The sequence below is a fragment of the Paraglaciecola arctica BSs20135 genome (genome assembly GCF_000314995.1).
Classification (GTDB): domain Bacteria; phylum Pseudomonadota; class Gammaproteobacteria; order Enterobacterales; family Alteromonadaceae; genus Paraglaciecola; species Paraglaciecola arctica.
Genome location: NZ_BAEO01000065.1, coordinates 230686 through 288356, shown reverse-complemented (window position 1 = coordinate 288356; position 57671 = coordinate 230686). Strand labels below are relative to the sequence as shown.

Annotated in this window: 51 protein-coding genes and 1 tRNA gene (2 of these 52 only partly in view); 28 read left to right on the top strand and 24 right to left on the bottom strand. The window is 39.8% G+C overall.

What is annotated here, in order from left to right:
- The 3 genes in view from tdh to glpG are tightly spaced (at most 31 nt apart) and all read left to right on the top strand, a layout consistent with a single transcriptional unit that may run on beyond the window.
- Positions 1–1008, top strand: the 3' portion of a protein-coding gene (gene tdh, locus GARC_RS23770) for an L-threonine 3-dehydrogenase (RefSeq protein ID WP_007625383.1). 18 nt of this gene lie to the left of the window's left edge; 1008 of the gene's 1026 nt are visible here — the last part of the coding sequence; its start codon lies beyond the left edge, outside the window; its stop codon occupies positions 1006–1008.
- Positions 1009–1039: 31 nt separating this feature from the next.
- Complete coding sequence (glpE, locus tag GARC_RS23765) at positions 1040–1366, top strand: thiosulfate sulfurtransferase GlpE (RefSeq protein WP_007625382.1); 327 nt, start codon at positions 1040–1042, stop codon at positions 1364–1366.
- A 5-nt stretch (positions 1367–1371) separates the two neighbouring features.
- Positions 1372–2244 (top strand): rhomboid family intramembrane serine protease GlpG, encoded by an 873-nt coding sequence (gene glpG, locus GARC_RS23760; RefSeq protein ID WP_007625381.1) that lies wholly within the window; start codon positions 1372–1374, stop codon positions 2242–2244.
- On the opposite strand, the gene GARC_RS23755 is transcribed toward glpG, so the two are convergent.
- Positions 2241–2621, bottom strand: coding sequence for a flagellar basal body-associated protein FliL (locus GARC_RS23755; protein ID WP_264370930.1), 381 nt, complete (start codon positions 2619–2621; stop codon positions 2241–2243). The two genes, glpG and GARC_RS23755, sit on opposite strands and share 4 nt — an antisense overlap.
- 216 nt (positions 2622–2837) lie before the next feature.
- On the opposite strand from GARC_RS23755, the gene GARC_RS23750 reads away from it, so the two are divergent.
- Together GARC_RS23750 and ubiA are read left to right on the top strand one after the other, a co-directional pair.
- Positions 2838–3404, top strand: a complete 567-nt coding sequence (locus GARC_RS23750; protein ID WP_226989304.1) for a chorismate--pyruvate lyase family protein — start codon at positions 2838–2840, stop codon at positions 3402–3404.
- A gap of 6 nt (positions 3405–3410) precedes the next feature.
- Positions 3411–4295, top strand: coding sequence for a 4-hydroxybenzoate octaprenyltransferase (gene ubiA, locus GARC_RS23745; protein WP_007625378.1), 885 nt, complete (start codon positions 3411–3413; stop codon positions 4293–4295).
- Between the two features lie 65 nt (positions 4296–4360).
- Here ubiA and ubiK read toward each other — a convergent pair whose 3' ends face one another.
- A complete protein-coding gene (ubiK, locus tag GARC_RS23740; protein ID WP_007625376.1) occupies positions 4361–4606 on the bottom strand; it encodes a ubiquinone biosynthesis accessory factor UbiK in 246 nt (81 codons plus the stop codon).
- Positions 4607–4753: 147 nt separating this feature from the next.
- On the opposite strand from ubiK, the gene rep reads away from it, so the two are divergent.
- The gene (gene rep / locus GARC_RS23735; RefSeq protein ID WP_007625364.1) at positions 4754–6769 is read left to right on the top strand and encodes a DNA helicase Rep; all 2016 of its coding nucleotides are present in this window, start codon (positions 4754–4756) and stop codon (positions 6767–6769) included.
- Here the strand turns inward: rep and GARC_RS23730 are convergent, their stop codons facing one another.
- Both GARC_RS23730 and GARC_RS23725 read right to left on the bottom strand, forming a co-directional pair.
- A complete protein-coding gene (locus tag GARC_RS23730) occupies positions 6770–9403 on the bottom strand; it encodes a bifunctional diguanylate cyclase/phosphodiesterase (RefSeq protein ID WP_007625362.1) in 2634 nt (877 codons plus the stop codon).
- Between the two features lie 126 nt (positions 9404–9529).
- A complete protein-coding gene (locus GARC_RS23725; RefSeq protein WP_007625360.1) occupies positions 9530–9925 on the bottom strand; it encodes a c-type cytochrome in 396 nt (131 codons plus the stop codon).
- 235 nt (positions 9926–10160) lie between these two features.
- Between GARC_RS23725 and GARC_RS23720 the strand changes: the two genes are divergently transcribed.
- Positions 10161–11297: a PQQ-dependent sugar dehydrogenase gene (locus GARC_RS23720; protein ID WP_007625359.1), complete on the top strand. Its 1137-nt coding sequence runs from the start codon at positions 10161–10163 to the stop codon at positions 11295–11297.
- Positions 11298–11344: 47 nt separating this feature from the next.
- On the opposite strand, the gene GARC_RS23715 is transcribed toward GARC_RS23720, so the two are convergent.
- Together GARC_RS23715 and GARC_RS23710 are read right to left on the bottom strand one after the other, a co-directional pair.
- Positions 11345–13060, bottom strand: coding sequence for a response regulator (locus tag GARC_RS23715; RefSeq protein ID WP_007625356.1), 1716 nt, complete (start codon positions 13058–13060; stop codon positions 11345–11347).
- Between the two features lie 321 nt (positions 13061–13381).
- Positions 13382–14965 carry a carboxylesterase/lipase family protein gene (locus GARC_RS23710; RefSeq protein ID WP_007625355.1) on the bottom strand — a complete coding sequence of 528 codons (1584 nt, stop codon included), beginning with the start codon at positions 14963–14965 and terminating at the stop codon, positions 13382–13384.
- Between the two features lie 696 nt (positions 14966–15661).
- On the opposite strand from GARC_RS23710, the gene GARC_RS23705 reads away from it, so the two are divergent.
- Positions 15662–17224 carry a Fic family protein gene (locus tag GARC_RS23705; protein ID WP_007625354.1) on the top strand — a complete coding sequence of 521 codons (1563 nt, stop codon included), beginning with the start codon at positions 15662–15664 and terminating at the stop codon, positions 17222–17224.
- A 266-nt stretch (positions 17225–17490) separates the two neighbouring features.
- Here GARC_RS23705 and GARC_RS23700 read toward each other — a convergent pair whose 3' ends face one another.
- The 6 genes from GARC_RS23700 to mutY form a co-directional block, all read right to left on the bottom strand.
- Positions 17491–17727: a hypothetical protein gene (locus GARC_RS23700; protein ID WP_007625352.1), complete on the bottom strand. Its 237-nt coding sequence runs from the start codon at positions 17725–17727 to the stop codon at positions 17491–17493.
- 202 nt (positions 17728–17929) lie between these two features.
- Entirely contained in the window at positions 17930–18145 is a 216-nt protein-coding gene (locus tag GARC_RS23695) for a hypothetical protein (RefSeq protein WP_007625351.1), read from the bottom strand.
- A gap of 786 nt (positions 18146–18931) precedes the next feature.
- The gene (locus GARC_RS23690) at positions 18932–19561 is read right to left on the bottom strand and encodes a hypothetical protein (protein ID WP_007625350.1); all 630 of its coding nucleotides are present in this window, start codon (positions 19559–19561) and stop codon (positions 18932–18934) included.
- Positions 19562–20048: 487 nt separating this feature from the next.
- A tRNA-Phe gene (locus tag GARC_RS23685) sits at positions 20049–20124 on the bottom strand.
- A 195-nt stretch (positions 20125–20319) separates the two neighbouring features.
- The gene (locus tag GARC_RS23680; protein ID WP_007625349.1) at positions 20320–20592 is read right to left on the bottom strand and encodes an oxidative damage protection protein; all 273 of its coding nucleotides are present in this window, start codon (positions 20590–20592) and stop codon (positions 20320–20322) included.
- 23 nt (positions 20593–20615) lie between these two features.
- The gene (gene mutY / locus GARC_RS23675) at positions 20616–21671 is read right to left on the bottom strand and encodes an A/G-specific adenine glycosylase (protein ID WP_052151571.1); all 1056 of its coding nucleotides are present in this window, start codon (positions 21669–21671) and stop codon (positions 20616–20618) included.
- Positions 21672–21771: 100 nt separating this feature from the next.
- On the opposite strand from mutY, the gene GARC_RS23670 reads away from it, so the two are divergent.
- From GARC_RS23670 to GARC_RS23620, 11 genes are all read left to right on the top strand, one after another.
- The gene (locus tag GARC_RS23670; protein ID WP_039990392.1) at positions 21772–22494 is read left to right on the top strand and encodes an alpha/beta fold hydrolase; all 723 of its coding nucleotides are present in this window, start codon (positions 21772–21774) and stop codon (positions 22492–22494) included.
- Positions 22495–22593: 99 nt separating this feature from the next.
- Positions 22594–23313: a tRNA (guanosine(46)-N7)-methyltransferase TrmB gene (gene trmB, locus GARC_RS23665; RefSeq protein ID WP_007625343.1), complete on the top strand. Its 720-nt coding sequence runs from the start codon at positions 22594–22596 to the stop codon at positions 23311–23313.
- Positions 23313–24338 (top strand): methyltransferase, encoded by a 1026-nt coding sequence (locus tag GARC_RS23660; RefSeq protein ID WP_007625341.1) that lies wholly within the window; start codon positions 23313–23315, stop codon positions 24336–24338. The genes trmB and GARC_RS23660 overlap by 1 nt, the downstream gene beginning before the upstream one ends.
- Positions 24339–24356: 18 nt before the next feature.
- Complete coding sequence (gene glgA, locus GARC_RS23655; RefSeq protein WP_007625339.1) at positions 24357–25775, top strand: glycogen synthase GlgA; 1419 nt, start codon at positions 24357–24359, stop codon at positions 25773–25775.
- A gap of 5 nt (positions 25776–25780) precedes the next feature.
- On the top strand, positions 25781–26107 hold the full coding sequence (locus GARC_RS23650; protein WP_226989302.1) for a hypothetical protein: 327 nt from the start codon (positions 25781–25783) through the stop codon (positions 26105–26107).
- 108 nt (positions 26108–26215) lie between these two features.
- A complete protein-coding gene (locus tag GARC_RS23645) occupies positions 26216–27865 on the top strand; it encodes an ATP-binding protein (protein WP_007625335.1) in 1650 nt (549 codons plus the stop codon).
- A 171-nt stretch (positions 27866–28036) separates the two neighbouring features.
- The gene (gene arcA, locus GARC_RS23640; RefSeq protein ID WP_007625333.1) at positions 28037–28744 is read left to right on the top strand and encodes a two-component system response regulator ArcA; all 708 of its coding nucleotides are present in this window, start codon (positions 28037–28039) and stop codon (positions 28742–28744) included.
- 126 nt (positions 28745–28870) lie between these two features.
- A complete protein-coding gene (locus GARC_RS23635; RefSeq protein ID WP_007625331.1) occupies positions 28871–29359 on the top strand; it encodes a TlpA disulfide reductase family protein in 489 nt (162 codons plus the stop codon).
- A 100-nt stretch (positions 29360–29459) separates the two neighbouring features.
- Positions 29460–29684, top strand: a complete 225-nt coding sequence (locus GARC_RS23630; RefSeq protein ID WP_007625329.1) for a DUF4266 domain-containing protein — start codon at positions 29460–29462, stop codon at positions 29682–29684.
- Positions 29675–30997 (top strand): DUF3570 domain-containing protein, encoded by a 1323-nt coding sequence (locus GARC_RS23625; RefSeq protein WP_007625327.1) that lies wholly within the window; start codon positions 29675–29677, stop codon positions 30995–30997. Before GARC_RS23630 ends, GARC_RS23625 begins: the two co-directional genes overlap by 10 nt.
- A gap of 28 nt (positions 30998–31025) precedes the next feature.
- The gene (locus tag GARC_RS23620) at positions 31026–31919 is read left to right on the top strand and encodes an FAD:protein FMN transferase (protein ID WP_007625325.1); all 894 of its coding nucleotides are present in this window, start codon (positions 31026–31028) and stop codon (positions 31917–31919) included.
- 863 nt (positions 31920–32782) lie between these two features.
- On the opposite strand, the gene GARC_RS23610 is transcribed toward GARC_RS23620, so the two are convergent.
- The 9 genes from GARC_RS23610 to GARC_RS23570 form a co-directional block, all read right to left on the bottom strand.
- Positions 32783–33058: a peptidylprolyl isomerase gene (locus tag GARC_RS23610; protein ID WP_007625323.1), complete on the bottom strand. Its 276-nt coding sequence runs from the start codon at positions 33056–33058 to the stop codon at positions 32783–32785.
- Between the two features lie 128 nt (positions 33059–33186).
- On the bottom strand, positions 33187–35361 hold the full coding sequence (locus GARC_RS23605) for a glutamine synthetase III family protein (RefSeq protein ID WP_007625321.1): 2175 nt from the start codon (positions 35359–35361) through the stop codon (positions 33187–33189).
- 114 nt (positions 35362–35475) lie between these two features.
- Positions 35476–36183, bottom strand: coding sequence for a hypothetical protein (locus GARC_RS23600; RefSeq protein ID WP_007625319.1), 708 nt, complete (start codon positions 36181–36183; stop codon positions 35476–35478).
- The gene (locus GARC_RS23595) at positions 36180–36959 is read right to left on the bottom strand and encodes a hypothetical protein (protein WP_007625317.1); all 780 of its coding nucleotides are present in this window, start codon (positions 36957–36959) and stop codon (positions 36180–36182) included. Before GARC_RS23595 ends, GARC_RS23600 begins: the two co-directional genes overlap by 4 nt.
- Positions 36949–37308, bottom strand: coding sequence for a cupredoxin domain-containing protein (locus GARC_RS23590; protein ID WP_039990440.1), 360 nt, complete (start codon positions 37306–37308; stop codon positions 36949–36951). Before GARC_RS23590 ends, GARC_RS23595 begins: the two co-directional genes overlap by 11 nt.
- Before the next feature lie 4 nt (positions 37309–37312).
- On the bottom strand, positions 37313–38638 hold the full coding sequence (locus GARC_RS23585) for an ATP-binding protein (RefSeq protein ID WP_007625312.1): 1326 nt from the start codon (positions 38636–38638) through the stop codon (positions 37313–37315).
- Between the two features lie 2 nt (positions 38639–38640).
- A complete protein-coding gene (locus GARC_RS23580) occupies positions 38641–39315 on the bottom strand; it encodes a response regulator (protein WP_007625311.1) in 675 nt (224 codons plus the stop codon).
- Between the two features lie 57 nt (positions 39316–39372).
- A complete protein-coding gene (locus GARC_RS27115) occupies positions 39373–40050 on the bottom strand; it encodes a tetratricopeptide repeat protein (RefSeq protein ID WP_007625309.1) in 678 nt (225 codons plus the stop codon).
- A 43-nt stretch (positions 40051–40093) separates the two neighbouring features.
- Positions 40094–40600, bottom strand: a complete 507-nt coding sequence (locus GARC_RS23570; protein ID WP_039990437.1) for an FxsA family protein — start codon at positions 40598–40600, stop codon at positions 40094–40096.
- 380 nt (positions 40601–40980) lie between these two features.
- Here GARC_RS23570 and GARC_RS23565 point away from each other — a divergent pair, with 380 nt between their 5' ends.
- The gene (locus GARC_RS23565; protein ID WP_007625304.1) at positions 40981–42798 is read left to right on the top strand and encodes a protein-disulfide reductase DsbD; all 1818 of its coding nucleotides are present in this window, start codon (positions 40981–40983) and stop codon (positions 42796–42798) included.
- Between the two features lie 120 nt (positions 42799–42918).
- Positions 42919–43635: a M23 family metallopeptidase gene (locus GARC_RS23560; RefSeq protein WP_007625302.1), complete on the top strand. Its 717-nt coding sequence runs from the start codon at positions 42919–42921 to the stop codon at positions 43633–43635.
- Between the two features lie 9 nt (positions 43636–43644).
- Here GARC_RS23560 and GARC_RS23555 read toward each other — a convergent pair whose 3' ends face one another.
- The 3 genes from GARC_RS23555 to GARC_RS23545 form a co-directional block, all read right to left on the bottom strand.
- Entirely contained in the window at positions 43645–48111 is a 4467-nt protein-coding gene (locus GARC_RS23555; protein WP_007625300.1) for an EAL domain-containing protein, read from the bottom strand.
- Between the two features lie 232 nt (positions 48112–48343).
- On the bottom strand, positions 48344–48973 hold the full coding sequence (gene upp, locus GARC_RS23550) for a uracil phosphoribosyltransferase (RefSeq protein ID WP_007625298.1): 630 nt from the start codon (positions 48971–48973) through the stop codon (positions 48344–48346).
- A gap of 24 nt (positions 48974–48997) precedes the next feature.
- A complete protein-coding gene (locus tag GARC_RS23545; RefSeq protein ID WP_007625296.1) occupies positions 48998–49588 on the bottom strand; it encodes an acyl carrier protein phosphodiesterase in 591 nt (196 codons plus the stop codon).
- A 233-nt stretch (positions 49589–49821) separates the two neighbouring features.
- Here GARC_RS23545 and aroQ point away from each other — a divergent pair, with 233 nt between their 5' ends.
- The 7 genes from aroQ to GARC_RS23510 all read left to right on the top strand — a co-directional run.
- Positions 49822–50262 carry a type II 3-dehydroquinate dehydratase gene (aroQ, locus tag GARC_RS23540; protein ID WP_007625295.1) on the top strand — a complete coding sequence of 147 codons (441 nt, stop codon included), beginning with the start codon at positions 49822–49824 and terminating at the stop codon, positions 50260–50262.
- A 10-nt stretch (positions 50263–50272) separates the two neighbouring features.
- The gene (accB, locus tag GARC_RS23535) at positions 50273–50728 is read left to right on the top strand and encodes an acetyl-CoA carboxylase biotin carboxyl carrier protein (protein WP_007625294.1); all 456 of its coding nucleotides are present in this window, start codon (positions 50273–50275) and stop codon (positions 50726–50728) included.
- Between the two features lie 13 nt (positions 50729–50741).
- Positions 50742–52091, top strand: coding sequence for an acetyl-CoA carboxylase biotin carboxylase subunit (gene accC, locus GARC_RS23530; RefSeq protein WP_007625293.1), 1350 nt, complete (start codon positions 50742–50744; stop codon positions 52089–52091).
- A 126-nt stretch (positions 52092–52217) separates the two neighbouring features.
- Positions 52218–53096 carry a 50S ribosomal protein L11 methyltransferase gene (gene prmA / locus GARC_RS23525; protein ID WP_007625292.1) on the top strand — a complete coding sequence of 293 codons (879 nt, stop codon included), beginning with the start codon at positions 52218–52220 and terminating at the stop codon, positions 53094–53096.
- 316 nt (positions 53097–53412) lie between these two features.
- The gene (locus GARC_RS23520; RefSeq protein WP_007625291.1) at positions 53413–54177 is read left to right on the top strand and encodes a 3-keto-disaccharide hydrolase; all 765 of its coding nucleotides are present in this window, start codon (positions 53413–53415) and stop codon (positions 54175–54177) included.
- A gap of 254 nt (positions 54178–54431) precedes the next feature.
- Positions 54432–56303 carry a TonB-dependent receptor plug domain-containing protein gene (locus tag GARC_RS23515; RefSeq protein WP_007625289.1) on the top strand — a complete coding sequence of 624 codons (1872 nt, stop codon included), beginning with the start codon at positions 54432–54434 and terminating at the stop codon, positions 56301–56303.
- A gap of 251 nt (positions 56304–56554) precedes the next feature.
- Positions 56555–57671 carry the 5' portion of a glutathionylspermidine synthase family protein gene (locus GARC_RS23510; RefSeq protein ID WP_007625288.1) on the top strand. It continues 743 nt past the right edge of the window, so 1117 of the gene's 1860 nt are visible here — the first part of the coding sequence; its start codon is at positions 56555–56557; its stop codon lies beyond the right edge, outside the window.

The following is a 57671-nucleotide window of genomic DNA, read 5'->3' as shown; positions in this document are numbered from 1 at the left end:
TTACATGCAAAAAAAGGCATTTGGATGACCGAGTGTGAAAAACCCACAGTTGGTCACAATGATTTAATGATTAAAATTCATAAAACTGCAATTTGTGGTACTGATATGCATATCTACCAATGGGATGAGTGGGCACAAAAGACCATACCTGTGCCTATGGTTGTTGGCCATGAATACGTCGGCGAAGTAGTAGAAATAGGTCAAGAAGTGCTTGGGTTTGCGTTAGGTGATAGGGTTTCTGGTGAAGGACATATTACTTGTGGTCACTGCCGTAATTGCCGTGCAGGTCGTCGCCACTTATGCAGAAATACCACAGGTGTGGGAGTCAACAGGCAAGGTGCCTTTGCCGAATATTTGGTCATACCCGCATTTAATGCCTTTAAAATCCCCCACAATATTTCCAGTGATCTAGCTGCTATTTTTGACCCTTTTGGAAACGCAGTACACACAGCTTTATCTTTTGATTTAGTCGGCGAAGATGTTTTGATAACAGGTGCAGGACCAATTGGTATCATGGCTGCCGCTGTCGCGCGTCATGTTGGTGCAAGATATGTCGTGATCACTGATGTAAACGAATATCGCCTAAACTTAGCACTAAAAATGGGCGCGGATCGCGCCATTAATGTCACTAAAACCGGATTAAAAGAAGTGATGCAAGACCTAGGCATGACAGAAGGGTTTGATGTTGGACTTGAGATGTCGGGAGTGCCCACTGCATTGCGTGATATGCTCGACAAAATGAATAATGGCGGTAAAATTGCAATGTTAGGCATACCACCCAATGATGTTGCAATAGATTGGAATCAAGTGATTTTTAAAGGTCTGATGATAAAAGGCGTTTATGGTCGCGAAATGTTTGAAACATGGTATAAAATGGCCAGCCTGATCCAAAGTGGGTTAGATTTAAAGCCTATGGTTACCCATCAATTTGCGATTGATGATTTTCAACAAGGTTTCGATGTTATGGGGTCCGGCCAATCTGGTAAGGTGATCCTAAATTGGCAGTAGTAGCTATATATTTATGAGGGGAGTCAGCTAAATGGAGCAATTTGCCCATATATCTGTGCAACAGGCACAACAAAAACTATCTGAAGGTACAGTGCGCGTTGTCGATATCCGCGACGATGCTGCTTTTGCCGCTGGGCATATTAAAGATTCCACCCAGTTAACCAATGGTTCGTTACATAGTTTTATGTCTGAGGTGGAATTTGATACACCTGTGATCGTCTGTTGTTATCATGGTATTAGTAGCCAACAAGCAGCACAGTTTTTAATTCACCAAGGTTTTGAAGAAGTATATAGCTTAGACGGTGGCTTTGAGGCGTGGCGCAAAGAACAGATCTCAGTAACATCACAGGAAATATAATTTAATTGTCTACTCCGCTTAAGTTAGTCGCTTTTTCTAAAGAACAACCGGCAAGATTACTCACTATTTACCTTATAGAGCAAGGTATTCAGGTAGAGTATCAATATTCAGATAATGAGTATTCCCATGGGGTGATGTTGTTGGAGTCATCGGATCAAATAAAAGCCAAAAAACTGGCCGAAGAATTTGTACTCAACCCGAATAACGTAAAATATCAAACGGCAGCGTGGCACTCTGGAGAAACGGTTAGCTTAATCCCTGATGCATCTCTTTCTGCAGCTAAAACTCTTTATGACTTAAAGCAGGCTCCATTTACGTCAAGTATATTAGCAATTTGTCTGCTTATTTATCTACTGGCAATGGTAGGTGTTTCAGCACCCTATTTATGGCTGAAGATCCAACCTATCGCGATGCTTGTAGATACGGGGCAATGGTGGCGATTATTGGGGCCCGCACTGATCCATTTTTCAGTTTTACATATCGCATTTAACCTGCTGTGGTGGTGGACATTAGGTAAACAAATTGAAATAACCTTCGGCCTAAGTAGTTTGTTATTGCTATTTGTGTTTTCTGCTGTGGTGTCTAATGTTGCTCAGTTGATGGTCAGTGGCCCCAACTTTGGTGGTCTTTCAGGTGTCGTGTATGCATTAGTCGGTTGTGTTTGGTGGTTGGGCTGGTTAAAACCCAGTTGGGGGCTATCACTGCCTAAACCCATAGTTGTGTTTTTGTTAGTTTGGTTAGTTGTAGGTTATTTGGATATTTTACCTGTGCATATGGCAAATACAGCCCATACAGTAGGGCTAACCTGTGGTTGTCTGTTTGCTTGGTTTTTGGCGACTAGAGCCAAAGCGCCAAGGATTAATAAGTCAGAATTTTAGCTCTGGAAATAAAGGTACTTAGTAAAAATAACATCCTTAACCATTTCAGAGCCCGTTTCCCTGAGCATAAGTTCTTTTATCTTTTCTAAACAGCTCCGCCTAATATCCTCGCGGCCGGTAAGCGATTTTACTTTTTCTGCTGGTTGGCTACCGAATACTTCAATTACTGCTGCTCTTATCAGAGGTGAATGATGTTCTGCGGCTTCAAGAAAGTCAGCATCTTCCAACATTAATTCTATTGAGACTCTAACAAATCCTAATTTTCTAGCGCTAGTACCTAAGTAATTTGTCACGATTTCTGGCTCAAGGCTGAAATAAGCGTAGTTTTTTTGGATCTTGGCTACTTCCTGCCCGTTTACCACACTGTGATAACTCATAAGAGCCAGTAAACTAGCAAGTAGCCATAAGCTAGAAAATAGCCATAAGATTTTTTTCATTGGTAGTTTCTTTTGTTAGTAATCATTACAGTTGCCTTAAGCTTAACAATTTTTTGTTAGGCTCTTAAAACTAAATTTGTCTGAATCGTATTTAACTTTAGTCTGAGTGATGCACTTGTTATTATTCCTTTTTGCTAATTAATAACGTTGTTAAAATTGAACTCATCTTATACTTTTCCAATCGGTATCCCGTCACTATGGGCCGAACCCGAACAGATTACTATCCCTAGTCCATGTTTAAAAAATTGGTTACTAGACACAAGTTCGTTAACTGAAAGGTTACAATCACAATGTAGGTTATTCAATCTAACCTTGATAGGTCAACGGCAGACAGAGATAACTCTTGAGGAATTTCAACGAGTATGTGCACCGCAGCAACAGTTCAATCCACAAGAGTGGCAAGTTAGAGAAGTGTTATTGTGGGGCGATAATCAGCCTTGGGTTTTTGCTCGTTCGATTATCCCGCAAATACTATGCGAAAATGATTTTGTTAATCTCAATACCAAACCTCTAGGTAAACTGATATTTAATGATGAGCGATTTAAGCGGATGCCATTTGAAATAACCGAAATATGCCCAAGCAAAGCTTTTCTTGCACAATTACACATCTCTTCGGAGATGAACTTGTGGGGCCGCCGTTCTGTATTTAGTTTTGAAGGACTAAAAATGTCAGTTAGTGAGGTGTTTCTGCCCCGTTCTCCAGCTTACCAAGAGATGAAATAGACTAATATGGACAATTCAGGCCCATTATCAACTGCAAAGTTAAACGCTTATTGGCGTTTAATGCGTGCCGACAAACCTATAGGTATCTACTTATTGCTGTGGCCCTGTGTATGGGCATTGTGGATAGCTTCTGCAGGGTTTCCAGACCTCCATATATTAGTGGTGTTTGTATTGGGTGTAGTGGTGATGCGATCGGCTGGTTGTGTGATTAACGATTATGCTGATCGTAAGGTAGATGGTCTAGTCGAACGATCTTCGAGTCGCCCTCTAGTGGCTGGAGACGTAACCGAAAAAGAGGCATTGGGGTTATTCTTCATACTGCTATTTTGCGCCTTTTTACTGGTCTTAACCTTAACTTGGCAAACGGTTTTTATGTCAGTTGGCGGTTTAATATTGGCCACCATTTATCCCTTTATGAAACGTTATACTCACTTGCCTCAGGTTGTACTTGGCGCCGCTTTTGGTTGGTCTATTCCGATGGTTTTTGTGGCGACAGGGCAACCTTTAAACTGGATAGTATGGACGTTGTATTTTGCTAATTTAGCTTGGACTGTGGCCTATGATACAGAATACGCTATGGTCGATAAAAACGATGATATTAAAGTAGGTGTGAAATCAACGGCTATCTTATTTGGGCAGTACGATAAGTTGATCATTTTGCTGTTACAAATTACTAGTCTGTTATTGTTGGCTGTAGTAGCAGTCGCGTTAAAACTCAGTTGGCCTTTTTACATAGCGCTAGTTATCAGCATAGGGTTGTTTTTATATCAACACAGACTAATTAAAGATCGAGATAGGAACTTGTGTTTCAAGGCATTTTTGCATAACCACTATGTGGGCTTAGTGTTTGCCATAGGTATAATTGTAGATTACAGCATTTACCCTACTTAAGTTTACATAGGTGTGTCATAAGCCACACCTATGATTTGAATGGCTCATAGAAGGGTGATGACTTGTTACCCTTGTGGTTGCTCCAACTTAGCAAGACGAGCTTCCAGTGCTTCAAGTTTTTCACGAGTACGCATTAACACTTGGCTTTGAATATCAAATTCCTCGCGACTAACAAAATCTAAGCGGCTGATCTGAGATTGTAATACTTGTTTAACTTTGGCCTCTGCACCTTCTGCCATGTTTTTAACACCTGGTGGTAGCGAATCAGAGATTTGTTTAGCAATTTCTTCTAGTTTTTTAGGATTTAGCATTAGAGTCTGTTTACCTTTCGAGTTCAAATTGGTTACATAAACGAAATTTGGGCTTAGTTTAAAAGTTATAGGTTGTTAATCTACTTGGACTAACCAGCGTATTCTCTTACAATCACCGCCCCATCATCATTGGTTGTTTAATTTAGCATGAAACTTAACCCTGGTCAGAACGAAGCTGTAAATTTTATTTCTGGCCCTTGCCTAGTGTTAGCGGGTGCTGGTAGTGGAAAAACCCGGGTTATCATTAATAAAATTGCCTATTTAGTGAGAGAGTGTGAGCTTCCCGCTCGTTATATTGCCGCAGTGACCTTTACCAATAAAGCCGCGCGAGAAATGAAAGAGCGTGTGGCGCAAACACTGGGTAAAAAGGAAGCTCGGGGTTTAAAAATATCTACTTTTCACACTTTAGGTTTAAATATCATTAAATCGGAAGTCAAAACCTTGGGTTTAAAACCCGGCTTCTCTCTATTTGATGATAAAGACAGTATGTCACTGCTCAAAGATTTGACCGAAGTCGAGTTTGATGGTGACAAAGAGCTGTTGTCTGGGTTGCAAACTTGTATATCTAACTGGAAAAACGCGCTGATTTTACCGGAAGACCTAAAACATCAGACTCTGTCTCCCAGTGACCTTGAACATGCTGAATTCTATCAGCGTTATCATAATCACTTGCGAGCTTATAATGCTTTAGATTTTGATGACTTGATCTTACTGCCTACGGTACTGCTTAAAAATAATGAGACAGTAAGACAAAAATGGCAAAACAAAATACGTTATTTGTTGGTGGATGAATATCAAGATACCAACACCAGCCAATATGAATTAGTGCGACTGCTGGTGGGTGAAAGATCCAGATTCACTGTAGTAGGTGATGACGATCAATCTATTTACTCCTGGCGCGGAGCTAGGCCACAGAACTTAGTTTTACTGCAGACTGACTTCCCTAAATTAAGAGTCATTAAGCTGGAACAAAACTATCGCTCGTCTGAACGAATTTTGCATTGTGCCAATATTCTTATTCAGAACAACCCTCATGTGTTTGAAAAAAAGTTATTTTCAGAGTTGGGCTACGGTGAACCTTTACAAGTGATTACCGCTAAAAATGAAGAACATGAAGCTGAGCGTGTAGTTGCCGAGTTAATGGCCCACAAGTTTATGGGGGCCACAAAATTTAAAGATTATGCCATTTTGTATCGCGGTAACTTCCAGTCTCGGGTGTTCGAAAAAGTGTTGATGAGCAACCGTATTCCTTACAAAATTAGTGGTGGAATGTCGTTTTTTGGGCGTACCGAAGTCAAAGACATCATGGCTTATTTACGTTTGTTGGTAAATCAGGACGATGACAATGCTCTTTTGAGAGTGATAAATACGCCTACTCGCGGTATTGGTCGTGTCAGTTTAGAAAAACTCGGTAATTTAGCTAATCATAATCGGACTTCTATGTTTGAAGCTACTTTTGACCCCAATCTACAGGATGTTTTATCCGGCAAAGCTTTGGTATCTGTAGAGCAATTTGGCCGTTGGATAGTCGAATTATCAGATAGAGCGGTCAGAGGTGATGGCATAGCGACCATACGTGAAATGATCAAAGCCATGGGTTACGAAGAGTGGTTGTATGAGTCAAGTACTAGCCCTAAAGCGGCAGAAATGGGGATGGCTAATATCAGCACCTTGTTTGGCTGGATCAGCGACATGCTTGAAGGCAGTGAACTCGACCCACCAATGACATTACAAGAGGTGGTTAATCGACTGATTTTGCGGGATATGATGGAACGTAGTGAAGATGATGAAGAATCAGATCAAGTACAGCTGATGACTTTGCATGCATCAAAAGGACTAGAGTTCCCTTACGTATTTATGGTGGGTATGGAAGAGGGGTTGTTGCCCCATCAGAGTAGCATAGACGAAGACAATATCGACGAGGAAAGACGTTTAGCTTATGTGGGTATAACCCGAGCACAAAAAGTGTTGTTTATGACCTTAGTGAAAGAAAGACGTCAATATGGTGAAGTGATAAATCCCGAACCTAGTCGATTTTTGCACGAATTGCCCCAAGATGATTTGGTATGGGAGCATAAAAAACCCAAAGTGTCAGCACAAGAGCGTCAGCAAAAATCTCAAGTTGGGATAGCCAATCTGCGTAATATGATGAATAAGAATTAATTAAGCACTAATTGCCTTGTCTGTATCACTATCAAGCTCAATTCTTTTTGCTTGCTGCAAATACTTTCCTTGACCAAACTCGCAGCCAGCCTCAACTAAGGCAATATATTGTTCTTCTTTGGTTATGCCTTCCGCAATCAGCTTAAACTTCAGATGACTAGATATAGATAATACAGATTGGATGAGCTTAAGATTACGTTCTGAACGGGGTAAAGTTTTCACAAAATGATGATCTACTTTTACATAATCAAATGGATATGAATATAAGTAACTTAACGATGCTAATCCACTACCAAAGTTATCAAGTACTAAAGTAATACCTGCTCTTTTTAAGATTTTTATAGCGGGTAATAAAAACAGTGAACGGCTGTTTAGGGTATTCTCGTCAAATTCGATGACCAATTTTTTAGGGTCAGCTCCTGCATTAAGGCAATATTCAATTAATTGTTGAGCCAAGGATGTTTGCGTCAAGTGATGAATCGATAGGTTAATTGCTACCACTCTTTTTTGATCACTAGGGGTTCCATTTTGCCAAGTGACTAACATTTCACATGCTTTAGACAAAATATACCTATCCATTTCAACCGTAAGACCGCACTGTTCTGCTACTTGCCAGTATTGCTCTCGTTTAATCTTGCCTAAGCTTAGGTGTTCCCAACGAATGTAACATTCTTCGTACAAAATTTGTTTTGTGTGTAAATCTATTATCGGTTGAGAGTAATGTTCGAAAGCCCGTGCTTGTAGCACTTTCCTGAATTCTTCTTCAATTTCTAATTCTACCAGTAGTTTTTCACGCATGGTTTTATCAAAAATTATGTACCTTCCACGCCCCATTGCCTTAGCTTGATACATGGCGGCATCTGCATCTCGCAACACTTCGTCTGCTTTAACATAAGCGTTTTCCAAATAGGTAATACCTATGCTGGCGCCAGAGTACATTTCTTTATTTTCGATCTTAAAAGGCTTAGCTATTGATTCAATGATACGAGCTGATATTTCTTCTATATCTGTAGCAGTTTCAAAGTTATCAAATAATACAACAAATTCATCTCCACCTAATCGAGCTAGTAAGTCGTGGCCTCTGATACAAGAATTGATTCGGCTAGCCACTTCTTTTAAAAATGCATCACCAGCTAAATGACCTAAGGTGTCGTTAATTTGTTTGAATCTATCTAGATCAATAAAAATTACAGCGAAGTTGTTGGCGTTATATCTCTGTTTGCTAGCGATGGCTAATTCAAGTCGGCTGTTAAATAACACCCTATTAGCCAAGCCCGTTAAAGAATCATGTTGGGTATCATATTCCAATTGTAATTGTGCGAGTTTTCGTTCTTCAATTTGTTTTTGCAAAAATTTGTTGGTGGAATTCAACTCTTGAGTGCGTAGTTTTACTTCTTCCGCCAAACGTTGGTTATAGGCTTGCATAGCATCAGAAGCTTGTTTACGAGTTAATGCAACGGCAATGTGATGAGAAACGAATCGCAAAAACTCTAAATCTTTTAGGGTATATTGTTTGGAGTTTTTATAACTCTGCACAACTATGACACCTGATATTATGCCATCTACTACTAATGGTGCGCCTAGCCAAGAGTGAGAATTTCGATAAATGCTGTTCGCGACCTCTTCATTTAATTCGCCTGCTTCGTACAGCCTTTTTGCATTTGATGAGTCGATTAATTCAGCATTTCCGTTGCGAATAATATACTCGGTTAACCCTAACCCCATATTACGAGGCTCGATATGAGGTTCAAACTGATCTTTGTAATAAGGAAAATCTAATGTTTGAGTTTGAGTTTTATTGTTTATAGTTGCTACATAACAGTTGGGTGCACCAATTAGGTGGGATAAAATATCATGAATAGCCGCGTAAAAGTCATCCATATTTCCTTCTACTGAGGCGGACAATTCTGATATTTCAAATAAAGCCTGTTGTAAAGACTCTACTTTTTGTCTTTCGCTAATTTCTTCCTGTAACTCATCATTGATTTGTCTTAACTGTTTAGTACGTTGGCGAATACTTCTTTCAGTTAATTCGCGGTTCTTGACTCTGTCAACACAGTTAACTATATGTTGAGAAACAAAAAGTAATATTTCTAAATCTTCTTGCTCATAACGAATGGATTCCTCGTAACTTTGTACCACCATGGCGCCAATGACATGGGAGCCTCGTTTTAATGGTACGCCAATCCAGTCAACAGCGCTGGGCCCTATGTGATTTATGCCAAGTGATTTGGATTGATAATTGAAATCTTCTTTGGTCAGAAATAAATGGTTACCACTGTTTAAGATATAACTTGTTAGGCTATTTTCCATTTCTTTTGCAGGGAGTTGCTTAATCTCGAGATTTTCGAATTCGTCGACAAAATAGGTAAAATCAATGATGGAATTTTCATCTTCATAAAAGGCCACATAAAAATTTTTGGCTGGCATAAAGCCGCTCACAATTTCATGAATTGCAGGATATAAACTTGATAACTCATTGATTGAACTAGCTAATTCCGAAATATCAAAAAGTGATTTCTGAATTGACTCAGAACGCTTATATTTTCGCGTTATCTGCTGCAATTGAGGAACAAGCTCTCGCAGTTCCTCTAAGGACAGTTTATCGGAAATATGTTTCGGCGTATTCTGCAAAGTTTATTGTTCTTTTATGTTGAAGTAAGTACAAAAATCAAGCTATCAAAAGTAAACTATTCAGATCAAAAAGACCACCCTAGGAGTGGTCTTTTTTACATCAAAGTTGTGGTTAATCTTCTAAATCTAGATACCTTCAATCATATGTTCAATGGCTGCCTTAATTTCGTCATCCGAACAATCGCCACAAGTACCCTTTGGAGGCATGGCGCCTATACCATTAATTGCATTTTTCCAAACTGCATCAAAGCCTTTTTCTAAACGAGGAGACCAGTCTGCCGCGTTTTGAAGTTTAGGCGCATTTAAAACACCAACACTGTGACAAGCAACACAAGCTTTAGCGTAAATATCTGAACCTGCTCTTGGTCCTGAAGATGCTGTTTCTGCCTTTGCACCGGCTATATGCACCTTACCTACAGGCTGAATACGAGCCTTTATATCATCTTCAGTCATTTCTTGTGCTTGTACCGCCAAGACGCTAAAAACACCCATACAGATACATAAAAAAGCTTTAAATTTCACAAAATTCTCCAAATCAGGCTTTGTTTACCTTAAAAAACTGGGACAGATTATAACCACTAATATTGTGTGAACAACTAATTAACTCAAAAATCTAAATGAATTTGTATTTTTTGTTTAAACTAAAAGCAGTTTTTTTAATTGTTTACAGAGATTACAGCCTTAGATGGCTGCTCTAATATACTCAGCTCAATGTACTATTTGTGCTTAATAAAGTTTTTATATAGGGGGATTAAAAATGTCAAAATTAAAGTGCCTGTTGAGCATAATGGGGTGTATTTTATTAACTGGTTCAGCCTGTGCTCAGCAACCAACAATCCCACTTTCAGATAGTAATCAAGCATACGAATACCGACTAGTTACTAAGGGAATAGATATCCCTTGGGGTATGGCATGGTTGGACGAAAAGAGCATACTTGTTTCCGACCGTAAGGGCGAGCTGAGGATTATCAGAAACGGTGAACTATTAAGTGAAAAAATTATAGGATTGCCTGAACTTAGGGCACAGGGGCAGGGCGGTTTATTAGATGTGGCAGTTGACCCAAATTATGCTCTAAATAGTCTTATTTACTTTTCTTATTCTAGTATCGAAGGTGAGGGTGAAGGCGGACATACCTCTGTTATGCGCGCCAAATTAAAAGATTTTAAACTGACTGAACAAACTGTGATTTTTGCTGGTGGCCTCAATTCTACCAAAGGCCAACATTACGGTAGCCGCCTAACATTCGACAAACAAGGTTATTTGTATATTTCTAATGGTGATAGAGGGAACCGTGACGTTAACCCGCAAAGTTTAGAGCGATACGCAGGTAAAATTCATAGAATTTACAGCGACGGTAGTATTCCTGAAGATAATCCATTTGTGGCACAAAAAGATGCCCTTGCTTCAATTTATTCATATGGCCATCGCAATCCACAGGGGATGGCAATGCATCCAGTAACAGGTGACATTTGGACTCACGAACATGGGCCTAAAGGCGGTGATGAAGTCAACATTATCCAACAAGGTGCAAATTATGGCTGGCCAGTCATCAGCTATGGTGTGAATTACAGCGGTACCTCATTTACAGAGTTGACTGAAAAAGAAGGTATGCAGCAACCTGCTTGGTATTGGGTACCCTCAATCGCTCCATCAGGCATGACTTTTGTGACCAGTGATATCTACCCTGATTGGAAAGGTAAAATAATAGTCGGCTCATTAAAGTTTGCTTATCTAGTCGCACTAGAATTAGATGGTAATAAAGTACTCAGTCAAGAAGTGTTGTTTCCAGGAATAGGTCGGGTGCGTAATGTTAAACAAGGCGCTGACGGTTATCTTTATGTTGCGACTGATGGCTCAGGGATATTTAAAATAGTGCCTGTGAGCGCTATTTAAAATTCTTGTTACGCAGTGATATCACTACCATTTTGATTAGGGCAACGCTAGATTGGCTGGTACTTTGTCAATAATGACTTCAAGGCATCGGTGTTTATTGGTTTGGTGAGATATTCGTTCATGCCTGCTTCAAGACATTTTTCGCGCTCACTATTCATGGTATTTGCAGTGAGTGCGATTATAGGTATTTTACTAAACAAGTCGCCAGCATCACCAGCGCGTATGCGGCGTGTTGCTTCGTAACCATCCATATTCGGCATCTGACAATCCATTAGTATCAGGTCAAATGTTGTCGGCTGGGAATGTCTGAGTAGCGAAAGCGCCTCAAGCCCATCGTTCGCAACATCAACTTCAATTTCTAGGTCATTCAAAATAGCAGTCATCACCTCCTGGTTGATAAAATTGTCTTCAACCAGCAGGACACGCAACTTAGATATGTTGACTAAAGACGTGGCGGTGTTCGGTTTTTGTTGCTGGGTTGTTTCGGGATCTGCAAAAGCAAGTTGAACTGAAAATTGGAAGACTGATCCCTCTCCTAATTTACTCTTGGCAGTTATGGCTCCACCCATCAATTCACAGAGCTCCCTAGTTATCGCTAGGCCAAGACCCGTGCCTCCGAAATTCCTTGTTGTCGACATATCGGCCTGAGAGAACGAGTCAAATAGATAGGGCAGTGACACGTCGCTAACACCAATGCCAGTATCGGTCACTACCACATTTAGGTAGATATGACCGTTGAGCGTATTCAAACCATATTGGACATGGATGTTGCCAGATTCCGTAAACTTGATCGCATTGGACAATAGATTGTTCATAATTTGGATGATTCGATGAGGGTCGCCCAGCACTTTTGCGTGTTGGATATGTTCTTTCTCTAGTTCGAGCTTCAGTCCTTTTTTGTTAGCCTGAAATTGCTGATCATGAATTAACTCAGAAAACAGCTGTTCAACATCAAATTCCACCCGCTCTATAGTCAGTTCTCCCGCCTCTATCTTCGAGAAATCTAATATGTCGTTGATGATATTCATTAGTGAGTCGGCGCTACGCTTAGCTGAAGCAATAAAATTCTTCTGTTTTTCATCTAGTTTCGAATGTGAGATAACCTCAATCATGCCAATGACTCCGTTCATTGGTGTGCGAATTTCGTGACTCATGTTTGCCAAAAATGCGCTTTTTGCTTCGGTTGCTGCCTTAGCCTCTTGCTCATGTTGTATAGCAAGGTCTCTCTCCTTAGAGAGCTCTAGTTGTTTTTCTACTAAATTTTTTCGGGCTAAATGGGCGAACCAACTGAGCAGGGTGCTCATCGCCATGGCGAAGAAAAAATGTTGGATTAACGCGATTTCAAGAGCGAAGTTGATGATTATCCATCCAATCCAATTGAACAGAATTGACGCTAACCAGTGACTACGATCCGATAACACAATGCCTGACGCGATAATAGTCACGAATATGTTGGTAGTTTGTTCTGGCGCTTCAGAAAACCATAAATGAATAAGGCTGTTTGCACTGCCCATTAACATCAGTAATAGGATCGTCAGGCTATGTAGGGGCAAAGAAATCTTTGGGGCTTTGAGTCCGATGACAACACTTACAGTTGCAGTCAATAGGGCCGTAGTAAACAGGATCCACTTAAATGTCTCTTGCAGAACCAATAAATGTGCAAATGTCAGAAAAAAATAGAGAACCGCAAAAAAGTAGGCAACTGGCCTAAGTAGGTCCATGGTTTCAATATTATTGTGGATTTTAAGACTTGGTTGATTCAATAGGGACAATCACTTACATCTATTAGGGTAAATTCTAGAAGAATGTCCGCTTACTGTTAACCTATACTTAACTAGTCTACCCAGCTCGGATAACCTAGAAAAGCAACATCACGCCGATTCTTTACAAGATACATAAGGCCCAAAGAAGGGCGAGTATAGGTAGAGTAAGCGTCTTCTTTCAAAAAATCTAGGGTTAGCACTCGGTCTTTTTAAGGCAAAACTATTACTTACCTCAAGTTAGATAGGCATTAACCAGAGTTCAGGTCCATTCGTTTATTTTGCAGCTAAATCACAGACCTGCTTTTATGACAAAAGCAGAGGTTATTTTTGCTTCACTTTTAGTAAGTTTTTTTGATGGAATGCATATCTTCTTTTGAGCGTATCAGTCGATTGCGCTTCAGGGATAATAGATAGAGTCATAAACTTATCTTCACTGAACTCAGGCCAAGAAGGTAAATCCTCGCCGTTAGGATCGCCAAATTTGATAAAATTGGCAAAATATTGCTGCATCAGTTTTGATACTTGGTAGTCTGCTTCCTGCCACAGATATAGCTTATTCACATCTAAATTACCCAGAGCGTATTCAATTTCTGCGGAGTGAGTAGCGCCTCGTGGGGGGATTTTGGGTGTTTCTTTTTCTATGTTTGCGGGACGAATATGCTCATAACGATAGTAAAAACTGGGTTTGCCACTAGACTGGGTAACAGTGTCCATCCAATGATAAGTGCCATAACTGATAAACCTATCAGAAGCTAAATCTTGCGCAGCATCCATCACTTGTTCGATGTTTTTTGCTGGATATAAATTAAAAACCTGTTCATGGCTATCGGGATATAGCCGCTGCAGTGCTTCTGTGTAGTGAGTTATTGTGGGTTTGTTTTCGCCTAAAATATCATGGTAACTCGCTTCCTGAGAATTTACCCCAGCCAATAAAGGCACCTGAGAAAACTGCTTTTTGGCAAATAGTTCTTGGGGAGATATAGGTAAAAAGTAGTTGTCGATTGTCGGTTTGAACCAAGTGATACCAGCATCATTTGCCAAACTCAATAATTGTGTTGCTGGTATTTTTCGTAACTCACTTAATTTAGCCTTATCGCTTGCTATCGCATTGACCAGCGCTTGTCCTTTTTTGTATGCTTCGGCTAAAGGTACAGCCATGAGTGGTGGCCCAAGAATTGCTCCACTTTCACCTATAGCGCCAGCAATAAGGTTTCTTGATAAAGGCGAGGCCATGAGTGCACTGACAGCAACTGAACCTGCCGATTCTCCCGCGATAGTAATCCGTGAAGGGTCTCCACCAAAGGCCGCAATGTTTTTAACCACCCAGTTTAACGCTGCTACTTGATCTAAGAAGGTATAATTACCACTGCCTGCATATGACGTTTCAGCGGATAATAACGGGTGTGCCATTAATCCAAATAAACCTAAGCGATAGTTAGCGGTAATCACCACTATGTCTTTGTGCGCCATACTGGCACCATCGTAACGACGCTCAGAACCATCCCCAGCAACAAATCCACCACCATAAAAATACAATAAAACAGGGCGCTTTTGGTTTTGCATTTTACTAGGAGCCCAAACGTTCAAATACAAACAATCTTCACTCATACCCGAAGAGCGAAATTTCATATCATCATAGATAAGGTTTTGCATACACTGCGGACCGAACTCAGTGGCCTGCCTTGTTTCTTGCCAAGGTGCAACCGGCTGTGGTGCCTTCCAACGCAACTCATCTACAGGAGGCGCAGCAAAAGGGATGCCCTTAAATGATACAACCTTGTTTGAGTCAGCGCCTGTTCCAACCAATGCGCCTGAGGATATATTAACTTTTGTTTCGGCAAATAACTGGCCATGTGCCATTACACAAAAACACATCATGGTTAGTAGTTGTTTTTTACTGAACATTTTAGGCAACCTTTAATAAATGCTGTTGGCCCAAGATTAAGCAGGCGGGTATTCTCAATAAATCTAATATCGTTAAATTCGGCTCAAATGTACATTTATTTGTTAGAAGAGTGGGTTTGAATAATAAATTTAGGTTTTAAAACTAAAAAACCCCGAACATTGCTGTTCAGGGCTTCTAGAATAATGGTGCCCAGACTCGGAATCGAACCAAGGACACGAGGATTTTCAATCCTTGACAGAGGGTGTCAAATGATAGGGCGCTTATAAATAAAGGGCTGTAAGCGAATTGGTTTGTAACAAAAGTGTGACGCAGGCAAATAATCGTCACACATGAAACACTATGATGTAGCAAGCTTAATCACACTCTTTGTATCAATATATTAAAGGATTATGAAATGAATGATGCTTGATTTTAGCGATCAAAAGTAAAGTGATATTACATCTAAATACTTAGCTTCTTGCTCGATTTAACACAAACAAGGTGTATAAGTAGTTATTAAAATAATAACTAGAAATTGAAATTTATAAGTGATATTTTGATTTGTAAGTGGATTTCGAAAGTTGTAAGTGAAATCTGGAAATATAAGTGAAAATGTGAACGGCTGGGAAAGCTGGGAAATGAGCATATCCCTATAAAACTCAATATGCATCATCTCACTTTAAAAATAAAGCTCCTTACTCAAATAAAATATAAATATGAATCCAGTCGGCTATACATTTCTCAATCAACACTACAACTTACTTCTACCCAAGTTAGGTTTAGAAGTATATCAAGATATGGACTCTGACGTAGAGAAGACTGTTACATATGGTGCCTCTAAACGACTCGTCTTACCTAAATCCCGAAAAAATTTATCAACACCATACGAAAATATGCTGGCCGCAATAAAGTATCAAGGTATTCGCTTACATTTTTTTGCAGCAATATTTAAAGTCGTAGACGAAAAAGAACTGACAGCATTTATCGCTGACAAACCCATGGCGCAGTTAAACCGCGTTATTTGGTATTTGTATGAATGGCTCACAAATAAACGCCTAGACTTGTCAGCGCTTACATCTGGTAATTATGTTCAACTGTTCGATGATAGATTCTATTTTACGCTTACTGAAGGCGTCCGAGACAAACGAACTAGAGTTGTAAACAACGCTATCGGAACAAAGGATTTTTGCCCAACTGTTCGTAAAACACCAGAAATCGTTAAGCTTTCCGAAACGGACGTATATCAAACAGCCTATGAAGAAGTACAAAGGTTAGGTAAGACTATTTCGGCAGATGTTATCGGCCGTTCTATAAACTATTTATATACAAAAGAAACCCGTTCTTCTACGGAAATTGAAAATGAAAAGCCTGACAAAAAAAGGATGCAACGGTTTCTCAATGCCATTAAAAACGCAGGGTTATTTGAGTTATCAAAAGATAAACTGATTGATATTCAAAACCAAATTGTTGCTGAAAATGTGCGTGCCTCAGACTACAGAACAATAGAGATTTATGTTGGTACTACCATTCAAAAATACGGAATTGTGGATGAAGACGTTCATTATGTAGGCGCTAAAGCTGAACAGCTAGAAAGCATGATGAGCGGTTTGCTCAGAACACACGACAATCTTATGCTCGATGGTAAAATTCCTTCGTTAATTCATGCAGCCGTTATATCTTTCGCTGAAGTTTACATACACCCATTTGATGATGGTAATGGCAGAATACATCGTTATCTCATCCATGATGTTATGAAGCAAAGAGAGCCTGCTCATAAATTCATTATTCCTATTTCAGCCGCAATTTTAAAGAATACAGAAAGGTACGACGAGGTTCTTGAATCGATTTCTAAGCCAATTATGGCGATGCTAGACTGGGAACTAGACGCAGAAAATGGCAATGGAATTATTATTAATAATGATATCGACTACATGTATCGTTTTCCTGATTACACAGAACATGTGAAATTTGTCTACGAGATGATGAACTTTGCAATCTCAAACGATCTGATTGAAGAAATATGCTTGCTATTAGTTTTCGACATCATCAAAAAATCAATGGATCAAATTGAAGATATTCCTAACATGAAATTAGACACTCTAGTGTCAATAATTGTTAGTGGTGGCGGAACAGTCTCAAAAAGAAAAAGAGCGATGTTTCTTCAGTATTTAGATGAAGAACAACTCATCGAAATCGAACAAAAATCTATTAAAATTATTTCTGAAATCCAAGAGAAATTTGACATTAATATTCAAAATTTAGTGATTAAGACAGATTAGCGCCGTTGTACAATTATCAATTCCATGGACAGTCATGTTAGTGGCTTTTGCACTTGCTCCCGGCAATGGCAAACTCATTTAACATCCGTGTTAAATGCCCTACTAAATTCACCTGATAAATGGCGAGCCTTGAGTCGAGAGAAAGTCAAAAGCATGCGCCTTGCTTATTTTAATATAAAAACAATTAATTACATGGACAGCCATGTTAGTGCCAAAACTGTTTTCGGCTAAGTTGATTCTCTTGCCTTCTTACTATGGCTGTCCTGTTAATTATTTTTGTATTTTTGCCCATGTTCAGCCATGTGTTCCAAAATGGAACATGTGCTTTCTCTATCTAATTCCCCAGACTTAAATATATTCCCAAGGTGCTTAGTGATAGCAGGCCTTTTAGTATCGAACAAATCTGCCATTTGCTGTTGTGTAAGCCAAACGCTTTCATCTTTGACAGTCGCATCTAACTCTAAAGCGCCATTATCACTTTGATATATTTGTAGTTCGTCCATTACTTTGCATATACATAACCGATAATCATAATAGTACCTTACGCAATCTGAACAATATTGAAAAGGCTTGATTTCTATCTCGTCAAAACGGGAAAATTATTGCTATAAAAGTTTCTGAAGTTGCAGGTGTGTAACAAAAGCTAGGGCGACGGTACTAAGTGACACAGGTCACAGAGATTGTAACCGCCCCCTAAGTCTTTGGCTAAATATGTCTACCTGCACTCATTTGCCAAACTATCAGCTCAGCGTAACGAAGCATCACCGAGTCTTTTTGACCCAGCTCATAAATCGTTGTATCTGATTCTTTTTTATCCTTAAAATATATGACTTGGTGAAGTTCTCTTTTCCCTGTCATAACCCGATATCCTTCTATTAACTGTCCATCATCGTCGAACGTTTTTATATTTTCTTTAAGCATGATAACTCTCCAAATTATTAATATGAGATTTGAGCTTATTGGTTCTGAAAACGCAGGTTTAGGGTAAAGAGATACTTTTTTAAATGACGAAAAAAAGATCCTTATTTGTTGCACATAAAAATTTGATTAGTGGTGCGGCTGTAAAGGGAAACTCGCCTTTTGATTCCTTCGCATTTTTCCTCAGATAAATCGTTAACAATACTCAGGCAGTTGCAGAGATCGAATTATCATGCCTTCGTAATTCGTCTTTTGGGAAATTAATGCTCTGACGAGCACCGCTATCCTTAGCTTTTTTCAAACGAAATCCCTTTCGTCCGACTTACTTTTTGCCTACAGCAACAAAAAGTAAGCAAAAAATGCCGCTCGAGGGCAATGCTCTTCTTCCAATTATCAGGCAAATTTAGCAGGTCGTTTGCATTTGCTCCCGGCAATGGCAAACTCATTTAACATCCGTGTTAAATGCCCTACTAAATTCACCTGATAATTGGCGAGCCTTGAGTCGAGAGAAAGTCAAAAGCAAGCGCCTTGCCTATTTTAATATAAAAAGGAGTCTGAATTTGTATTGCCCACTAAAAATAAAATGATTTCTAATTACATGGACAGCCATGTTAGTGCCAAAACTGTTTTCGGCTAAGTTGATTCTCTTGCCTTCTTACTATGGCTGTCCTGCTAATTGTCTATATAAAAAGCGATCCGACTTTTATCGCACTGTTGACAACGGCTGACTTATGGGTGACACCTCAGGTCTTTAATGTGTATTTATGCAGTGCATAAGTGACAAAACGTTTATATTTCAATTGAATTAAAAATCTCTTGCAGCTTACTTTTGTAGGCCCTCAGTATGTCGTTATGCCTATCTGAGTTTTCATCAATTATATCCCTATTCTTAAAGACTTCTTGGAAGATAACTTTAGCATCGGAGTTGTAAACCAGTACTTCAACGTCAGAGTCAAAGTTAAAACTAGTGTTAAAGTGCATATCAGTGCTGAAATACCACTCCTTGATTTTCATTATTACCCATTTATTTACGTTGCCATCCTTCATATCTTTTTTAATAAAATCGGTATCTGGATATCTGTTAAGGTCTCTGACTTTAAATTCACCGCCAGCATTTTTGATACCATCCACCACTCTAGCCTGAATAAACTCTGCAAGAGTGTCGTTTTTACGAGGGTCTTTTGGATCAGTAATATCTTTGATGGTTTTGCTTACTGGTATGCCAAAAGAAACCCGATAAACACCAATGAAGCTATTAGGTTTTCTTTTTTTCTGTATCCTTTCCCTTTGATCAAGAACAGAAAAATAAACTGGTTCCTTATGAGTTTTATTTAAGCTAGGGATTTGTTTTTCATATGGGGTGTAAGAAGTGCAACCTGTTATTAGCGCCGCAATAAATAATGTGATTATTTTTGTCATGCTTTCCATCCTTAAATAGCTTTTTGAGTGAGCATTACGGCATTAAAATAATTATTTATCAACTCTGTTCACAATTGTCGCTTATTTTAAATTAATTACGCTGCCATCCTTTCAAAGAGATAATCATTAACCTTCATAATCGAATTACTGATTAAGCGCGCTGCTGATTCTTAAATAATATATTAAGCCTTGGCTAATCTATGAGGCCAGACACTTTGATTCAATAAATCGACTTTTTTGCCTGCTCATAGCCGGTTTCCTGCTTGCTTTATATGCATGAAGAGGTAGCTTTATTTTCTTTGTCGGCAAAGCCGATGCTTTTGACGTTTTCTCGACTATATGTTCGCCAATCATCTATTCACTTTTGTAGTGCAATCGCCATGGATACCAATCGAAAATCCGCAATGGATTGCGGTGAACGAAGTGAATGCTGCTATCTCAGAAACTAAAAAACCCCGAACATTGCTGTTCAGGGCTTCTAGAATAATGGTGCCCAGACTCGGAATCGAACCAAGGACACGAGGATTTTCAATCCTCTGCTCTACCAACTGAGCTATCTGGGCATCAACTTAACAAGAGTTTGTCTTTAAAGACTGCGTCCGTTTCGCTGAGGGTGCGTATTAAACGGATTTAGGGCTTTTAAGTCAACCCCTTTTTATAGAAAGTTAGTTAAATTTTGCAGATTGTTGATAGATTGCGCAAAATCTCTACTAAAACAGCTAAGTTGGGGTTAACTGTTGCTTTAAAGTCTGATTGTTTTAGCTTTTTGGTGGTACGTAACCTTCGATATCAGGTTCTTTACCTTCGAATAAATAACCTTTCATTTGGGTTTCTAGAAATGTTCTAGCGGTTGGCTCCATCATGTTGAGTTTATTTTCGTTGATCAGCATGGTTTGTTTCTTTTGCCAATCGGTCCATGCTTCTTTGCAAATATTGTCGAAAATCTTCTTACCAAGCTCACCAGGATAAAGTTGAAAATCCAGACCATCTGCTTCTTTTTGTAGGCGCTGACAAAATACTGTTCTGCTCATAATGTTCTAATCAAACCGGTTAATTAAAATGATGTATTGATTGTACTAAATAGTTTCTTAGTTGGCGCGGCTAATCCAACATTTTGTGGTTCTGTTAAGTCGTACCACATTTGGGTGTCTTCCATTACTTGGCCAATGGGTTGTTGTTTTAAGTGCAGAACAACAGGTTGAATGTCTAAATGAAAATGGCTGAAGGTGTGCCGAAAAGGGCTGAGTGTTTGTTGCTGGATATCGTTAAACCCTAGGCTAGCGGCCCGTTCAACAATTTGTTGTGCATGTTCAACTTCGTGGAATCCCCATAGTCCACCCCATAATCCTGATGGTGGGCGTTTGTATATCAACAGCTGTTTTTGCCACATGGGGATTAGCATAATAGTAGAGCGTATTGGGATCGTCTTTTTGGGTTTTTTATGTGGCAACTCAGTTTGCCTTCCTTGCACAAAGGCTAAGCAGTCTGTGTGTAGGGGGCAGATGTCACATTGTGGCTTGCTGCGGGTGCAGAGTGTTGCACCCATGTCCATCATGGCTTGAGTGTAGTCTGCCGTTCTGTTTTTAGGAGTTAAACTATCAGCGTACTGCCATAAATCAGTTTCGACTTTTTTATTGCCAGGCCAACCTTCAACAGCAAAATAACGGGCTAAAACACGTTTAACATTACCATCGAGAATACTGTGGTGCTGACCACAGGCCAGAGATAAAATAGCAGCAGCAGTCGAGCGACCAATGCCAGGCAAGGCTATTAGTTGTTCTATCTGTTCGGGGAATGCCCCTTGATGTTCATCTCTAATAATTTGCGCTGCTTTTTGCAAATTCCTAGCGCGGGCGTAATAGCCTAAACCAGTCCAATGGTGTAGCACTTCATCTTGAGGTGCGTTGGCTAAACTTAATACATCAGGAAAACGCTGCATAAATGCTTGGTAATAGGGGATAACCGTTTTTACCTGAGTCTGTTGTAACATTATTTCAGATACCCAAACTGTGTAGGGCGTTTTATTTAGCTGCCAAGGCAAGTTTTTTCTACCATTAAGGTCGAACCAAGTTAAAACTCTTTGACTGAAGGATTGATTAGTAGATTTAATATTATTTTGCACCCTGTAAGGATCTGTTGTTCTTAGGTAATTCTTTTTGCAGAACGGTATAATACCTCAACAAACTTGAAATAGTTCACTTGAGAATCGATTGCCAAATAATACAACTTACCTAATTGACCAACCTGTAGTCTTTTTTCCTGGCACATTGTGTGATGAAAGGATTTTTAATTCATGTTGGCAGCATCTAGATATTCCCATGCGAGCTTTTGTTCCTTTGCAGTGGGCTGAAGATTTAGCGCAAATGAAAATGTTAAGCACAGACCGTTTAGCTTATTTTGAGCAACCTGTGCATTTGGTAGGGTATTCCATGGGAGGATACATTGCTGCGCTGACTGCTATAGAAAACAAAAACAGAATTGCATCTCTAACGCTTATTGGCAGCGCATGTGACGAATTACCTAAGGATGAAATTCAGCAAAGGCAACAATTGCTTAAGTTGATTAAAAATAAACAATACACTGGCATGACTGAAAAGCGTTTAAAGCATTTTTTTCATAACAGCCATCATCAGCATAGTGAATATTTGAATATCGTAAAACAAATGGAGCAGGATCTAGGCGCTGCGGTTTTGGCTGCACAAATTGCTGCAACTCAACCAAGAACAAACTTGCTGCCATCCTTAGCTAAATGTGCTTTTCCTATTCATTTAGTCAGTGGCGAAGAAGATAACTTTGTGGATAAATCAACCATGCTTGCCATGCATAAACAACTAACTAATAGTGATATGACGTTAATTGAAAACGCTGGGCATATGTTGCCAATAGAGCAATCTAGACAGTTAGCTGAATATTTAGCGTCAAAAATTGCATAAACTAGGCAGTCTGCCTTGCAATCAGACTGTGTCGCTGGATAATGCGCCACATTAAGCATGGACATGTAACCAGTAATTTTTTTGAGATGAGATCCCAATATGAGTCAGTTTAAATCTGAACAAGAAGCCGCCGAATCAGGGGTGTATATTCGCAAAATTCAGAGTTTTGTAAAAAGAGAAGGGCGCTTAACTACAGGTCAAGCAAAATCCATTGAGCAAAACTGGCCGACCATGGGCTTAGAGCATAAAAGTGGTTTGCAAAATTTTGCTGAAACCTTTGGGCGAGTAGCACCTGTAGTGTTAGAAATTGGTTTTGGCATGGGCAAGTCTTTGGTAGAGATGGCTGTAAATGAGCCAGATAAGGATTTTGTTGGTATAGAAGTTCACCGCCCAGGTGTGGGCACTTGTTTAAGCGAAGCGGCTGAGCATAATGTGCATAATTTGCGAGTTTATGAGCATGATGCAGTGGAAGTATTCGCTGATTGTATCGCAGATAATAGTCTGGCTAGAGTGCAATTATTTTTCCCCGACCCTTGGCATAAAAAACGTCATCACAAAAGGCGTATAGTGCAGCCTGATTTTGTGCAAAAGCTAAAAAACAAGTTAGCCATTGGTGGAGTATTTCATATGGCTACTGATTGGGAAGAGTATGCTGTGCATATGTTAGCTGTTATGTCAGAAGCTGAAGGTTTTAAAAATCAATCAGAGACTCATGATTATGTGCCTAGACCAGAGCAACGACCGCTTACTAAATTTGAACAGCGTGGCCATAGATTAGGTCACGGTGTATGGGACTTAATGTTTGAGAGGGTATCTTGATGCTGTCTGCTTCTAGTCAATTATTGATGCGCAGTGAAAATACCTTCGCACAAGGAAAATGGTTACTGGTAAACCCTACCGATAGCCAAATCGCTACACAACTAAATAATCCTGACATTAAAGTGTTTCACCAATATTTTGATATCTATCAGCAAAGTTGTGCGGCCGGAAAATCGGCGCAACATACCTTTGCTGCTGCTTACCCTACTGATGAAAAATTTGTTGGTGCAGTGATTTACATGCCTAAGTCTAAAGATCAGGCGAAAATGTTAATTGCCAATGTTGCAGCTTGTCTTGATGAAAATGCCAGTCTTTTACTGGTGGGTGAAAATAAAAGCGGTGTCAAAAGTGCTGCTAAAATTCTCGAGACTATTAGTTCTCAAGTGAATAAAGTCGATTCAGCCCGTCATTGTGCGTTATTTGGTGCACAAATAGATAAACCAGTAAAACCTTTTGAGCTCAGTAAATGGCAGAGTGAAATTGAGATTTCTGTTGCTGGTTTAGATTATAAAATATGCTCTCTACCGGGAGTATTTAATCATGGCGCCGTTGATCTAGGTACAAGAGTGTTGCTAGATAACTTACCTGATATAAAAACGGGACGACTATTAGACTTTGGTTGTGGTGCAGGTGTGATTGGTTGTTATCTTGGCTTGAAAAGTCCAGAAAGTGAAGTGGTTATGAGCGACGTCAGTGCTTTAGCCGTGTACTGCTCAAAAGAAAGTGCCAAGCTGAATAATCTCGACATTCGGGTGATCGCATCTAACGGTTTGATGGATGTGCAAGGTAAGTTCTCTGCTATTTATACTAACCCGCCTTTTCATACCGGTATTCAGACTGATTATTCTGTTACTGAAGGTTTTATTGCCCAGCTCAAAACATTCCTTGCTAAAGGTGGTTCCCTGACATTAGTGGCAAATAAATTTTTGCGTTATTCTGAGTTACTTGAACAGCGTTTCAGCGCTGTGGGTCTTATTGCTCAAACCACTAAATTTAGTCTTTATCAGTGTTCCCGCATTAAATAGAAAAAGGTAGCAGCTCGAATGAAAATATTGTTTGTTGTGTCTGAAGTAGAAGATTTGGTTAAAACAGGTGGCTTAGCCGATGTTGGTAAAGCTTTGCCATTGGCATTGGCAAAGCTGGGTCACGACGTGACAATAGTGATGCCCTACTACAAACAGCTAGCGGATAAATTTAACGCCGCTGACTGTTGCGACAGACAAACCTTATATTCGGGTCAAAAGCCCTATGAGTTTGCTATTAAAAGTTTAAGCTTAGAGGGCTTGCAAGTATTAGCTGTGGACTTTCCCGAGTATTTTGACCGTAAGGGTCTGTATTCTGACGATTATCATGCTTATCCAGATAACGCGGAACGTTTTGCATTTTTTGCAAGTGCCGCATTACAAGCCGCAAAAGCAGTAGGTTTTCAGCCTGATATAGTGCATTGCAATGACTGGCACACTGCACTCACACCTTATTTTGTCAGCATTGACGACTCTGGTTTTTTTGCTCAGGCAAAAACCATTTTCACTATACATAATGGCGCTTATCAAGGTACCCATAGGTTTAGTGATATTGCCTTTCTACAACCCCATTATCAACTGCACAGTCAACTGGATGGCGATGCCTTAAATTTTGTACGTATGGGTATTCGTTACGCCAACAAAATTAATGCAGTTAGTCCGAACTATGCGCAAGAGCTACTCACGCCTTTAGGTTCACATCACCTATTTGATGAATTCCAAAATCGGCGCAGTGACGTATCGGGCATTTTAAATGGTTGTGACTATAGTCAGTGGGATCCTATTAATGATCCACATATTGCAAAAACCTATCATTGTGATGATTTATCCGGTAAAAAAGACTGCAAAGTGGCGTTACAAAAAGAGTTAAAGTTTCCTAAAAAAATGCGCGTACCTATTATTGGAATGGTGTGTCGTCTAACAGAGCAAAAGGGTTTTGGCTTTATTTTGCCTATGTTAGAAAAACTGCTGCAACATGATGTACAAGTCGCCATTATTGGTACCGGAGACCCCGAAATTAGCCAGCTTTTACGAGAAGTTGCAGATAAATATCCACAAAAATTGGTGTTTGTTGAAGATTTTAGTGTACAAAAAGCTCACATGATTGAAGCCGGTAGTGATTTCTTTTTAATGCCTTCTTTGTTTGAGCCTTGTGGCTTGAATCAAATGTACAGTTTGGCATATGGTACTTTACCCATTGTCAGAGCTGTGGGTGGGCTTACCGACACAGTGATAGATTTAGCAGAAGATCCAAGCAATGCCACTGGATTTATATTTAAACAACCCGATAGCAGCGCATTGTTATCATGTATAGAGCGTGCATTGCTGTTTTACCATGAAGCCCCTAAGTTATTTGTGCAAACACAACAGCGAGCGATGCAAAGCCGCTTTACTTGGGAAACGGCTGCACAAGAATATCAAGCACTATATCTAAGTTAGAGATAATGATGAATTACAGGATTGTTGTTTTTTGTTGTTTATTGTTGCTTGGATTGACAGCAAATGCCTACGCATTGCCATCTAAATGTTTGCAGGCTCCAGAAAGGCAAAATGTGTGTCCACATCTTATTTATAAAAAGGCTGCTTTAACGGTAGCATCATTGGATGTAAAGATGGGTGAGGTGATTTGTATCTGTTTAAGCGATCTTAACGCTTTGCGCAATGCTGTAACGAGCAAAGTTGAGCGGATAGATCAACAAGTCACGCTGCAACGTATTGCAGAAAAACACCAGTTGAGTGAGCAAGATATCTTCACTTTAATCAGACACTAGTTGTGTGAATGAAATCTAGTAAATTCAGTCTACTAGTTTCAATTCGAAGGTTTTTGTATCAATATCATTAATGACAAGTCCTCAGTCCAAGGAGTGCGTAAAAGTAATATGGCCTCAGACACTAAATTTTTATCAATTAAAAGCCTGATAATTTGGGTCGTTATGGGTATCACTACTTTGTCATTGATATTGTCTTCAGGTGTCAATTTATATAGTCAAATTAGTACTTATAGACAATCGCTACAAGACAATTTGGTGATTTTTGCTGAGGTTATTGGACGTGATTCAGTTGAGTCCTTGCTTCAAGATGAAGGTTTGCTTGAAGAGAAAAATCTGAAGATATTAGCCGCTTCAAAATTGATTGAAAATGTACACATTTATAAAATTTTAGATGATGAAAACATCGCTTTTTTTGCCAGTTACAATAAAGAAGGTATCGCTCCCGTAAAAGCTAAATTTGATCAGGTAGAACAATTATTTCAACCTAAAATGGCTGCTGGGGTAGTAGAAATTATTCGCCCTATTCGAAGTGAAAATCAAGTTGTGGGTTACCTTTATCTGCGCGCATCAGAAGATGAATTACAAAACCTAACCGCCAACTCAATCTTGCTCACTATAAGTGTGTTGGTTGTGTGTTTGCTGATCTGTTTTTTACTTACGTTAAAACTCCAAAGAGCCATTACAGCACCCATCAACGTTTTGGTTAAACTTGTGCAGCGAATATCTCGCCAAAAAGACTTTTCAAGTAGAGCTGAATTAAATGGTATTAAAGAACTAGATATATTGGGTGAAGCATTTAATAACATGTTGCAGCGAACCCAAGAACATATGATGCGGCAGACTGCAGCTGAAACAGAGCAAGCTAAATTAAATGCCAGTTTAGAAGAAAAGGTTAAACAGCGCACCAATGCCTTAAAAGAAGCGAATAGCGAGTTAATCCAAACTCTAGAGAAGCTACATCAGTTTCAGCGGCAAATAGTTCAAAATGAAAAAATGGCTTCTTTAGGAGATATGGTAGCTGGGGTTGCTCATGAAGTTAATACTCCAATTGGACTAGGTGTGACGGCATCTACCATGATGTTAGATAGACTGTCCGATATGCGTAAAGCTTTTGAAGACAAAACTCTCAAAGCCAGTTCTTTGTCGAAGTTCATTGCTGAGGGCGAAGAAAACCTTAATATCATATATCGCAATCTGAATCGGGCAGCAGAGCTAATTTCAAGCTTTAAACAAGTTGCTGTTGATCAGTCCTCGGAAAATAATCGCGTTTTCTCTTTTTCTAAGTTGATGGACGAAATATTAATGTCGATGCGACCTAAGTTAAAAAAGGTAAAACATCAGATAAACGTGAATTGTGCAGATAATTTAGTGGTTGAATCTAAAGCTGGGCCAATTAATCAGATTATGATTAATTTAATTATGAATTCTATTATTCATGGTTTTGAGGACATGGATAAAGGCCAAATAGATATTACTATTGAGTCTGTTGATGACACTAAAGTCAGTATAGAATTTAAAGATAATGGCAAAGGAATTCCTGAGCATTTACGCAAACGTATTTTTGATCCTTTTGTCACCACCAAACGTGGTCAGGGGGGCAGTGGCCTAGGTATGCACTTGGTTTACAATTTAGTGACACAAGCCTTAAACGGCTCAATATCTATTGTTAGTGAAGAGGGGCAGGGCATTCAATTTAAAATTTTGTTCCCTGTGAAAAAGGTTAATACCGACAAAGTTCATGTTGGTTCTTTTATGTGACTCTAATCCACCCTGACAGCCTCTGTAAGTGGAAATAACTGGAGAATTGTTAGGAACGAGCAGCATAAATGCATAAATATTATTTATAAAATCAATTTATGCTAGATAAAACCCTGATTTTTCGATATTTTCTGATAAACTTTTACATAAATTCCTAACCAGGGCTGAAACATGCAGACTCCTAACGTATTAATTGTTGAAGATGAAGTGGTCACACGTACCACCCTTAAAAGCTTATTCGAAGCAGAAGGGTACAATGTATTTGAAGCCGAACATGGCGAACAGATGCATGACATCTTCGAAAACAACACCATCAACCTGGTCATCATGGATATCAATTTACCTGGCAAAAATGGCTTGCTGCTGGCGCGCGAAGTGCGTGGTCGTAAGAATGTTGGTTTGATATTTTTAACTGGCAGAGACAATGATGTAGACCGAATTTTAGGTCTAGAAATTGGTGCTGATGACTACCTGACTAAACCTTTCAATCCTCGTGAATTGACTATACGTGCTCGTAACTTATTGGCACGCACTACTAACAGTAGTGAAGATGATGACCTACCAAGCCGTGTAAACTTTAACGGTTGGATATTAGACGGCGATAGCCGTAGTTTGATTTCTCCTAGTAGCAAAGAATTTCGTTTACCACGTAGTGAGTTTAGAGCGTTACATTTGTTTTTGAACAACCCAGGTAAAATTCTAACTCGTGAACAACTGATTATGGAAATGACTGGCCGCGAATTACGCCCTAATGACCGCACAGTTGACGTGACTATCCGTAGGATCCGAAAACATTTTGAATCAGAAATTAACGCCGATGATTTGATTGTGACTATTCACGGTGAAGGTTATCGTTTCTGCGGCACTGTAGATTCATAGAATCTCTTTTAGTTAATTAATTTATAAAGCTCCTACGGGAGCTTTTTTATTGCCTTAAACAATCCTTAAGCTTTACTTAAGGTTCGGTGCCTAATATGGCTATACATTATTTAGAAGGTAAATATTTTGCGTCAATTCCGATTAAGTCTGTTGTTTTTTATTCTCAGCTTAGCTCCGCTCTCTATAAGTTTTGCACAGCAGAGCGAAGCTCCTGACTTTGCAATCACTCATGAGCAGTTGCCCGAAAAATTATCTGCTTTAAAAGGGCAGGTTGTTTACCTCGATTTTTGGGCGAGTTGGTGCAAACCCTGTCGTAAATCCTTTCCTTGGATGAACCAAATGCATCAGAAGTATGCTGGGCAAGGTTTACAGATTATTGCCATCAATTTAGATACTGAGAAAGCGTTGGCAAAAACTTTTTTAGAAAAAGTACCTGCACAAATGCCGATAGTTTATGACCCTGAAGGCAAGATCGCCAGCGACTACCAATTAATAGGTATGCCCAGCAGTTATCTAATTGATAAAACGGGAAAAATTCGTTTTTCACATAAAGGTTTTTTCACCCGTAGCGAACCTTTATACGAACAAGAATTAGTTTTACTGCTTAACGAATAGAATCCATTACCTAGAAGAATCCATTAACCAATAAGAAGTCGTTAACTAATAAGAAGTCATTAACCAATAAGAAGTCATTAACTAATAAAGAGAAGCAGTTATGTTAAGAAAAGCACAAATTATGCTCGCATTTTTAATCAGTACCCAGCTTGTTGGTTGTGCCAATCTTGGCGTGCAACCTTGGGAGCGCGATCTATTAGCCAAAGAAGAAATGGCTTTGGACGCAGAAGGTAACGACCTTGGTTTAGATGACCATATTTATTTTAGTAAAGAAGCGACTAGTGGTGGCCGTGCGTTTGCTGGTGGAGGTTGTGGATGCAATTAATATCGAAAAACAATGTAACAGGAAAAACAAAAAAAGTAGCTAACGTAAATACCGCACTTGCAGCCGCGACGTGCGCGCTGCTAGGCACAACTCCATTGGTGCAAGCTGATGAAGGCGTGTGGGAAATGGATACTGCTTTGTTGTACTACGGTGAAACAGACAGAGTCACAGCAGTTGAAGGTGTATTTTCAGCTAAAAAAGATTTTGGAGATGAACACATTTTCTCTGGAAAACTTGTTCTTGATACGCTAACAGGTGCGTCAGCGTCAGGCGCTGTTTCTCAACCAAACGCACAAACATTCACGCGACCTTCAGGCAAAGGACAATATGTCATAGGTGCGGGTGAAATACCCTTAGACGACACATTTAAGGATACCCGTGTACAACTAGAAGCCCAATGGACACAACCTCTTTGGGATGACATGCGTGGTAGTACTGGTGTGCATTTATCAAAAGAGTATGACTACCTATCTATTTCAGTTAATGGTTCACTTGCTAAAGATTTTAATCAGAAAAACACTACAGTATCGGCTGGATTATCACTAGCTTTTGACACTATAGATCCCGAAGGTGGGCGCCCAGTAGCTTTTTCTGAAATGGTGATCGATCAAGGTCAATTCGCTAATGAACAAGCCTATCAAGCTGCTTTTGATGCCACAAGACAAGAAGATACAGACGATAAAAGCACTGTAGATTTGATGTTAGGCGTCACACAAGTCATCAATCGACGAATGTTGATGCAATTTAATTATGGCTACGCTAAGTCTGATGGCTATCATACCGACCCCTTTAAGGTTTTGAGTGTAGTTAATGACCAAGGGTTAACTCAATCGTTAGTACATGAAGACAGGCCAACAGAGCGCACCCGGCACAGTTTCTATTGGCAAACTAAGTATGCTTTGGATAGTGGTGTTGCCGATATTTCCTATCGATACGCTACTGATGACTGGGACATCAATTCCCATACTATTGATTCAAGATTGCGGTTTAATTTGACTGACAATACTTATATTCAGCCACATTTTAGGTATTACCAACAAGCAGCAGCGGAGTTCTATCAACCATTTTTACTGGAAGGTACAACGTTGCCTAGCTTTGCTAGCGCAGACTATCGTTTAGGTGAAATGACCGCTTATACACTTGGCCTAAAATATGGAATGAAAATGCCTAGTGGCAACGAATGGGCATTTAGATTGGAATATTATCAACAAGATCCTAAAAACGCCGGTTTCGAAGCGCCTGGTGTATTGCAGCAGCTCGACTTATACCCCAGCGTGAAAGCGGTGATTGCACAAGTTAGTTATAGCTTCTAATCTAGTGTTTTTATCTTAAGGGCTGCCTTTGTCAGTTAGCGATTTTACAATAGAACAAAAAAGCGACCATTTTATTGGTCGCTTTTCTGCAATGGCCAGCCCTTGCGAGCTGCTGATTGAAACCCAAGACTCGATGCTTGCCAATCACCTAACGTCACTCGCTTATTCAGAAGCTAAACGTATCGAACTAAAATTCAGTCGTTATTTGCCGAGCAATCCTATGGCCAAAATTAATCAAAGTCAGGGTAATCCGGTAAATATTGACGGAGAAATTTTTCGCCTACTGGAATTTGCTAATAGTTGCTTTGAGCTAAGTGAGGGCATGTTTGATATTACCTCTGGTGTATTACGCAAGGCATGGAAATTTGATGGTTCAGATAGACTACCTACTCCCGAAATGGTGAAGAAATTAATGCCCTATATCGGTTGGGCAAAAGTAAAATATGATCAGTCATCAATCACTTTACCCAAAGGTATGGAATTGGATTTTGGTGGCATAGGTAAAGAATACGCCGTCGACTGTGTTGCTAAGTTATGCGCTGAGTATGCTGCAACCACATCAGTAGTAGTGAATTTTGGCGGTGATATTCAAGTGACAAGAGCACGACACAACAAACAGCCATGGTATATAGGTATTGAAAGCCCTGAAAATGCAGAAGCGACCAAGGTGTTAAAAATCATAAGTGGTGGATTAGCGACTAGTGGTGATGCAAGGCGTTATCTATTAAAAGACGGTAAACGTTATAGTCATATACTTGATCCTGAAACAGGATATCCAATTGAAGATGCCGCAAGATCGGTGACCATTGCAGCCCCCTATTGTATTCAAGCAGGATTATTAGCGACTTTAGCCTTATTGCAAGGTGCCAATGCAGAAACGTTTTTGCAGGAGCAAGATATAAAGTTTTGGTGTTATCGATAGAGTGCTGATAGGCACTGAAGGCTTAATGAGCCGTTTATAGAAGAATAGTGATTGTCTAAATGAACGAGGAACTGTCGTTCGATTTATCTCAGTCGAATGACTGCTTTGCCCAAGATAGCTGCCAGTCGCGTTTGGCTCTTTCAATTGGAACTTTGAGCGATCAACCGCCTGTCAGTAATGACGCCTTCAATGGCAAGTTTACTGAGAAAGCAGTCGCTGACATCCTCCCATATATTATCCGTCATTCCCGCGAAGGCGGGAACCTCCAACAACATCTGTGGATGGTAATAAAGTATCTTATTTCCAAAGTTAAAATTGATTGAAATACACTAATATCATACTGTTTTTAAACGATTAAAATTGGCTGCACGGTAAATGTTAGTGGGTTCCCTCCTCCGAGGGAATGACGTGTAATATCTTCAATATCTGCGCCGTCAGCGAGGTGTAATATCTTAAAAAACCTCACCGTCTGTAATCTGCTATAACCGCTAAGTCGGACAGCGAGCTATGTCTGTCGGGTATTGGCACAAACTTCACCATCAGGCTTAACGCTCGACCGTCCGGTATCGAAGCGGCCTGTCACCCCAGCCCTTCTCAACTTATGCAAATGGGATAAAACATTAATTCCTGATTCATAGGCCTATGATCGCTTTGACAAATTTGCTCTACAAAAGTTAAGGAAGCCGATCTTGAATTACTCAAACCATCATGGAGGATGGCGCGAAGCGTGCTTTCTTCGTCCTCCTAACAAAGCTGGTTATGCCTCATTTATATTAAATCACTGATCTTGTACAGGATGTTCCGCCTAACTATGTTTAGGTAATGATATACCTTGTCTAACATTACCAAGGCGAGCCTAGTATTTAACTTCGATAAAGTGTCTTAATCAAATGATAACCAAACTGGGTTTTCACTGGACCATGTACTGTCAGTATTTCCTTTTTAAACACCACATTATCAAAGGCTTTGACCATAGTACCTGGACTAAACTCACCTAAGTCACCACCTTTTTTTCCTGTTGGACAAATAGAGTGCTTTTTTGCTAATTGATGAAAGTTACCGCCTTTATCGAGTTGGCTTTTGAGTTTTTCGGCTAGGGCTTTGTCTTTGACTAAAATATGGCAGGCGCAGGCTTTCATTTTGTCTTTCTCAGTGAATTTTTAACGGTAAATCAGTTTGCTGAGGATAACATTTAGCAAGCTTTAAGTGGGCACAAAAAAAGGAAAAGAGCCTAAGCTCTTTTCCTTTTTGGTTTGCTTTTAGTTTATTACTTGATAAACAGCATTTCTTGATACTTAGGCAATGGCCATAAGTCATCTGATACCATTAGCTCTAGGGCGTCTGCATGAGAACGCACTTCTAACATAAGCGGACATAAAACATCTGCACAATGGTTCATATGCGCTTCTGTGCTGGCAAAGTCTGCAAGACTTAAAGCATCTTTAAGTTTGCTAACCGCAGCCATCATGGCGTCGGTTTCAGAGGCAATTTCATCAATGCTATTATGGCTGATGGTAATGTTCAGTTTGCTAAGATTAGTCGCTGTGCTGGAAAGGCTGTCTAGATATTCAATGGTGGCTGGATATATTCTAGTATTGGCCATGCCGACAACTAATTTTGCTTCCATCTCTATAGTCAGAATGTATTGTTCTGAATAAACCTCAAATCTACTCGCAAGCTCTGCAGGTGAGAATACGCCAGTTGATTCAAACAGTTTTATTATCGATTCTTCTTTAAAGGCAGGCAAGGCATCAGCGCTAGTAGGAATGTTCTTCAGACCACGTTTTTCTACTGCCTCTTGGTGCCATTCGCTAGAATACCCATCACCACCAAATATCACATTACCATGTAGTTCCATTAACTCTTGCAATACAGTGATAACAGCAGCCGTTTGGTCTTCACCTTTGGCCATTACCGCTTCGAGTTTGTCGGCTATCCAATTGAGTGAATCGGCTAACATGGTATTCATGGCTACTAATGGGCCTGATACCGACTGCGATGAACCTACCGCTCTAAATTCAAAACGATTGCCAGTAAAGGCAAATGGTGAGGTACGGTTACGGTCGCCGGGATCACGTTCAAATTGGAGAATTTGTGATAGGCCAAGATCCATCAAGCCGCCCTTGGCTTTTTCTAACAATTTGCCTTCTTTAATATCGTTAAACACACTTTCTAATTGGGTACCCAAGTAGACAGATAAAATAGCTGGTGGCGCTTCGTTTGCACCAAGACGGTGATCATTTGCAGCTGACGCGATCACTGCTCTTAAAAGTGGACCATATTTGTGTACGCCACGAATAACTGCGCCACAGAATAATAAGAAGTTTAGGTTGGAGTGAGGAGTGCTACCTGGATCGAGTAAATTACCTTGAGTGGCGTTACCGACCGACCAATTAACGTGTTTACCTGAACCATTAACTCCAGCAAAAGGTTTTTCATGTAATAAACATAAAAAACCATGCTCTTTAGCGGTGCTTTTCATAAGTGTCATCAACAGTTGTTGATGATCTGCTGCAACATTGGCAGCTTCATAATATGGAGCGATTTCAAATTGCCCAGGTGCCACTTCGTTATGATGAGTTTTGGCTGGAATACCTAAGCGGTAGAGTTTGTCTTCGAAATCTTGCATGAAAACTTGTACGCGAGCTGGGATTGCACCGAAATAGTGATCATCAAATTGTTGACCTTTAGCAGGTGGTGCACCAAATAAGGTGCGCCCTGCTAATAATAAATCTGGACGAGCGTTGGCAAAATGTTCATCTACTAGGAAGTATTCTTGCTCAGCACCACAACTGGAATTTAGGGTGGCAATCTCTGTCTCACCCATAAGAGACAATACTTTTTGTGCTGCTTTGTCCATGGCTTTATTTGATCGAAGCAACGGTATTTTTTTATCTAAGGCTTCACCAGTCCACGACATAAACACACTGGGGATCATTAATGTCGCGCCGTTAGCAGTGTGCATGACATAGGCTGGGCTGGTTGGATCCCAAGCCGTATAACCTCGCGCTGCATTGGTCATGCGTAAGCTGCCATTTGGGAAAGAAGAACCATCAGGCTCACCCTTAATTAACAAGCTGCCGGTGAACTCGGTAATGGCCCCGCCGTCTGAATTAGTGATGATAAAGCCATCGTGTTTTTCAGCAGTAATATTGGTCATAGGGTAAAAAATATGAGAGAAGAACTTTACCCCTTTGCCTATCGCCCAATCTTTCATGGCAGCGGCAACAATATCCGCTGTTGCTGAATCTAATGTAGCGCCTGTTTGAACGGTTTTTTTAATCGCTTTAAATGCATTTTTTGATAATGCTTCTTCCATGGCTGTTAGGCTAAATACGTCTGTTGCCCAAATCTTGGTCAATGGTTCAGGCATTTTGCACGATTTTGGTGCGCGATTAGTGATTTCAGTTATTGCATTTTTACGAGGTGTCATTCCACTCATATCTTATCCTTCGCTTATTTTTAAAGGGGCTTCAGGGATTTACTCAGTTACTTTAGGGTAAATCTATTCAGGTCTAAAATAACACCAAGCACCTTTTAGGCCAGATATGAGTGGTTAAAATTCATATTCTAGTGCAAACCTTAGAGTGTGGTCTTTAGCGTCGCCGTTTAAGCCTGCAATAAAGGCTAATTCCCATTTCAGTTGTTTTTGCCCTTCGTATCTATGCACCCCCATAAAGCCTGGGCCAATACCCACAAAATCCTCACCTGTGTAGATTTCGATAGAAGGTTGTAAGGCAGGCAAATACCTATAACGATATTTGAGTCTAAATTCTGTTTCAAATTCATCTTGAATGTCTTTACCCCATTCATAAACAAGCAATGCGTTGATTGTTAAACTGGTTTGTGTAAATTCTTTTTCAAATAACAAACCGCTGGTAAATTCGTAAATATCTTCTCTATGTTGTTTTTCGAGTTCGAATAACATGCCCCAATCAGCCCATAATTCACCTTGGTCAGTTAACATCCAGCGGGCTTCAATTTCATAAGCTTGCAGACCAAAATCTCCAGTGTCGTCTCTTTCTCCTACTATGTAACCTTCAATAGTTAGGTATTCTGACACCGAATGCCCATAAGCAAATCGTTGCGCCAGTACATTGCCATCGTCGTTTTGTCTCGAGGTTAAACGCCATTCTAATTCCCGTTCATTCGCCAATACATATGGGTGATACACCTTGTCGACTGGGAAACCGTCAGCCCAGCTTACTGAGATGCAAAATAGTGAGTAAAAAAGCGCGATGGATAGGCGAGAAAAGGCTTTCATTGTTTATTACCTGATTGTGAAGCTGAACGTTGCTTAAGCCAATAAAAAATAGCCAAAGGGATCAATAAAGCGAGAACATAAACAGTCACTTGGGCATTAGATGGTGCAGCCTGATAGCCGAATAACACGTTAAATAAATGACCAAACTCAAACTCATCGCTAACAAGATGCTGGCTACTCCAAGCTATGGCTGATGGATCTATAAGGTCGACCTGTACCAATAAAGGTAATGCGTTGACGAGTTGGCCAGTAACGTACACAAGTATTAGTGACCATGTTGCCCAAGGGCCGAATTGTTGTTTTAACCACTGTGCTGCTAAATACAACAATACGGCTAAACTTAAACATATGCCTAAACCCAAAAAAGTACCGAGCAGCAGGGGTTGCAGAACATTGCTTTGATTTAAATAGCCATCAAAGTACAAGATAAAGTTACTGCCTTTAGACACTAAGGTTAGGCTGATCATTAAGCCCGCTACCCAAAACATAAAATATTGATATGAAGTCTGAACGCGAGTTAATCCATATCCTAAAACGAGGGTTAACAAGTAGATTAATAATTGCGACAGCCATAAAGATAATTCAATTCCGTTGCCATCAAACCATTGACCAATAATATGAATTTGATTGATATATGCCAAGCTCAACAGGGCTCCAGCTACCAAGCAAAAGAATAACCACAACTTACTGGCTGGCAGGTGCGCATATAAGTACACAACTAGTACAAAAATGGGTAAAGCATCGCGCAAAAACAAAATCACTGTATTAATTAGCATCAGGTGACTCCTTTTTTGAATGCTCAACAATCACAGTGCCGCGGGCGGTATTAGGATTATATTCGCCAAAAAAACCGTATTCTCCTGGCTTTAGAGGGCCAATAAATATTTTTGCTTTACGATGCGCAAAAATGACCTTCTCGCGGTTTAGTGAAAAACTATCAAACTCCTCTGGTGTGTTGTCTTGATTATCGATCACCAGTTTTACTTTTTGATTTGCCGGTATAATGATACGCGAGGGGAAAAACAGATGATCCTTGAGCTGAATATGATACTCAGGAACCGCTGCTAAAATGGACTGACAAAATAAGCCAAAAAATAAAGCGGCGCAGCCAAAGGTTTTATTCACAGGTTTATTCACTGAACTGCCCCTGTGGCAATAATAGCTCAACTGACAAGCCTGATAGTTGCTCTGAGCGGCTAAGCTTCAATGTGGCATTATGCAGCTCAGCAATATGCTTGGAAATGGCTAGCCCTAAACCACATCCCGGAGTGTTACTGGCATGACGATCACCTCCAATTCGATAAAAACGTTCAAATACTCTTTGATATTCTGTTTTATCAATACCTGGGCCAGAATCTTCGACTTGAATAATGTCCTGATTATTCACATTTTTCAAAGTGACTCTAATCATTGACCCTTCAGGTGAGTATTTACTGGCATTGGATATTAAATTTTGCAGCAGTATACCTAGAGAAAACTCATCGCCTTGAATGTTTGCACCTTGACCTAGAAGTTCAATCTCCTGTTTTTTAGCTTCAATTTGCGGGAATAAACTAGCGATAACGGTTTGGCAAAGTGAAGCCGTATTTATTGGTTTAAACTGGCCTTGGTATTGTTCAGGGTTGGTACGGTTTAACAATAAAATTTGCTCTACTACATGGCTCATACGTTCAATACCTTGTTGTAGGTATTGCATATTGGTGTTTGTAGTACTGTTATTGTTAAGCTCTAACGCTAGGTTATGGGCATTGATTTTTAATACACTTAGTGGGGTGCGTAATTCATGGGCTGCGTCTGAAGCAAAGCGCCTTTCTCTTGAAAATGCTGCGTTTAATCGCTCAAACAATTGATTCAAAGTTTCTAATACTGGGCTGAGTTCGTTTTGCTGATTTTTCTGGATGATTGGAGTAAGGTCATCAGCCTTTTTGGCGCGCAGGTTGTCAGATAAACGCCTTAGTGGCCGCAATCCTGTGCTAACTAATACAAATATTATAATGGCTAACAACGGAATGCTTAATATGAGTGGCGTGACAGCTGCCAAGATCATTTGTTCTGCTAGCTCAAAACGCCGGTTTAAAGGTTGTGCAACCAGCACCCATTTATTCTCAGATCCTAAAAAAATTCCATAGGTTCGCCAACGTTGAGCTAAAAAGTTGTTCTCAGAAAATTCATTTTTGAACTCACTAATAGCGGATTTAAGCTCAGGATGGGAGCTAACAATTAATCTGTTGTGTTGCCATATTTGGTAGATAAAAGCAGCGTCAGGTTGTGGTGCTAATGATTGGGTACTCAAGTCGGTGATATTAATCAACACATGGGTCAAAGATCGCAATTCATTGTCAAATACACTGGTTGCCTTGACCATACTGCTGCGATACCCCTGAATGGCTGCCGCAAAGGTAACTAATGTGATCACGGATAACAAAATCAGTGTTAGATAGCGGCGAATAGACAAATTTATGCCTCTATACTTGGGTTAGTTTTAACACTGTAACCTACTCCGCGGATTGTTTTGATAAAAGCTTCGGGGAGTTTTTTGCGTAAATGGTGAATATGTACCTCAATCGCATTACTTGCAACCTCTTCACCCCATTCGTATAGCTTAGATTCAAGCTGCTCTCTTGATTGAATTCGACCGGCTTGTTCTAACAATACCTTCAATAACATAAATTCTTTACGTGACAGTTCAACGACTTGACCAGCGACACTTAACTGATGTGAAGCGCAATCTAGGCATACCTCGCCAATTGTAATAGTTGAAGTGGTTGCCGTACCCAATCTTCTCTCGATTACCCGTAAACGTGCGATAAGTTCGTTTACATCGAATGGTTTACTTAGATAATCATCTGCACCTTGGTCTAATCCCTTAATTTTATCCTCGATTGAGTCTCTTGCCGTGAGTACCAAAACTGGGATATTAACCTTCATCTGCCTAATGTTCTTAAGCAATGTCAGGCCATCCATATCTGGTAAGCCTAAGTCCAATATTAACATGTCACATTCATTGGTTTTTATGGTCAACAGAGCAGACTTAGCATTTGTGACGTGATTGGCCGTAAAACCCTCCGAACGTAGAGATTGGTGCAGGGCTCTGGCTAATTGCACATCATCTTCGACTAATAAAATTCGCATTTTGATAACTCTATTTAAAGTCTCACTACTCTAGGCCATAAGGTAGCCCAAAGGGATCTAGTTTGAAAGGCTAAGCTTACTTAGGTAGATGTTTTTATTATGTATTTTTACTAACATTTGGTCTGCGAGTTGTTTTTTATGTTCGCTCCAATCTCGATTGTAAGGTTCAATTGGGCTATGTAGTTTAATCGCCTTCAAAGTGGCGTTATAGAAGGCCTCTGCTTGAGCGTAGTCTTTTTGGTCAAACCAATATTCTGCGTAGCGAAAATTCGCAGCTATGCTTCTTGGGTTAATGTTAACGGCTTTGTTAAACAGGTGTCTTGCCATCTTGTCGCTACCAAAGGAAAATGGCCAACCTGGGGTGCGATGATAAAGCCAACCTAACTCGGCGTAAGCTACACCATAAAAAACGTAAGGATCGAGGGACAAGGCGTTTTGCAACATATCTTTAGCCTGTTTGGCCAACTTCAGCCCCTCTAGACCACTGACTAAGCTTGCTTGTTGGGCTTTTATCATACCCAGCAACGCCCAGCAATCCGGGACCAAAGGGTATTGTTTAGTGAGAGTTTCAGCTTGGTTAGCTAAGGTAACTAATTTGGGTAGAGGTTCGTTTACTTGCACTTGCAGTGCTAACCATTTTTGATAAAGCTCTGATACTGCGTGCTCGTCATGCTCAAAGCTGTGAGCTGATAGACAAACAAACAGGCTAAAAAAAACCAAACAACGCCAAAACATCAGAACCTACCTGCTAAAGGTTATTGAAAATGTAAAATATAGCTTAGTCAGGTTTTCTTAAGTCATCCTTAAGTGCTGGGTTTACTGGCGATTTATCTTTATGTTCAAATTCACCCTCGATGATATCGTCAGATTGATTTGTTGAATGAGGTTGCTGGTGTTGCGCAAAACCGCCATCAAAAGATGGATTAACCATTTTGATGGATAAATGTTTGACTAACCCCTTGGCGATAAGAGGGCGGGTCATAGGTAAACTCAATAAAAATCCAATACCATCTGTGATAAAACCTGGGGTAACTAACAACACGCCAGCAATAACTAGCAATAAACCTTCAGCCATCTCTTGACTAGGCATAGTACCAGCCTGCATTTTTTGTTGGGCTTGCATTAAGGTACTGATACCTTGTTGTTTGACTAATTGCGCGCCTGCAAAGGCAGTTACAATAACGATAGCCACGGTATACCAACCACCAATTTGTTCACCTACGTTGATTAGTATGGTGATTTCGATGATAGGTAATATGGCGAATAATAAAAATAATTTAAACAAAGATGCCTCGTTAATTGGGGTATACGCAACAAATTTTACATATACCATAGGACCTGTTGGCTTTGTTATAATACTGGGACTTAAAAACAATAACCCAAGTGATATATTGTTATGCATTGTTACGTATTGTTACAGAGAGTTGCCTAATTTGCCTAATGGGTTTGTTTGCTAGTGCTTGTTTATCTTTCAAGTTAAGCTAATTTAACCAAGCAGTGAAATTTCACTACTTATGGTTCGGTCTCTAAACAAAGTAGTGTTTTGTAAATATGTCGCCTTAATAATTTGTTAAGGTTTGTACTTTAAAATTTATAAAATCCCTATTGGCTCATAGGTATAACGATCATTGTGCCAAGTTACCTTTTATATAAGAAGTATTGTTGATGAATTTTAGTTTTAGATATCTTATTTTAGTGCTTTCTTTTTGTTTTACCTCATTTATGAGTTTGGCACAAAATGCTGATCCCTTAGCCGATCTGTTTGCTGAAGAACCAGAATTTTTGAAAGTTGATGAAGCGTTTCAATTCGACTTCGCTCAGCAAGGCGATCAACTCATCTTGAGTTGGAAAATAGCAGACGGCTATTACTTGTATAAAAAGCAGTTTAAGACAGTGGCGAAAAAAGCTGAGTTAGGTACCCCTGTTTTTCCCGTTGCCGAGCAAGTTGAAGATGAGTTTTTTGGCTTATCGGACGTATTTCGTGGGCAACTGGATATCAGTTATCCCATAGTATCTTCGGTACAAGATGGCATTGTTAAAATTCGTTATCAGGGTTGTGCAGATGCCGGCTTGTGTTATCCGCCAACTACCAAAGAGGTGTATCTAAATCAGGTTGGAGTAGCCTCAATCGCAACATCTGATCAGCAAATAAAAAATTCAACAGCTGAAACAACTCCCCAAGCCCCTATTTCAGAGCAGTTTGAGTTAGCCAATCTATTGTCTAGTGAGCAGAGCTTGCTTATTACCTTATTGTTATTTTTAGGATTAGGTATTGGTTTAGCCTTTACTCCTTGTGTGTTTCCAATGTATCCAATTTTATCTGGCATTGTGATTGGTCAAGGCAAAACCATTAGTACCTCTCGAGCGTTTACCTTGTCTTTTGTGTATGTGCAGGGCATGGCGATTACGTATTCGTTGTTGGGGTTGATTGTGGCTTCGGCAGGCGTGCAGTTTCAGGCAGGTTTACAACATCCGGCTATTTTAATCGCTTTGATTGTGGTTTTTGTATTGTTGGCCGTGGTGATGTTTGGTGCCTATGAGTTGCAGTTGCCTTCTTCATGGCAAGAAAAGCTCAATGCAATGAGCAATAAACAAACCAGTGGCAGTTACTTGGGCGTGTTGGCAATGGGCGCAATTTCTGGTTTAGTGGCATCACCTTGTACTACTGCACCTTTAACTGGAATTTTACTATTTATCGCCCAAAGTGGTGATCTAGTCTTGGGGTTCAGTGCGCTCTATGTGCTGAGCTTAGGCATGGGTATTCCATTAATTTTATTCGGTATTACCGGTGGTAAATTGTTACCTAAAGCAGGTAGCTGGATGAACGTGGTTAAGGTTACATTTGGTTTTATGATGTTGGCGGTTGCTATCATGTTTGTAGAACGTTTAGTCACTCATTATGCAACAGACATCGCTTGGGCGCTGCTAGGTTTAACCACTTTCACTTATTTTTACGTGATGAATCAAAACACTCAGACCACTTTTTATAAGGGCCTTCGTGCGTTATTGATCTTTATTGGATTGTTCGTTTCTGCTGGTTATGGATATCAAACCATCAGTGCAATAGGGTATAGCGATACACCTGGGCAAGCAGCCAAAAATAACTTAGCCGAACATCCAGAATTTCTTAAAGTCAGTAGTTTAGAAGACTTCAACCAAGCTCTAGCAGAGGCTAATGGGCAAGATCAAACAGTGATGTTAGATCTTTATGCAGATTGGTGCGTGGCATGTAAGGAGTTTGAAAAATACACTTTCCCAGATGAAAAGGTAGTCAAAGCATTAAGTAACACTGTGTTGATGCAGATTGATCTTACCGATAGCAATGATGCAAATTTTGAGTTTCAAGAACGTTTTTCTGTACTAGGGTTACCCACTATTATGTTCTTTGATCTACAAGGGCAAGAAGTGAGCACCGCTAGAGTGACAGGTTTTATGCGAGCTGAACCTTTTGCCCAACATATCAATAGTCTGTTTTCAAAGTAATCTGAGTTTGGCGTAACTGTGTGCCGTCATAACTTATTGCGTTTAATAGCTAAATATTTTGCAATAATCATTTGTGTATTTGTTACCCGTAGCACCATAGCGGGTACAGGTAACTATTGCATGGATGATTGGGCTTGTGTTGAGAAAATAGAGAAAAACCAACAGGTTAGTTACTGGTTATACAATAAAAAGCCTTTTGTGGTGACTGTGACCTTAGAAGTGGATACCAGTAATTTAAAAACCTCTGCAACCAATCAACGACAACACATAGTTAGCCAAGTCCTGCAAGGACATCAAAGAATTAAAGTGCTCGAATTACAGCCCATAAACATTCATAGAAAAATTTGGTATGACGAATCTTTTTATTGGACTCCTGGCAATATGTTAGCTGTGCATCAAGGAGATATAATTTATCAATATCCTTATGCGCAAGGTGAGCATTTCCCCATAGTGCAAGGTTTTGGAGGTAGGTACAGCCATAGTGGTGCATCAAAGTATGCGGTTGACTTTGCCATGCCTATTGGCACACCCATTTATGCTGCAAGGGCAGGGGTAGTGATAGATTTGGTTGAGCAGCATACACGAGGGGGAGCTAATCGGAAATACGCTAAATATGCCAATTATGTGGTGATTTTACATGCAGATGATACTACCGGTGAATATTATCATCTGAAACAACATGGTGTTGTAGTGACGCTAGGTGAGCGCGTTAGTGCTGGGCAAAAAATAGGTTACTCGGGAAACACTGGGTTTTCCTCTTTACCACATTTACATTTTGCGGTTTATCACGCTAAACCCTTTGGCAAGTATCAATCATTGCCTTTTGAGTTTGAATAAAGAATTTGGTTACTCCCAAGTTTTTTCTAGTAGTGCTGAAATATCTGCTGCCGGCACAGGTTTAGAAAAGTAATAACCTTGTAAATGCTGACATTGATTCTTTTTGAAAAATTCGACCTGTTCAATGGTTTCTATGCCTTCAGCTACGCAGCTCATTTTTAATTGCTTAGCCATACTTAAAGTCGTGAGGATAATGGCTTCATTGTTTAGATTTTTACCTATGTCATCAACGAAACTTTTATCTACTTTGATAATATTAATTGGGAACTCTTTTAAGTATTTAAGAGATGAAAAGCCAGTACCAAAATCATCTAGAGCGATTAAAAAGCCTTTTTGCTGTATTTGAGTCATGTAAATGAGTGCTTTTTCGTAATCACGCATCAAGGCACTTTCAGTAATCTCAAAACGTATGGCTGTTACCGGTATTTTGTGTTGTTCTAAAAGGAAAATAATCTTATCAATTGAATATTGATTATCGAAATGTTTAGCCGATAAGTTTACCGAAAGATATCCATTAAATCCGCCGCGGCGCAATTCATTTAGTACTGGCATCGCCCTTTCAAAAGCGTCTAACGTCATATGTTCTATTAATCCAAGTTCTTCTGAAACTGGAATAAATGTATCTGGGGACACCATGCCATTGCGAGTCGGCCAGCGCATTAAAATTTCAAAGCCTTCAATTTTTTGCGTCTGAGTATTCAAAATGGGTTGGTAGTAATTTTCAAATTTTTTGTCTTGATGTGCTTTCTTTAACTGGTTTTCCAATTTCAGCCTACCTTTCACCAATTCATCCATTTCTTGAGTGAAAAATTGAAAGTTACTTCTGCCTTGTGCTTTAGCATGATACATGGCGATATCTGCATTTTTGAGCAGTTCTTCTGCACTAAGGCCATCGCCTGGGTACATGGCAATGCCAATACTAGAAGACACACTCACGCTTTGTGAGCTTAAGGTCACGGGTATATCAATTATATCGCTAATCTCGGTCACTAAAGCACTGATGGCTTCTGCTGAGGTGACATCTTCTATCATAATGACGAATTCGTCCCCTCCTAAGCGTGCAACTGTATCCTCTTTACGCAGCTTGTCTCCAAGTCGTTTAGCAATAATAACCAGTAGCTCGTCGCCTGCTTTATGTCCTAGGCTGTCATTTACTTGCTTAAATTTATCCAGATCGATAAAAAATATGGCCATACTTTTAGTGTTTCTACGGGCGTGTTCTAAGCCTCTATCAATTCTATCTAACAATAAGGTTCGGTTAGGTAAACCGGTAAGAGAGTCATAATTTGCTAAAGCTAAAAGTTTTGCTTCTGCGGCTTTTTGTTCAGTGATATCGGAAATAATGACTAAAAAATGTTCTACCTTGTTTTTATCATGGACACTTGCTACTGCATGTAAATGCACCATGATGTCGAGGGTAATACCGTTAGGTAAAAGTACTTTGTCTTCTTCTTGCCAATGCTGACCTGCTTCAAACGTAAGCAGTTTTTTCCAAAACATTGCAGTCTCAGATGTTTGTATTTTGAGTAGTTTGGCCAGTTTTTTTGGGGCTGAAACATCATCATTTATATCAAAATATTTCTTAAAGGCATCGTTGAAAGCGATTGGATAATATTTATGGTTATAGATAATGACCCAATCTAAAGTATGTTTGAAAGCCTCACCAAACAAACGCAGGTTTTCCTGAACGGCAACCGTTTCTGTAATGTTAGTGTAAGTGCCAGTTAACAGCAGTGGCTTACCCGCTTTGTTAGTCTCGACCACTTTGCCAACATCGCGGAACCATAACCAGGTTTTATCTTTGGTGGACATTCTGTAGGTGATGTCTAGCTCAGCGTTATTGTCAGCTAAAAAGTCATGCCATGCTGATCTGTAAAGAACTTTATCTTTATTGTGAATTAGAGAAAGGTGATCTTCAAAGCTCATGGTTTTTTTACTTGAGAGTTCATCCCCTAACCTAGACACAAAAAATATGTCCTGTTCAGTCTGAAACTCCCAAATTCCGCTGTTACTTGCGTTTAAAGCAAGGGTCAATTTGTCCTTACTTTGGATAGCATCCTGATGCGCCTTATGTAAGCGTAAATTTTGGGCGCGGCGGTATTGCCAGAGAAACAGCAAGGCAATTAAACAAATCAAAGAATAAAAGGTGTACGCAATTGGAGACGCCCAAGGAGCATAATTTACTTTGATGTTAATCGTAGCTGGCTTGGACTTAGTGCCGCTTTCTGGATTAAATGCCAAGACCGAGAAAACATATTGACCCGGGTCTAGCTTAGGGAACATCACTTCAGGGCGTGTGGTAATCGGATAAACCAAGTTATTGCTGCCACTCAATTGATATTGATATCTGATATCTTTTTGATTTTGGAACTCAAGGGTAGAAAAATGAATGGAAAGGCCTACATCTTCATGAGTGAGTTCAATTGATTGGCCGTCTAGATTTGAAAAAGGCATCACTAAATCATTAGATACCAGTATTAAATTGGTAATTGCGACTCTAATGTTATTATTCTTTTTTACATTTACTTTAAGTGGATCAAAAAAGATAAGACCTTTTGGTGAGCCATAAACCATACGACCATCTAAGAGCGTTAAACTGGTTTCTGAATTAAACTCACTGGTGGCTAAACCTTGTTCTTGGTCATATTTTTGTATTTGATGGTTTTGAGGTGAAAATTTAATTAACCCAGAGTTAGAGCCTAACCAAATATTGCCTTTTGAATCTTGTTGCATATCGAAAATTGAATTATTCGGTAGTAAGTTTTGTTTATTATAAAAAAATTTCTGTTCATGGGTTGTTCCATCAATTCCCACTAGTCCATAACCTGGATAGGTTATCCACATAATGTTATGAGCGTCTATTAATACATCACTGGGGTAAATTTCTGCTTTTAATTGCTGTAAAGGTGTTTCATGGATCAAGGTTACTTGGGTGGTGGTATTATCCATTTCCCATAATTGCCCATAGACGCTGATTAGAGTTGTTTTTGGCTTTACGCCTTTAATGAAGCCAACTGAACTGCGTGAATCAATCGATACTGACAACTGTTCGATATTATTGACTTTACCAGTGTCTGGTGAATAACGGAAAAACCCGGCGCCAGATACCAATAAAAGCTCGCCTTCTGGAGTAGAAATGATATCCCAAATGTCTGATTTTAGAATAACTTCATCTTCTACACTATTTACCTTCAGCGGATACGTTTTACCCGTTTTACTGTCAAATTGTATAATCCCATCTGCGGTACTCAACCATAATTGGTTAAGCTTACCTGCTTCGATATTACTAATTGATGATGATGAATATTGCGCTTTTTCGTCATCGGATACTAAAAAACTTTGAGTTGTACCATCTGCAAGATTAAATAAATTAAGACCATTTCGAGTGCCAACCCATAAAGAGTTTTCATCTTGCTGGTGGATACTCCAAATATTGTTGTGACTGAGAACCTTTTCATCTCTGCCACCCCTAGTGTTATAAACGTTATTAAAAAGTGTGGTTCTCGGTGACCAGTAAATCGCACCATCATCTTCAGAGCCAATCCAAAGGTTATTATTACCGTCTATGACCAGACCTTTTAATACGTCGCTAGCCATAAAGTCTCGACTGTCAGTGGGTAAAAATAGCTGCTGTAACTGCTCACTTTCTTTTTGGTAGCTGTATAGTCCTTTATCTGTCGCTATATAAAATAAGTCGCTATTTAGGCTCGCTAATCCCCATATATTTCGACTCTCAAAGTGTAGTTTTGCTACAGGAGAAGGGCGCGTTCCAAGTACAAATTCCCTCACTTGTGAAAGTGGTAAACTAAATAATCCCTCAACTGTTCCAATCCATAATGTATCTTGGTCGTCGGCATACAGCATTTTTACATTCAAGTTATCTGTTGTTGGTGTGACAGATTGCACATGGTTAATTAATAGGTGCTTGTTGCTTCCTCTTACAGAAGCATATAAACCATCAGCTGTCCCAATAAAAAGAATGTTTTGTGACAACAGATGGGTTCTGATGAAATTCCCATTATCAATCATTTCATCTGATAACGAATACTCAGTAGTAAGTTTATCGGTGACGTATGAATAGGAAAAAATCCCCTCTTCCATTGAGAACAATATATTTCCATCTTTATCTTCATTGATGTAATTGGCTATTTGGGTTAGTTGATTATCACGCCTCAAACCTAAATTAATAACGAGCTTGGCTGTATTACTCTCAAGATCATATTGATGAACGCCATGGATAGAGTCGCTAATCCATAGGTTTCTTTTGGAATCTTGAAACAAGTAATTTATGGGCGCATCATTAAATTCGTTGTTTGGACCGCTTACATGCTGGTTTTGATAGCCATCAAATCGGTTTAATCCCTCTTCGGTTCCAAGCCACAAAAAGCCTTCGTTATCTAGTATTAGTGTATTGACAGTATTTTGAGATAAACCATTTTCTGTTGATAAACGAGTAAATGTTGGATCTTGGATCAAAGGCGTACTTTTACTAACAAATGAAATGAGCAGTAATAATAGAATAAAAAAAAGATAATACTTCTTTGACCCAAGATCGCGACTATTTATCGATTTGTATAGATGCATATTTATCTACGTTCAAACACAAAAATTAAAGACACTGCTTTATACACTAGTATACCTTTCATTTCAGAATGTCTAAGCTGTTGCTTCCATAGGTTTTATAAGAAAACACCTTTTATTACAGTATTTATCTAGTGCCAAAAATTTTGTCACCTGCATCACCTAATCCAGGTAAAATGTAACCACTCTCATTGAGCTTTTCGTCTATTGCTGCGGTGTAAATTTCTACGTCTGGATGTGCATCTTGAACTGCTTGTAAACCCTCCGGGGCCGCAACCAAAAAGAGTCCCATAATCTGTTTACAGCCTTTTTGTTTGAGTAGATCGATGGTTGCGATAAGTGTTCCTCCTGTAGCTAACATGGGATCAACTATTAACGCAGTGCGTTTCGACGCATCTTTAACTACTTTGTCAAAATAGGCTACGGGTTGCAGGGTTTCTTCATCACGATACAATCCGACTACGCTAATTTTTGCATTAGGAATAAGTCTCAATACTCCGTCTAACATACCTAAACCTGCACGTAAAATTGGTACTACAGTTATTTTTTTACCTTTTATCTTTTTTATGAATATTTTTTGCCCATTCCAAGCCGTGGTTTCAACATCTTCAGTTTGCAGCTCTCTTGTGGCCTCATAGGTTAGTAGGTTGCCCACTTCACCGGCTAACTCTCTGAAATCTTTACTACTGATACCTCGTTCCCGCATTAAGCCTATTTTGTGGTGAATGAGGGGGTGGTGAATTTCGTGTACGGCCATTGTTTTTTCTCGCAATTAAGGTGTTTATTTGTAGGACTGAATATACTTCATTCCATGTTCAAGACACTCAGGATAGAACTGATGAAATCTAGACTCAAGGAATTCACTATTTTGATGTAAAAATAATTGTGCTTTATCAGCAAATATAACTTTGTTGTTTAGACGGTTTTCAATACTCAAGAAAGCCCGTAAACAGGTTTCAAGCTTCATATACTTATTTAACCATTGGTGGGTGATTAAGTGTTCTGATAATTTACTGAAGTAGGGATCTTTGGGCAGCGAAAATTGCTCAAGTTGTAGATAAAACTCATTAAAAATACTATTGAAATCAGTATTAGAGTATTGCGCCCAGGTACTCATAAGTAAATAATCAAAGTAGATATCCAGCACTACACCGGCCATTCGACGAATGTCTCTAGGGAACAATTGTTTTGCTTCAATAATTAGAGGATGCGAGTCGGTAAACACATCCACGCTTCTATGCAGGCGGATCCCTTGCTCAAGTTCAAAAGGCAAATGAGTTAGCTGGCTACCTTTAACAAAATCACCTAAAAAATTGCCTAGGAGATTGGTTTTGGTATGAGCACCAATATGAATATGCGCAATATAGTTCAAATTTGATCAACACAGTGGTAGATTAACACCAGTATAAAAACATAAAATTCGTTAACTTTGCAGCAATCTTCGCTGATAAGACCAGTATTTTGCTGCTAATTTCTATTTGCTCTCTATAATGGATGAATAATTTAAATTATTGTGCGTTTATTGTACGAAAAATAATTTTAAAATGTTGTTTTCTATATGAGAAAACACTAAATAGGAAGATTACAAATTAACATGGCGAACCAGTGAAAGTATTAGTCATCAATGGCCCAAACCTGAACATGTTGGGTAAACGCGAGCCCGCAACTTATGGCTCACAAAATCTACAACAAATTGTCAGTCAGCTAAACACTTATGCTGAGTCAATTGGTTTGAGTTTAACTCACGTACAGTCAAATGCTGAACACGAGTTAATTGAGGCGATCCATAATGCCTTTGAACAAATTGACTTTATTGTCATCAACCCCGGTGCATTTACTCATACCTCAATTGCATTAAGAGACGCGCTTTTGAGTGTGTCTATTCCTTTTATTGAAGTGCATTTATCTAATGTACATGCCAGAGAAGCGTTCAGACAACATTCTTATCTATCCGACATTGCCCAAGGGGTAATTTGTGGATTAGGCGCACAAGGTTACGAATTCGCTTTAACAGCGGCCAAACAATATTTAACTAAGACTAATTAGAGAGAAAAAAATGGATATACGTAAAATCAAAAAGTTGATAGAGCTAGTGGAAGAGTCTGGCATATCTGAGTTAGAAATTACTGAAGGTGAAGAGTCGGTGCGTATTCACCGTGGTGTCACTGCGGCACAGATGGCTGCACCTATGCAATTTGCACCACAACCACAATTAGCACCCGCAGCAGCACCTGTAGCTCAAGCAGCGCCCGTTGCTGAAGCTGCACCAGTGATAAGTGGCCACATTATGTGTTCGCCTATGGTGGGTACTTTCTATCGTTCTTCTTCTCCGGGTGCTAAGTCTTTTGTAGAAGTAGGCCAAAAAGTAAATGTGGGCGACACGCTTTGTATAATAGAAGCGATGAAAATGATGAATCAGATTGAGTCTGACAAATCTGGTGTTATCAAACAAATTTTAGTAGAAAATCAAGATCCTGTAGAATTCGACCAACCTATGTTTGTGATTGAATAAAAGGTCTATGCCAATGTTAAAAAAAGTCCTTATTGCAAATCGCGGCGAAATTGCCCTGCGGATTTTGCGTGCCTGTAAAGAGTTAGGCATTAAGACTGTGGCAGTGCATTCGACTGCCGACGAGTCACTCAAACATGTATTGTTAGCTGATGAAACTATTTGTATCGGTAAAGCGTCGGCTACAGAGAGTTATCTTAATATTCCTCGTATAATCGCAGCTGCTGAAATAACTGATGCAGATGCCATTCATCCCGGTTATGGATTTTTAGCCGAAAACGCTGACTTTGCTGAAGCCGTTGAAAAAAGTGGTTTTACTTTTATAGGCCCAACCGCCGACACTATTAATCTAATGGGTGATAAAGTTTCAGCGATTAGATCTATGAAAAAAGCAGGTGTACCTTGTGTGCCCGGATCTGATGGACCTTTGGGTGAAAACGAAGCGCGAAACAAAGAACTTGCTCAAGGAATAGGTTACCCCATTATTGTGAAAGCCGCTGGTGGTGGTGGTGGTCGTGGTATGCGTGTGGTACGCAGTGAAGATGAACTTATTTCATCTATTGCCATGACTAAAAGTGAAGCCGGTGCAGCATTTAACAATGATGTGGTATACATGGAAAAATTCCTTGAAAACCCTCGTCATGTGGAAATTCAAATACTGGCTGATGGTCAAGGTAACGCTATTCACTTAGGTGAGCGTGACTGTTCTATGCAACGCCGTCACCAAAAAGTAGTAGAAGAGGCGCCAGCGCCGGGTATTACTCCAGAAATGCGCGCAGCAATTGGCGCAAGGTGTTGCCAAGCTTGTATTGATATTAACTATCGTGGTGCAGGAACTTTTGAGTTTTTGTTTGAAAATGGCGAATTTTATTTCATTGAAATGAATACCCGTATTCAGGTTGAGCATCCAGTATCGGAAATGATCACCGGTATTGACTTAATCAAAGAGCAACTGCGAGTAGCTGCAGGACAAAAGTTGTCTATCACTCAAGATCAGGTACATGTAAAAGGTCATGCAATTGAATGTCGTATTAATGCCGAAGATTCAAAAACCTTTATTCCAAGTCCTGGCAGGATCACCAAGTTTCATTCGCCCGGTGGCTTAGGAGTTAGGTGGGATTCACATATATACAATGATTACGTAGTACCTCCATATTACGATTCGATGATTGGTAAGTTGATTACTTATGGTGAGACCAGAGAAGTTGCAATTTCCCGAATGCGTCATGCGTTAGACGAATTGGTTATTGGTGGCATTAAAACCAATATTGATTTGCAGAAAAGCATTATGGCAGATGAGGCCTTCGCTGCTGGTGGAGCAAATATTCACTATCTAGAGAAAAAACTAGGTATGGGTGGTCATTAAGCCGTAGTTAAAATAACAACTATGGATAAAAAGAGCGCTTAGCGCTCTTTTTTTTGGCTGCGTATAACTGCCGCCAATTTAATACCGATGGTATACTGGTTAAAATTTTTAATATTGAGTTTGTTAATGCCCTGGATCCAACTAAAAATTAATAGCCAAGCTGAATACGCAGAACAAATTGGCGAGATGTTATCGGCTAATGGCGCGCAAGCAGTGACTTTTGTCGATGCCAAAGACACACCTATGTATGAGCCTAAACCCGGTGAAGTGATGTTATGGCCAGATACGCAAATAGTGGGGCTATATGACGCACAATACGATATGTCACGGGTTATTAGTCAGCTGAGCAAGTCAAAAATTTTAGGCAAAAACTTCAATCACAAGTTAGATCAACTAGAAGACAAAGATTGGGAAAGAGAATGGATGGTAAATTTCCATCCCATGCAATTTGGCAAGCGGTTATGGATTTGTCCTAGCTGGCGTGATGTACCCGATCCAAACGCAGTGAATGTGATGCTCGATCCTGGTTTAGCCTTTGGCACTGGCACACACCCAACGACCAGTTTGTGCCTAAGATGGCTAGATGGTTTAGAGCTTTCCGAAGCTACAGTTGTCGATTTTGGTTGTGGTTCAGGCATTTTGGGTATTGCTGCCCTTAAATTAGGTGCTAAACGTGTGGTAGGCATTGATATTGATCCACAGGCCTTACTGGCTAGCCAAGACAATGCTAATCGCAATGATGTCGGCGAAAAAATTGAGTTGTATCTTCCAGAACATCAACCAGAGCTTCAGGCTGATGTGGTACTTGCCAATATTTTGGCTGCTCCAATAAGAGAGTTAAAACAGGTTATCTCAGCTTATTGTAAACCCGGTGGGAAGTTGGTGTTGTCGGGTATCTTAGATAATCAGGCAGAAGAGATTAATGTCTTGTATAGCGATATTTTTGATATGCAAGCCATAGCCATTGACGGTGAATGGGCTAGGGTATCTGGGGTTAAAAAATAGACTGAAAATTTAGTTGTTAGATGTTATAGAAATCTTACTGCAAAGTTCAATAGTGCTTAGCATCAGTGCCTATGAGGCATTGATGTATTGATCCTTCCTTGCAAAAGTCTCCCTTAGAAAAATGACTCGCGTGGAAATAGTGGCAGTGTTAGCCGAGTTTTTTTATGTTAGTTCTGTACGCTTATGCAACTAGGGTTTTGTTAATGTTATGAAGTATAGGTTGGCGTTCGCGGTATCTAAGGGTCAGTTTGGTATTCAAATGGCCTGTTGCTAAATAGGCGGGTTAACCCAGTACAATTCAACAAGGGGTAAAAAAATGCAAATTAAATTAAAATTATCGTTACTTATTGGCAGCTTAATTTGTCCATTGGTAATCACAGCAGCAGAAATGGAACCTTGGCAAAAAGCTGAAGTAACAGAGGTTTGGGAGCCTACACCAGAGGTCGTCACTGTTGATAACAACAATATCCCCTCGGATGCAACGGTATTGTTTGATGGTAAATCATTAAATCAATGGCAAAGTGCTAAAGAAGGAGAGGCTAAATGGTTGCTTAAAGACTCAGCTATGACTGTGGTAGCTGGTACTGGTGATATTAAAACCAAACAGACCTTTTGTGATGTGCAATTACATATTGAATGGAAAATGCCTATCCAAATTACGAATAAAAATGGTGAATTGTTAACGGGTCAAAACCGCAATAACAGCGGCGTTTTTTTTCAACAGCGTTACGAAATCCAAATACTCGACTCCTATAATAATAAAACTTATGCCAACGGTCAGGCTGGCGCCGTGTATAAACAACATATTCCTTTGGTCAATGCCACTAAGGCGCCGGGTGAATGGCAAAGTTATGACATTATCTACACCGCACCAGTATTTGATGATGCCGGAAAACTAAAGTCAAAAGCAAAAATGACGGCCTTACATAACGGTATCTTGGTACAAAATAATGTAGAAATTCAAGGTGTTACAGCTTGGATTGGCGCGCCAGTTTATAATGCCCATGGTTGTGACTCCATTCGTTTACAGGATCATGGCAACCCAGTAAGCTTTCGCAATATTTGGTTAAGAAAATTGTAAAAACAATTAAGATGATGATCGCTAATTTTTTATTATTGATTGAGTTAGGCTAACTCAGCGATTCCTACAGCATCAACAAACTAAAAGGTTTTTTTTCATCTTTTGTTACAGTCTGAGGCTTTATTTACCCTTGCTTGTTCTGAAACAATGACGGCCTACAACAATATATATTCTATTTCTGAAGAAGAGCTATATGCTCTTCTTCGGTTACTGCCAGCTTTTGTTGGCACTCCTTTAATTACCAGAGGTTTGTTTTGAAACTACACCATCTTGGATTTGCCATAGCCTTGGCTTTGAGCACATCGGCCCAAGCCGAAGAAAACGAAAATATTGAAAATATAATAGTCACTGGGAGTTATAACCCAGTTGCACCAGCGCAAATAACATCATCAGCAATTGTAGTAGAACGAAACGCCTTATTAGCTTTGAGTCCTCACAGCTTGGTTGATGCCTTACGTCAGATGCCGAGCCTATGGGTCGAGTCTCAAGGAGGTCCCGGTGGTTTAACCTCTATTGTGATGCGCGGAGCTGAAAGTAATCACACTTTGGTTTTAGTCGATGGGGTGCAATTAAATGATCCGACTAACAGCCGTGGCGGTTCTGTCGATCTTAACCACATTAATATGCAGTCTATTAAACGTATTGAAATTATACGCGGTGCGCAATCCGCTATTTACGGTTCTGATGCACTGGCTGGTGTCATTCATATTATTACCATGGAGCCTGGCAGTGATACCGAAGTTAACGCTTTTGCGACATTCGGCAATGATGAATATTACACCTATGGCGCTGGGATTTCAGGCTCGGTAGACAACTTAGGCTATGCGCTTAAAGCACAAAAAAAAGATGCAGGAGAGCCCTTAAAAGGCAGCACTGCTGAGAACACTGATCTGGTGGCAAAATTAAATTGGTTTAGTGATACTCACCAAGTTGCTTTTTCTTATCGTTATTTTGATGGTGACAGTAGCACTTACCCAGAGCAAAGTGGTGGACCAAAGTTTGCCTTAAGTGATGATTTAGACAGTAGCGACTACCTTAACCAGCAAGCCGCAATTAATTGGTTGTGGCAAGTCACGCCACTTTGGAACAGCAGGGTATCCAGCACTTGGTTTAACCGAGAAGATGACTATAAATCGCCTGGAATAGAACCTTATTCATCAGTGCCAGCCAATGGTGCAAAAGCTGACTTTACTCGCACCAGCACCACTTGGGTGAATACTATTGGTGACCAAGAACTCATGTGGGTAAATGTTGGCTTGGAGACAAAAAAAGAACAGGGCGTTAGCGATGGTTATTTGGAAATAGGCTTTACATTGCCCACTACTTTTGATTTGGATCGCCGTATAGACAGTGCCTTTTTTAATATGAATGGCATTGTATTCGAGCGTTTGTTGCTGCAAGCCAGCGTGCGTCACGACGATGCCGAGGGCTTTGATGCGGATCAAAGTCTGCAATTAGGGGCACGTTATCAGTTGACCGATAATCTGAGCTTTTTGTTTAATCGCGGTGAAGGTTTTAAGTTGCCAAGCTTTTTTGCATTAGGCCATACCTTAGTGGGTAACCCTGAGCTGCAACCTGAATCCTCAGTCACTATGGAATTCGGCGTTGAATGGCAAAGCCAGCAGTTGACCGCATCGGCTAACTATTTTGATAATGAATATCGTGACTTAGTTGATTTTGATGCCGAGCTGTTTACTAACGTTAACCGTGCTAGTGTCGATATCAGTGGTATAGATGGTCATGTGCAATGGCAATCATTGGATAAACACTGGCAGGTTAATGGCAAGTTTAATTACAGTGATATTGACGCGCCAAACCCGCTAAATGGCCGCCCTAAGATGACCTTAGGTAGTTCTTTAGGTTATCGTCCTGAAGGTATATTGAGTTATAACTTCCAAGCTATTTGGGTCGATGAACGTTATGCGACCACTTTATATACTGGCGATGTACTACAACAGGCCTTAGATAGTTATGTGCGGTTTGATGCTAATGTGCAGTACCAATATGATGCTAACTGGCAATTATCTTTGCAGTTGACCAATATAACCAATAGCGATTATCAGGATGATATTGGTTTTGAAGCTAATGGTCCGGCGTTTTATTTGGGCGCTAGTTACAGCATGTAAATATTTATTCCACTGGTCACTATGAGTATTTTGTTCATTTGACTTTGATGTACTAAGAACAGGAAATATCTAGAGTCTGTTGATTTTTCAACTGCTTTAGGTATTGCCTAAATTACTCGACCAATTCTCCAAGAGTGACCTAGACTACAGTTTCGATTCATTTATGCTCTGAAATACCCTAAAGTGCGCGAAAGCGGAAAATCAAACTACCCTAACGACCAGTAATATTTCTTCTACAATGTGGAGCGAAGATGAAAAATAAAGAACCAAGAGCAGACCTTGTATTCGGTGAGGAGCTGGGTGTTGCTGTAGGTGGTGTTAGTTCTTATTCTTGTGATTACAAGACCGCAGACGAATCAATATTTCCGTCTCGTAGCGATTATCGAAGTTATGTTGATGGTATCTACATGGGGTACAAATGGCAGTGTGTTGAGTTTGCCCGGCGTTGGCTCTACGTCAACAAGGGTTATATTTTTAACGACGTTGCTATGGCTTATGACATTTTTCGACTTCGTGATGTCAGAGATTTGGTTAATAACCAAACTTTACCTCTTAATGCCTTCAAAAACGGCTCACAACGACGTCCTGAGGCAGGGTGTTTATTAATGTGGGATCAAGGTGGTGAGTTTGAAGAAACTGGCCATGTTGCGATTATCACCGAAGTCTTTGAGGATAAAATTCATATTATAGAACAGAATATGCACTTTTATTCTTGGCCTGAAGGCCAGAATTTTTCCCGTGAAATTAAAGCAAAAGTAGGCAGCAAGGGAGACTACTGGCTACATTGCCCGTCTAATGACTCAACCATCCTAGGCTGGGTAATACAAACAGATGATCCAACCCACGGTGTGGTGCTTGAAGCGGCAGAGAAAGAGTTATTCAACCTAGTGCCATGTAAAGTGTTAAGTCGTGCTCCCATTGAAACACCATGGTTAAATCTGGCCAATGAAGATGAATCTGCCTATGTGGATATGATGGGTGGACATAAGCTGTCAGCAGACATTTCAACTGCACAAACCTACTATCGTATGACACAGGCCGCAAAGGGCGCATTAGAATCGGCCACAGATGAGCTTCATCAGATGTTTTTACATGCCACAGAGTATGCTCTTGAACATCCAGAGTTATTAAGCAAGTTTGGGCTACCCGAAGCAATCCTCAAAAAAATAAGAGTATCTTGGGCTAATCGCAAAAACCAATTAATCACCAGTCGATTTGACTTTGCCTTGTCCGAAAATGGATTAAAGGTATATGAGTACAATTGTGATTCTGCTTCATGTTATATGGAAGTGGCCAAAATTCAGGGCAAGTGGTTCAAACATCATGGAGTAAAAGGTGGCTCCGACGCTGGCAGCGGATTGTTTAAAC

What these genes read in the sequence shown, in the direction of transcription:
- glpE (WP_007625382.1), top strand. Translation starts at nt 1,040, where the DNA reads ATGGAGCAATTTGCCCATATATCTGTGCAACAGGCACAACAAAAACTA.
- GARC_RS23755 (WP_264370930.1), bottom strand. Translation starts at nt 2,621, where the DNA reads ATGAGTTATCACAGTGTGGTAAACGGGCAGGAAGTAGCCAAGATCCAA.
- ubiA (WP_007625378.1), top strand. Translation starts at nt 3,411, where the DNA reads ATGGACAATTCAGGCCCATTATCAACTGCAAAGTTAAACGCTTATTGG.
- ubiK (WP_007625376.1), bottom strand. Translation starts at nt 4,606, where the DNA reads ATGCTAAATCCTAAAAAACTAGAAGAAATTGCTAAACAAATCTCTGAT.
- rep (WP_007625364.1), top strand. Translation starts at nt 4,754, where the DNA reads ATGAAACTTAACCCTGGTCAGAACGAAGCTGTAAATTTTATTTCTGGC.
- GARC_RS23720 (WP_007625359.1), top strand. Translation starts at nt 10,161, where the DNA reads ATGTCAAAATTAAAGTGCCTGTTGAGCATAATGGGGTGTATTTTATTA.
- GARC_RS23710 (WP_007625355.1), bottom strand. Translation starts at nt 14,965, where the DNA reads ATGTTCAGTAAAAAACAACTACTAACCATGATGTGTTTTTGTGTAATG.
- GARC_RS23705 (WP_007625354.1), top strand. Translation starts at nt 15,662, where the DNA reads ATGAATCCAGTCGGCTATACATTTCTCAATCAACACTACAACTTACTT.
- GARC_RS23700 (WP_007625352.1), bottom strand. Translation starts at nt 17,727, where the DNA reads ATGGACGAACTACAAATATATCAAAGTGATAATGGCGCTTTAGAGTTA.
- GARC_RS23695 (WP_007625351.1), bottom strand. Translation starts at nt 18,145, where the DNA reads ATGCTTAAAGAAAATATAAAAACGTTCGACGATGATGGACAGTTAATA.
- GARC_RS23690 (WP_007625350.1), bottom strand. Translation starts at nt 19,561, where the DNA reads ATGACAAAAATAATCACATTATTTATTGCGGCGCTAATAACAGGTTGC.
- GARC_RS23680 (WP_007625349.1), bottom strand. Translation starts at nt 20,592, where the DNA reads ATGAGCAGAACAGTATTTTGTCAGCGCCTACAAAAAGAAGCAGATGGT.
- trmB (WP_007625343.1), top strand. Translation starts at nt 22,594, where the DNA reads ATGAGTCAGTTTAAATCTGAACAAGAAGCCGCCGAATCAGGGGTGTAT.
- GARC_RS23660 (WP_007625341.1), top strand. Translation starts at nt 23,313, where the DNA reads ATGCTGTCTGCTTCTAGTCAATTATTGATGCGCAGTGAAAATACCTTC.
- glgA (WP_007625339.1), top strand. Translation starts at nt 24,357, where the DNA reads ATGAAAATATTGTTTGTTGTGTCTGAAGTAGAAGATTTGGTTAAAACA.
- GARC_RS23650 (WP_226989302.1), top strand. Translation starts at nt 25,781, where the DNA reads ATGATGAATTACAGGATTGTTGTTTTTTGTTGTTTATTGTTGCTTGGA.
- GARC_RS23645 (WP_007625335.1), top strand. Translation starts at nt 26,216, where the DNA reads ATGGCCTCAGACACTAAATTTTTATCAATTAAAAGCCTGATAATTTGG.
- arcA (WP_007625333.1), top strand. Translation starts at nt 28,037, where the DNA reads ATGCAGACTCCTAACGTATTAATTGTTGAAGATGAAGTGGTCACACGT.
- GARC_RS23630 (WP_007625329.1), top strand. Translation starts at nt 29,460, where the DNA reads ATGTTAAGAAAAGCACAAATTATGCTCGCATTTTTAATCAGTACCCAG.
- GARC_RS23625 (WP_007625327.1), top strand. Translation starts at nt 29,675, where the DNA reads ATGCAATTAATATCGAAAAACAATGTAACAGGAAAAACAAAAAAAGTA.
- GARC_RS23610 (WP_007625323.1), bottom strand. Translation starts at nt 33,058, where the DNA reads ATGAAAGCCTGCGCCTGCCATATTTTAGTCAAAGACAAAGCCCTAGCC.
- GARC_RS23605 (WP_007625321.1), bottom strand. Translation starts at nt 35,361, where the DNA reads ATGAGTGGAATGACACCTCGTAAAAATGCAATAACTGAAATCACTAAT.
- GARC_RS23600 (WP_007625319.1), bottom strand. Translation starts at nt 36,183, where the DNA reads ATGAAAGCCTTTTCTCGCCTATCCATCGCGCTTTTTTACTCACTATTT.
- GARC_RS23595 (WP_007625317.1), bottom strand. Translation starts at nt 36,959, where the DNA reads ATGCTAATTAATACAGTGATTTTGTTTTTGCGCGATGCTTTACCCATT.
- GARC_RS23580 (WP_007625311.1), bottom strand. Translation starts at nt 39,315, where the DNA reads ATGCGAATTTTATTAGTCGAAGATGATGTGCAATTAGCCAGAGCCCTG.
- GARC_RS27115 (WP_007625309.1), bottom strand. Translation starts at nt 40,050, where the DNA reads ATGTTTTGGCGTTGTTTGGTTTTTTTTAGCCTGTTTGTTTGTCTATCA.
- GARC_RS23565 (WP_007625304.1), top strand. Translation starts at nt 40,981, where the DNA reads ATGAATTTTAGTTTTAGATATCTTATTTTAGTGCTTTCTTTTTGTTTT.
- GARC_RS23560 (WP_007625302.1), top strand. Translation starts at nt 42,919, where the DNA reads ATGGATGATTGGGCTTGTGTTGAGAAAATAGAGAAAAACCAACAGGTT.
- upp (WP_007625298.1), bottom strand. Translation starts at nt 48,973, where the DNA reads ATGGCCGTACACGAAATTCACCACCCCCTCATTCACCACAAAATAGGC.
- accB (WP_007625294.1), top strand. Translation starts at nt 50,273, where the DNA reads ATGGATATACGTAAAATCAAAAAGTTGATAGAGCTAGTGGAAGAGTCT.
- accC (WP_007625293.1), top strand. Translation starts at nt 50,742, where the DNA reads ATGTTAAAAAAAGTCCTTATTGCAAATCGCGGCGAAATTGCCCTGCGG.
- prmA (WP_007625292.1), top strand. Translation starts at nt 52,218, where the DNA reads ATGCCCTGGATCCAACTAAAAATTAATAGCCAAGCTGAATACGCAGAA.
- GARC_RS23520 (WP_007625291.1), top strand. Translation starts at nt 53,413, where the DNA reads ATGCAAATTAAATTAAAATTATCGTTACTTATTGGCAGCTTAATTTGT.